At 63.2% G+C, this 54,510-nt stretch carries 61 protein-coding genes, 1 tRNA gene, 3 pseudogenes and 1 riboswitch (1 of these 66 only partly in view); of the genes and pseudogenes, 43 read left to right on the top strand and 22 right to left on the bottom strand.

Annotation, left to right across the window (positions count from 1 at the left end; translation table 11 throughout):
- Positions 1-172 precede the first annotated feature (172 nt).
- Positions 173-1,300, bottom strand: a complete 1,128-nt coding sequence (locus C0Z18_RS25275) for a transglycosylase SLT domain-containing protein (protein WP_102648206.1) — start codon at positions 1,298-1,300, stop codon at positions 173-175.
- 606 nt (positions 1,301-1,906) lie between these two features.
- On the opposite strand from C0Z18_RS25275, the gene C0Z18_RS25280 reads away from it, so the two are divergent.
- Positions 1,907-3,481 carry a UbiD family decarboxylase gene (locus C0Z18_RS25280; RefSeq protein ID WP_102648207.1) on the top strand — a complete coding sequence of 525 codons (1,575 nt, stop codon included), beginning with the start codon at positions 1,907-1,909 and terminating at the stop codon, positions 3,479-3,481.
- A gap of 63 nt (positions 3,482-3,544) precedes the next feature.
- On the top strand, positions 3,545-4,210 hold the full coding sequence (locus C0Z18_RS25285) for a LysE family translocator (protein ID WP_102648208.1): 666 nt from the start codon (positions 3,545-3,547) through the stop codon (positions 4,208-4,210).
- A 33-nt stretch (positions 4,211-4,243) separates the two neighbouring features.
- On the opposite strand, the gene C0Z18_RS25290 is transcribed toward C0Z18_RS25285, so the two are convergent.
- On the bottom strand, positions 4,244-4,549 hold the full coding sequence (locus C0Z18_RS25290; RefSeq protein WP_102648209.1) for a hypothetical protein: 306 nt from the start codon (positions 4,547-4,549) through the stop codon (positions 4,244-4,246).
- A 294-nt stretch (positions 4,550-4,843) separates the two neighbouring features.
- Positions 4,844-5,005: a hypothetical protein gene (locus C0Z18_RS33280; protein ID WP_162878086.1), complete on the bottom strand. Its 162-nt coding sequence runs from the start codon at positions 5,003-5,005 to the stop codon at positions 4,844-4,846.
- Between the two features lie 257 nt (positions 5,006-5,262).
- On the opposite strand from C0Z18_RS33280, the gene C0Z18_RS25295 reads away from it, so the two are divergent.
- From C0Z18_RS25295 to C0Z18_RS25305, 3 genes are all read left to right on the top strand, one after another.
- A complete protein-coding gene (locus C0Z18_RS25295) occupies positions 5,263-6,183 on the top strand; it encodes a Rossmann-like and DUF2520 domain-containing protein (RefSeq protein WP_102648210.1) in 921 nt (306 codons plus the stop codon).
- 73 nt (positions 6,184-6,256) lie between these two features.
- Positions 6,257-6,574 carry an EthD family reductase gene (locus C0Z18_RS25300; protein ID WP_102648211.1) on the top strand — a complete coding sequence of 106 codons (318 nt, stop codon included), beginning with the start codon at positions 6,257-6,259 and terminating at the stop codon, positions 6,572-6,574.
- Between the two features lie 91 nt (positions 6,575-6,665).
- Entirely contained in the window at positions 6,666-7,229 is a 564-nt protein-coding gene (locus C0Z18_RS25305; protein ID WP_102648212.1) for a YggT family protein, read from the top strand.
- A gap of 27 nt (positions 7,230-7,256) precedes the next feature.
- Here the strand turns inward: C0Z18_RS25305 and C0Z18_RS25310 are convergent, their stop codons facing one another.
- The 4 genes from C0Z18_RS25310 to C0Z18_RS25325 form a co-directional block, all read right to left on the bottom strand.
- Positions 7,257-7,589, bottom strand: a complete 333-nt coding sequence (locus C0Z18_RS25310) for a DUF190 domain-containing protein (RefSeq protein ID WP_102648213.1) — start codon at positions 7,587-7,589, stop codon at positions 7,257-7,259.
- A gap of 103 nt (positions 7,590-7,692) precedes the next feature.
- Entirely contained in the window at positions 7,693-8,079 is a 387-nt protein-coding gene (gene crcB / locus C0Z18_RS25315) for a fluoride efflux transporter CrcB (RefSeq protein WP_102648214.1), read from the bottom strand.
- A gap of 82 nt (positions 8,080-8,161) precedes the next feature.
- Positions 8,162-8,225: riboswitch (Fluoride riboswitch) on the bottom strand.
- 106 nt (positions 8,226-8,331) lie between these two features.
- Positions 8,332-9,027: a phosphatase PAP2 family protein gene (locus C0Z18_RS25320; RefSeq protein WP_102648215.1), complete on the bottom strand. Its 696-nt coding sequence runs from the start codon at positions 9,025-9,027 to the stop codon at positions 8,332-8,334.
- A 211-nt stretch (positions 9,028-9,238) separates the two neighbouring features.
- On the bottom strand, positions 9,239-10,090 hold the full coding sequence (locus C0Z18_RS25325) for a formate/nitrite transporter family protein (RefSeq protein ID WP_102648216.1): 852 nt from the start codon (positions 10,088-10,090) through the stop codon (positions 9,239-9,241).
- 308 nt (positions 10,091-10,398) lie between these two features.
- Between C0Z18_RS25325 and C0Z18_RS25330 the strand changes: the two genes are divergently transcribed.
- On the top strand, positions 10,399-12,162 hold the full coding sequence (locus C0Z18_RS25330; RefSeq protein WP_102648217.1) for a methyl-accepting chemotaxis protein: 1,764 nt from the start codon (positions 10,399-10,401) through the stop codon (positions 12,160-12,162).
- A gap of 9 nt (positions 12,163-12,171) precedes the next feature.
- On the opposite strand, the gene C0Z18_RS25335 is transcribed toward C0Z18_RS25330, so the two are convergent.
- The 4 genes from C0Z18_RS25335 to C0Z18_RS25350 all read right to left on the bottom strand — a co-directional run bounded on the left by C0Z18_RS25335 (position 12,172) and on the right by C0Z18_RS25350 (position 15,082).
- Complete coding sequence (locus C0Z18_RS25335; RefSeq protein ID WP_102648218.1) at positions 12,172-12,891, bottom strand: amino acid ABC transporter ATP-binding protein; 720 nt, start codon at positions 12,889-12,891, stop codon at positions 12,172-12,174.
- A complete protein-coding gene (locus C0Z18_RS25340) occupies positions 12,878-13,528 on the bottom strand; it encodes an amino acid ABC transporter permease (RefSeq protein ID WP_102648219.1) in 651 nt (216 codons plus the stop codon). Before C0Z18_RS25340 ends, C0Z18_RS25335 begins: the two co-directional genes overlap by 14 nt.
- Complete coding sequence (locus tag C0Z18_RS25345) at positions 13,525-14,205, bottom strand: amino acid ABC transporter permease (protein ID WP_102648220.1); 681 nt, start codon at positions 14,203-14,205, stop codon at positions 13,525-13,527. The genes C0Z18_RS25340 and C0Z18_RS25345 overlap by 4 nt, the downstream gene beginning before the upstream one ends.
- A gap of 70 nt (positions 14,206-14,275) precedes the next feature.
- The gene (locus C0Z18_RS25350) at positions 14,276-15,082 is read right to left on the bottom strand and encodes a transporter substrate-binding domain-containing protein (RefSeq protein ID WP_199189551.1); all 807 of its coding nucleotides are present in this window, start codon (positions 15,080-15,082) and stop codon (positions 14,276-14,278) included.
- 303 nt (positions 15,083-15,385) lie between these two features.
- On the opposite strand from C0Z18_RS25350, the pseudogene C0Z18_RS33655 reads away from it, so the two are divergent.
- The 13 genes and pseudogenes from C0Z18_RS33655 to C0Z18_RS33940 all read left to right on the top strand — a co-directional run.
- Positions 15,386-15,804 (top strand): annotated as a pseudogene (locus C0Z18_RS33655) (ATP-binding cassette domain-containing protein); the annotation flags it as partial.
- Positions 15,805-15,932: 128 nt separating this feature from the next.
- On the top strand, positions 15,933-16,289 hold the full coding sequence (locus tag C0Z18_RS33290) for a glutathione S-transferase family protein (protein WP_269845331.1): 357 nt from the start codon (positions 15,933-15,935) through the stop codon (positions 16,287-16,289).
- A gap of 155 nt (positions 16,290-16,444) precedes the next feature.
- Positions 16,445-18,169, top strand: coding sequence for a molecular chaperone HscC (locus C0Z18_RS25370; protein WP_102648224.1), 1,725 nt, complete (start codon positions 16,445-16,447; stop codon positions 18,167-18,169).
- 18 nt (positions 18,170-18,187) lie between these two features.
- Entirely contained in the window at positions 18,188-19,873 is a 1,686-nt protein-coding gene (locus C0Z18_RS25375) for a hypothetical protein (RefSeq protein WP_102648225.1), read from the top strand.
- A gap of 97 nt (positions 19,874-19,970) precedes the next feature.
- On the top strand, positions 19,971-20,570 hold the full coding sequence (locus C0Z18_RS25380) for a hypothetical protein (protein WP_146014094.1): 600 nt from the start codon (positions 19,971-19,973) through the stop codon (positions 20,568-20,570).
- A 97-nt stretch (positions 20,571-20,667) separates the two neighbouring features.
- Positions 20,668-20,829, top strand: a pseudogene (locus tag C0Z18_RS33930) (STM2901 family protein); the annotation flags it as partial.
- Entirely contained in the window at positions 20,826-21,185 is a 360-nt protein-coding gene (locus C0Z18_RS25390; RefSeq protein WP_102648228.1) for a DUF1493 family protein, read from the top strand. The pseudogene C0Z18_RS33930 and the gene C0Z18_RS25390, both read left to right, overlap by 4 nt.
- 71 nt (positions 21,186-21,256) lie before the next feature.
- On the top strand, positions 21,257-21,505 hold the full coding sequence (locus tag C0Z18_RS33935) for a DUF4160 domain-containing protein (protein WP_102648229.1): 249 nt from the start codon (positions 21,257-21,259) through the stop codon (positions 21,503-21,505).
- Positions 21,498-21,926, top strand: a complete 429-nt coding sequence (locus C0Z18_RS25400) for a DUF2442 domain-containing protein (protein ID WP_102648230.1) — start codon at positions 21,498-21,500, stop codon at positions 21,924-21,926. The genes C0Z18_RS33935 and C0Z18_RS25400 overlap by 8 nt, the downstream gene beginning before the upstream one ends.
- A gap of 304 nt (positions 21,927-22,230) precedes the next feature.
- Positions 22,231-22,593: pseudogene (locus C0Z18_RS25405) on the top strand (integrase core domain-containing protein); the annotation flags it as partial.
- A gap of 510 nt (positions 22,594-23,103) precedes the next feature.
- A complete protein-coding gene (locus C0Z18_RS25415; protein ID WP_102648233.1) occupies positions 23,104-23,535 on the top strand; it encodes an STM2901 family protein in 432 nt (143 codons plus the stop codon).
- Positions 23,535-23,906, top strand: coding sequence for a DUF1493 family protein (locus tag C0Z18_RS25420; RefSeq protein WP_102648234.1), 372 nt, complete (start codon positions 23,535-23,537; stop codon positions 23,904-23,906). The genes C0Z18_RS25415 and C0Z18_RS25420 overlap by 1 nt, the downstream gene beginning before the upstream one ends.
- A 148-nt stretch (positions 23,907-24,054) precedes the next feature.
- Positions 24,055-24,219, top strand: a complete 165-nt coding sequence (locus tag C0Z18_RS33940; RefSeq protein ID WP_408647123.1) for a hypothetical protein — start codon at positions 24,055-24,057, stop codon at positions 24,217-24,219.
- Positions 24,220-24,528: 309 nt separating this feature from the next.
- On the opposite strand, the gene C0Z18_RS25425 is transcribed toward C0Z18_RS33940, so the two are convergent.
- Both C0Z18_RS25425 and C0Z18_RS25430 read right to left on the bottom strand, forming a co-directional pair.
- Complete coding sequence (locus C0Z18_RS25425) at positions 24,529-25,356, bottom strand: SDR family oxidoreductase (protein ID WP_199189548.1); 828 nt, start codon at positions 25,354-25,356, stop codon at positions 24,529-24,531.
- Between the two features lie 48 nt (positions 25,357-25,404).
- Positions 25,405-25,977 carry a TetR/AcrR family transcriptional regulator gene (locus C0Z18_RS25430; protein WP_102648235.1) on the bottom strand — a complete coding sequence of 191 codons (573 nt, stop codon included), beginning with the start codon at positions 25,975-25,977 and terminating at the stop codon, positions 25,405-25,407.
- 297 nt (positions 25,978-26,274) lie between these two features.
- Between C0Z18_RS25430 and C0Z18_RS25435 the strand changes: the two genes are divergently transcribed.
- The 4 genes from C0Z18_RS25435 (at position 26,275) to trmB (ending at position 28,509) form a co-directional block, all read left to right on the top strand.
- Positions 26,275-26,349, top strand: a tRNA-Gly gene (locus tag C0Z18_RS25435).
- Between the two features lie 352 nt (positions 26,350-26,701).
- Complete coding sequence (locus C0Z18_RS25440) at positions 26,702-27,136, top strand: lysozyme inhibitor LprI family protein (protein ID WP_146014095.1); 435 nt, start codon at positions 26,702-26,704, stop codon at positions 27,134-27,136.
- A gap of 240 nt (positions 27,137-27,376) precedes the next feature.
- The gene (locus C0Z18_RS25445) at positions 27,377-27,583 is read left to right on the top strand and encodes a hypothetical protein (protein ID WP_102648237.1); all 207 of its coding nucleotides are present in this window, start codon (positions 27,377-27,379) and stop codon (positions 27,581-27,583) included.
- A 170-nt stretch (positions 27,584-27,753) separates the two neighbouring features.
- Positions 27,754-28,509, top strand: coding sequence for a tRNA (guanosine(46)-N7)-methyltransferase TrmB (gene trmB / locus C0Z18_RS25450; RefSeq protein WP_102648238.1), 756 nt, complete (start codon positions 27,754-27,756; stop codon positions 28,507-28,509).
- Positions 28,510-28,545: 36 nt separating this feature from the next.
- Here the strand turns inward: trmB and C0Z18_RS25455 are convergent, their stop codons facing one another.
- The 3 genes from C0Z18_RS25455 to C0Z18_RS25465 form a co-directional block, all read right to left on the bottom strand.
- Positions 28,546-29,382, bottom strand: a complete 837-nt coding sequence (locus C0Z18_RS25455; RefSeq protein ID WP_102648239.1) for an undecaprenyl-diphosphate phosphatase — start codon at positions 29,380-29,382, stop codon at positions 28,546-28,548.
- Positions 29,383-29,462: 80 nt separating this feature from the next.
- Positions 29,463-30,056 (bottom strand): DUF1439 domain-containing protein, encoded by a 594-nt coding sequence (locus C0Z18_RS25460; protein ID WP_102648240.1) that lies wholly within the window; start codon positions 30,054-30,056, stop codon positions 29,463-29,465.
- Entirely contained in the window at positions 30,053-30,352 is a 300-nt protein-coding gene (locus C0Z18_RS25465; protein ID WP_102648308.1) for a YkgJ family cysteine cluster protein, read from the bottom strand. The genes C0Z18_RS25460 and C0Z18_RS25465 overlap by 4 nt, the downstream gene beginning before the upstream one ends.
- Positions 30,353-30,472: 120 nt before the next feature.
- Between C0Z18_RS25465 and C0Z18_RS25470 the strand changes: the two genes are divergently transcribed.
- The 3 genes from C0Z18_RS25470 to C0Z18_RS25480 all read left to right on the top strand — a co-directional run bounded on the left by C0Z18_RS25470 (position 30,473) and on the right by C0Z18_RS25480 (position 31,876).
- On the top strand, positions 30,473-30,730 hold the full coding sequence (locus C0Z18_RS25470) for a hypothetical protein (protein ID WP_102648241.1): 258 nt from the start codon (positions 30,473-30,475) through the stop codon (positions 30,728-30,730).
- A gap of 89 nt (positions 30,731-30,819) precedes the next feature.
- Positions 30,820-31,473 carry a protein-L-isoaspartate O-methyltransferase family protein gene (locus C0Z18_RS25475; protein WP_102648242.1) on the top strand — a complete coding sequence of 218 codons (654 nt, stop codon included), beginning with the start codon at positions 30,820-30,822 and terminating at the stop codon, positions 31,471-31,473.
- Positions 31,474-31,552: 79 nt separating this feature from the next.
- On the top strand, positions 31,553-31,876 hold the full coding sequence (locus C0Z18_RS25480) for a rhodanese-like domain-containing protein (RefSeq protein ID WP_102648243.1): 324 nt from the start codon (positions 31,553-31,555) through the stop codon (positions 31,874-31,876).
- A 12-nt stretch (positions 31,877-31,888) separates the two neighbouring features.
- On the opposite strand, the gene C0Z18_RS25485 is transcribed toward C0Z18_RS25480, so the two are convergent.
- Both C0Z18_RS25485 and C0Z18_RS25490 read right to left on the bottom strand, forming a co-directional pair.
- Positions 31,889-32,485 (bottom strand): mobile mystery protein B, encoded by a 597-nt coding sequence (locus tag C0Z18_RS25485; protein WP_102648244.1) that lies wholly within the window; start codon positions 32,483-32,485, stop codon positions 31,889-31,891.
- A complete protein-coding gene (locus C0Z18_RS25490) occupies positions 32,476-32,937 on the bottom strand; it encodes a mobile mystery protein A (RefSeq protein WP_102648309.1) in 462 nt (153 codons plus the stop codon). Before C0Z18_RS25490 ends, C0Z18_RS25485 begins: the two co-directional genes overlap by 10 nt.
- Before the next feature lie 413 nt (positions 32,938-33,350).
- On the opposite strand from C0Z18_RS25490, the gene urtA reads away from it, so the two are divergent.
- The 12 genes from urtA to ureG all read left to right on the top strand — a co-directional run bounded on the left by urtA (position 33,351) and on the right by ureG (position 44,797).
- Positions 33,351-34,649, top strand: coding sequence for an urea ABC transporter substrate-binding protein (gene urtA / locus C0Z18_RS25495; RefSeq protein ID WP_102648310.1), 1,299 nt, complete (start codon positions 33,351-33,353; stop codon positions 34,647-34,649).
- A 117-nt stretch (positions 34,650-34,766) separates the two neighbouring features.
- On the top strand, positions 34,767-36,383 hold the full coding sequence (gene urtB, locus C0Z18_RS25500; protein ID WP_102648245.1) for an urea ABC transporter permease subunit UrtB: 1,617 nt from the start codon (positions 34,767-34,769) through the stop codon (positions 36,381-36,383).
- An 8-nt stretch (positions 36,384-36,391) separates the two neighbouring features.
- Positions 36,392-37,582, top strand: coding sequence for an urea ABC transporter permease subunit UrtC (gene urtC / locus C0Z18_RS25505; protein WP_102648246.1), 1,191 nt, complete (start codon positions 36,392-36,394; stop codon positions 37,580-37,582).
- Entirely contained in the window at positions 37,579-38,430 is an 852-nt protein-coding gene (urtD, locus tag C0Z18_RS25510) for an urea ABC transporter ATP-binding protein UrtD (protein WP_102648247.1), read from the top strand. The genes urtC and urtD overlap by 4 nt, the downstream gene beginning before the upstream one ends.
- Positions 38,431-38,499: 69 nt before the next feature.
- The gene (urtE, locus tag C0Z18_RS25515; protein WP_102648248.1) at positions 38,500-39,192 is read left to right on the top strand and encodes an urea ABC transporter ATP-binding subunit UrtE; all 693 of its coding nucleotides are present in this window, start codon (positions 38,500-38,502) and stop codon (positions 39,190-39,192) included.
- 65 nt (positions 39,193-39,257) lie between these two features.
- On the top strand, positions 39,258-40,172 hold the full coding sequence (locus C0Z18_RS25520) for an urease accessory protein UreD (protein ID WP_102648249.1): 915 nt from the start codon (positions 39,258-39,260) through the stop codon (positions 40,170-40,172).
- Between the two features lie 237 nt (positions 40,173-40,409).
- Positions 40,410-40,712 (top strand): urease subunit gamma, encoded by a 303-nt coding sequence (locus tag C0Z18_RS25525; protein WP_102648250.1) that lies wholly within the window; start codon positions 40,410-40,412, stop codon positions 40,710-40,712.
- Positions 40,713-40,730: 18 nt separating this feature from the next.
- Positions 40,731-41,036: an urease subunit beta gene (locus C0Z18_RS25530; protein ID WP_102648251.1), complete on the top strand. Its 306-nt coding sequence runs from the start codon at positions 40,731-40,733 to the stop codon at positions 41,034-41,036.
- Positions 41,037-41,084: 48 nt separating this feature from the next.
- Positions 41,085-42,791, top strand: coding sequence for an urease subunit alpha (gene ureC, locus C0Z18_RS25535; protein ID WP_102648252.1), 1,707 nt, complete (start codon positions 41,085-41,087; stop codon positions 42,789-42,791).
- Between the two features lie 48 nt (positions 42,792-42,839).
- On the top strand, positions 42,840-43,472 hold the full coding sequence (ureE, locus tag C0Z18_RS25540; protein ID WP_102648253.1) for an urease accessory protein UreE: 633 nt from the start codon (positions 42,840-42,842) through the stop codon (positions 43,470-43,472).
- A gap of 4 nt (positions 43,473-43,476) precedes the next feature.
- Positions 43,477-44,157 (top strand): urease accessory protein UreF, encoded by a 681-nt coding sequence (locus tag C0Z18_RS25545; RefSeq protein ID WP_102648254.1) that lies wholly within the window; start codon positions 43,477-43,479, stop codon positions 44,155-44,157.
- Positions 44,158-44,176: 19 nt separating this feature from the next.
- Positions 44,177-44,797, top strand: coding sequence for an urease accessory protein UreG (gene ureG / locus C0Z18_RS25550; RefSeq protein ID WP_102648255.1), 621 nt, complete (start codon positions 44,177-44,179; stop codon positions 44,795-44,797).
- A 14-nt stretch (positions 44,798-44,811) separates the two neighbouring features.
- Here ureG and waaA read toward each other — a convergent pair whose 3' ends face one another.
- Genes waaA through waaC form a run of 3 tightly spaced genes read right to left on the bottom strand, consistent with a single transcriptional unit; the run spans position 44,812 to position 48,086 of the window.
- Positions 44,812-46,134 (bottom strand): lipid IV(A) 3-deoxy-D-manno-octulosonic acid transferase, encoded by a 1,323-nt coding sequence (waaA, locus tag C0Z18_RS25555; RefSeq protein ID WP_102648311.1) that lies wholly within the window; start codon positions 46,132-46,134, stop codon positions 44,812-44,814.
- A gap of 49 nt (positions 46,135-46,183) precedes the next feature.
- Complete coding sequence (locus C0Z18_RS25560) at positions 46,184-47,068, bottom strand: Kdo hydroxylase family protein (RefSeq protein WP_102648256.1); 885 nt, start codon at positions 47,066-47,068, stop codon at positions 46,184-46,186.
- Positions 47,069-47,090: 22 nt separating this feature from the next.
- Positions 47,091-48,086, bottom strand: coding sequence for a lipopolysaccharide heptosyltransferase I (gene waaC, locus C0Z18_RS25565; RefSeq protein ID WP_102648257.1), 996 nt, complete (start codon positions 48,084-48,086; stop codon positions 47,091-47,093).
- Positions 48,087-48,350: 264 nt separating this feature from the next.
- Here waaC and C0Z18_RS25570 point away from each other — a divergent pair, with 264 nt between their 5' ends.
- On the top strand, positions 48,351-49,151 hold the full coding sequence (locus C0Z18_RS25570; RefSeq protein WP_102648258.1) for a DUF2242 domain-containing protein: 801 nt from the start codon (positions 48,351-48,353) through the stop codon (positions 49,149-49,151).
- A 45-nt stretch (positions 49,152-49,196) separates the two neighbouring features.
- On the opposite strand, the gene C0Z18_RS25575 is transcribed toward C0Z18_RS25570, so the two are convergent.
- The gene (locus C0Z18_RS25575; protein WP_102648312.1) at positions 49,197-50,591 is read right to left on the bottom strand and encodes a phosphomannomutase/phosphoglucomutase; all 1,395 of its coding nucleotides are present in this window, start codon (positions 50,589-50,591) and stop codon (positions 49,197-49,199) included.
- Positions 50,592-50,795: 204 nt separating this feature from the next.
- On the opposite strand from C0Z18_RS25575, the gene C0Z18_RS25580 reads away from it, so the two are divergent.
- The 4 genes in view from C0Z18_RS25580 to galE are tightly spaced (at most 45 nt apart) and all read left to right on the top strand, a layout consistent with a single transcriptional unit that may run on beyond the window.
- Complete coding sequence (locus tag C0Z18_RS25580; RefSeq protein ID WP_102648313.1) at positions 50,796-52,052, top strand: oligosaccharide flippase family protein; 1,257 nt, start codon at positions 50,796-50,798, stop codon at positions 52,050-52,052.
- Positions 52,049-52,882, top strand: coding sequence for a glycosyltransferase (locus tag C0Z18_RS25585; protein WP_102648259.1), 834 nt, complete (start codon positions 52,049-52,051; stop codon positions 52,880-52,882). Before C0Z18_RS25580 ends, C0Z18_RS25585 begins: the two co-directional genes overlap by 4 nt.
- A gap of 34 nt (positions 52,883-52,916) precedes the next feature.
- On the top strand, positions 52,917-54,065 hold the full coding sequence (locus tag C0Z18_RS25590; RefSeq protein ID WP_199189552.1) for a glycosyltransferase family 4 protein: 1,149 nt from the start codon (positions 52,917-52,919) through the stop codon (positions 54,063-54,065).
- A gap of 45 nt (positions 54,066-54,110) precedes the next feature.
- Positions 54,111-54,510, top strand: partial view of a UDP-glucose 4-epimerase GalE gene (galE, locus tag C0Z18_RS25595; protein WP_102648261.1) — the start only. Its footprint extends 638 nt past the window's final position; only the first 400 of its 1,038 coding nucleotides appear in the window; it begins with the start codon at positions 54,111-54,113; the stop codon falls past the right edge of the window.

A 54,510-nucleotide genomic window follows, 5' to 3' on the forward strand; every position in this document is an offset into this window, starting at 1 on the left:
CTACAGCGGCTCATTGCCGAGTTCGCGGGCTTGCTCGCCCAAATCGCACCGCACCGTACCCACAGCGCTACCGCCCAAAAAACAAACCCCATGCTCCGAAAAACATGGGGTTCGTCAGCAGTCTGAGGCACCCGGGCGGGTGCCTTTTTCACATCTGCGGAGCGAGCGTGCGTCATGCGCCGAGTTCGGTCGCGGCTCCATGATGCGCGGCGCTGGTATTGGTTGTGTCGTCCTCGGTGGGTGCCGCGGACGAATTCACCGCATTGGCCTTCGCCTGTACCGTCGCCGGATGATTGTTGCTTTCGAGCGCGACCTGCACGCGCTTAGCGGCGGCAACCACCTGCTTTTGCGGCGCTTGCGGCGCGTTGATCGGCACCTGACGGCCGCGCGCGACGTCGCGCAAGCGGCCACGTTCCGCCATGACCTTGGCGCCGTAGCCGCCGTCGTCCGGCGAAGTGGAGCCCACGTACAAGCGCAAGCCGTCGGGCAGCGAGCCGCCGCGCGCGATGCAATCCTTCAGCACGACTGCGCCCACGGTAATGTTGGCGAGCGGCTGAAGCGCCGCGCCGGTACCGCCGAAATACTGAAATTTGTCCGAATGGACCTTCGACATCACCTGCATCAGTCCTTGCGCGCCGACACCGCTTTCCGCGTACGGATTGAAGCCCGATTCGATCGCCATCACGGCGAGCAGCAGCAGCGGATCGAGCCCGACTTGACGACCCGTATCGAAGGCCGCCTTCACGAGTTCGCCGACCGGCTCTTGCGCTACGTGATAGCGGCGCGCCAAATACGACGTCACGAGCGCCTGCTCGCGCGCCGATACGAGCACACGATCGTCGCGCGCATCGGCCGAGACCGGCTGCGACGAGATCATTTTTGCCAGCAAGAACAAATTCGACGGCGTGATGCTCGCCGGCAGACGCAGATCCGGGGCAGAAGCCGCGGCCACCGTCAAACCGCTCCCACCGGTGCCGTCGAACGCGCCGTCGTAACGGGCCGTATCGAGGGTCGGGGTCTCGTCGGTGCCTTCCGGGTTAGCCGGGCCGAACCCGGGCAGCGGATGGCCGCTCAACAGCCGCGCCGGACCGGCCTGGACCGCGGCTTCGATGAACGGCATGAGGCGCGCCGCGAGCGTTCCGCGCACGGTCGGCAGCAGCCACAGCGCGAGGCCGCACAACACGGCGCACACACCGACGACGCTGAACAGATGGTGACTGACACGCGTCCCACGGCGCAGTGCGGTTCGCACCGCTGCGCCTAAACTGCCTTCGGAACGCCACGATAACCAAGTATTCATTCAGTTCTCCCATTGAGCATGGCTCGGCCTCGATGGGGACTACCGGCGCACGAAGCGCCTATCGAGTGAGCCAAGGCATCGCGGGCCTTGGTTGGACCACGGCGACGCCGGGATACGGCACCCTACCGCGCTTGGCGGCAGCGAACCGTGTGGAGAGCCACATCGGAGCAAAAGGACCGGTGGCATGCCATCGGACACGCGCACAGTGGCTCTCACGCAAAGCCGGCGTCAATGCGCCGGCGGGAATGACAACTAATAGACCAATTTGACCGTTGAAGCGCCGTGCTGGGCGGCGAACGGTGACGCGACACTTCGCGTCGTGAGCTGGATCGAGGGCAGTGAACACACTCAAAACGACTTGGCCCCGCAGCCAATGTGGGACGGATTCTAGCAGGCTTTTATAGATCGTCAATGATACAAAAACTCAAACCCATAACAAAATGTAATTAAGGAACTATCGAAAACGGCCGATAACCATGCCCCACGCGCGTTTCCACCGTTTTTTGATGTGGACCTTCAGTCAACCCGGTTGACGCGCGCAGGTAAAATCGTCGCCTGTTTGGCGCCGACCGTCGTCGAAGCGCCCGTCGCACAACTATCGAACTTATGAAATACAAGGACTTGCGGGACTTCATGGGCCGCCTCGAGGCGCTCGGCGAGCTGCGGCGCGTGCCGGAAAGCGTCTCGCCCGTGCTCGAGATGACCGAACTTTGCGATCGCGTGCTACGCGCCGGCGGCCCCGCGCTGCTGTTCGAGGCCCCGGCAGGCCACGCCTTTCCCGTGCTCGGCAATCTGTTCGGCACTACGCGGCGGATCGCGCTCGGCATGGGGATCGACGAAACCGCCGCCGCCGAGGAAGGGGCGGCGCTGCGCTCGCTGCGCGATGTCGGACGGCTGCTGTCCGCGCTCAAGGAGCCGGAGCCGCCGAAGGGTCTCAAAGACGCCGGCAAGCTGCTGTCGCTCGCCAAGGCGGTCTGGGACATGGCGCCTAAGACGGTCAGCTCCCCGCCCTGCCAGGAAATCGTTTGGGAAGGCAACGATGTCGATCTCGCCCGCCTGCCGATTCAAACCTGTTGGCCCGGCGACGCCGGCCCGCTCGTCACCTGGGGGCTGACGGTCACGCGCGGTCCGAACAAGCCGCGCCAGAACCTCGGCATCTACCGCCAGCAGCTCATCGGCCGTAACAAGCTCATCATGCGCTGGCTCGCGCACCGCGGCGGCGCGCTCGATTTCCGGGAGTTCGCGCTGGCCAATCCCGGCAAGCCCTACCCCGTCGCGGTCGTGCTCGGCGCCGATCCGGCGACGATCCTCGGCGCCGTCACGCCGGTGCCCGACACGTTGTCCGAATATCAGTTCGCGGGGCTGCTGCGCGGCGCGCGCACGGAACTCGCGCGATGCCTGACGCCGGGACTCGAGACCTTGCAGGTGCCGGCTCGCGCTGAAATCGTGCTCGAAGGATTCCTCCACCCGCAAGAAGGCGAGCCGGCCGCGGCGCCTGCCGGTGCGCCCCCGCGCCCCTCGCAAAGCGCGACGGCGCGCTACGAGCACGCGCTCGAAGGACCGTACGGCGATCACACCGGCTACTACAACGAGCAGGAGTGGTTCCCCGTGTTCACGGTGGAGCGCATCACCATGCGCCGCGACGCCGTCTACCACTCGACCTATACGGGCAAACCGCCCGATGAGCCCGCCATGCTCGGCGTCGCGCTGAACGAGGTGTTCGTGCCGCTGCTGCAAAAGCAGTTTCCCGAGATCACCGATTTCTTTTTGCCGCCCGAAGGTTGCAGCTATCGGATGGCGATCGTACAGATGAAGAAGAGCTACGCCGGGCACGCGAAACGCGTGATGTTCGGCGTATGGAGCTTCTTGCGGCAATTCATGTATACGAAGTTCATCGTGGTGGTCGATGAAGACGTGGACGTGCGCGATTGGAAGGAAGTCATCTGGGCGATCACGACGCGCGTCGATCCCTCGCGCGACACCGTACTCGTCGACCGAACGCCGATCGATTATCTCGATTTCGCCTCCCCCGTCGCGGGCCTCGGCTCGAAGATGGGACTCGACGCCACCAACAAATGGCCGGGCGAAACCGATCGCGAATGGGGCCGCCCCATCGCGATGGATGCCGCCGTGAAGACACGCATCGACGCTTTGTACGAACGCCTGGGGCTTGGCCGCTGAATTCGCGGCGCGCCCGTTTCCTATTCCATTCTCGATACTGACTACTGACGCATCGCGCTAGACATGCAACCGGCTTCCCTGCTGTCCAACGGATTCTTTCTTTCGCTGTCGTTGTGCCTCGACATCGGCATCGTGAATGTCGCGATTCTCTCGCGCACCCTCTCTCACGGCTTCCGGCCGGGGTTTTGGCTCGGGCTCGGCTCGTGCATCGGCGATCTGGTCTACGCCACGTTGGCGCTCGCGGGTATGTCGGCGCTGCTGCGATTCGACACGGTGCGCTGGGTGGTCTGGATCGGCGGCGCGGCGATGCTGCTGTTCTTGACCTGGAAGATGGCGCGCGAAGCACTCTCGCCCGCGCGGGCGACGCAAAGCCTCGGCGATGAGCCCGAGGCGAGCCCGATGCGCGCATTCGCGCGCGGTGCGGCACTCGCGATGTCGTCGCCGTCCGCAATCTTGTGGTTCGCGGCGGTCGGCGGCGCGCTAATCGCCAAAGCCGGTGCGACGAGCACGAGCAGCGCATCGCTGTTTCTGGGGGGCTTCTTTCTGGGCGGACTCGCGTGGACCGTGTTCATCTGCACGCTGGCGAGCCAGGGCAGGAAACACGCGGGCGCCTCGTTGTTGCGCGGATGCCATGTCGTTTCCGCCCTGCTCTTCGCGTACTTGTCGTACAGCGTGATCGTGGACGGCTACCGCGACTTGATCGTCCATACGGCACGCGCCTCGATCTAAGGGGGCGCCAATCCGCAGCCGGTCAGCCGCGCCTTACCATCCGCGATAGTACGGATGATGATGCCAATAGTGATGGCGGTAGTATCCGCCGCCGTAATACCCCCCGCCGTAATACCCGCCGACGACCACCGGAGGCGGCCCATAGTAGACCGGCGGCGGCGGAGCGTAATAAACGGGCGGCGGCGGAGCGTAATAGACGGGCGGCGGCGGGGCATAGACGGGATAAGCAGGCGCGACCGGAATGCCGATGCCGACACCGATCGATACATGCGCCTGTGCCGTCGCGGCGAACCCCGCGCTCAATGCTGCAACGGCAACCAACGAAGCGAGCTTTCTCATACTGTTCCTCTGGCGAATATGCAGGCGGCTCGCCGAATCGCCAAGCGGCACGACTGCAATCTACCTATTCAATGTATCGAAAAAGCAGCGCCGGAGGGCTCGGCATTTGTTGCAAATTGCAATGGGGGCGCGGCTGGACAGCCGCGTAGGCGGGCACCGGCCAGGCGTAGGCAAGCGCGATGGGTGAATTTTTACCGCTCAGCGGACCCGCAGTCCCCTATCGTCGGTAATGTTTAATTACAAATTAGTGGCGGGCGAGCCCGCTTTCCGGCGCCCCGCCCGCCGCCCAGGCATTCATCCCACTTTGACGTAGGTGAATTCGCGCGTGATGCTAGGAGGCACGTACGCTTCCCCGATCTTGACGCGCGGCGTGAGCCGCTTTTTTTGATCCCACCAGAGCCGGCGTTGAGCGCGACTGAGAAACCGCAGATGCTTACGGTATGAAAAAACGTTCATCGTGACCTCCCATGCATGGCTGCGACGCAAGAGCGAAGAACGAAGCGCGTACCTCCGGTGCCGGCCGTCTTTCGCCAGCCGCGCCTCTCAATACCACGCCCGAAACGCATCGAAGAAAATAGGCACGAACCCCCGTTGCGGAACGCCACGCGGCAATATAGGCCGACCGGTCATTCCATTCGGGCACCGATGCGCGATACTGACGGCCTAGTCACTACCATCGGACGAAAGGCTCATTCACCTCGTCCCCCTCGACCATGCCGCTCCCAGCTACTCCTCGACTCGGATTCATCGGCGCGGGCCGCTTGGCCAAGTGCCTGGCCGCGGGCTTCGCACGGGCGGGCTACGCCGTCGAGGCCGTCACCTCGCGCTCACCCGAGTCCGCCGCCCAACTGGCCGCCGCCCTTCCGCGCTGCCGCGCCTTCAGCGACGCGCAGGCCGTCGTCGACCACGCCGACGTTGTCTTTTTAGCGGTTCCCGATGACAACATCGGTACGATCGCGAACAGTCTGCGATTCCCCGCCGATCGCCAGGACTCCGTTGCGCTCGTGCATTGCAGCGGCGCGACCGGCGTCGAGGTGCTGGCATCGGCGCGCGCGCAAGGCGCCTCGATCGGCGGTTTCCACCCGCTGTACCTCTTCAGCGGCGACGATGGGGACCTCGAACGCATTGCCGGCTGCTCGATCACCGTGGAAGCGGATGTCGAACTGGCCGCGCTTCTCGGCGCGCTCGCGCATGCGCTCGGCTGCGAGATACTGACGCTCGCCGGCGCGCAACGCATGCTGTACCACGGCGCGGCGCATTACGCCGCCAGCTTTGCGCTGGCGGGCCTGGCCGAGGCCGTCGAGATCTGGCGCACGCTTGGATTCGACGAGGCACAATCGCTGCGGGCGCTGTTGCCGATGATGGCCGGCACCGTGCAGGCCGCCCGCGCGAAGGGCTTATCCGGCGCGTTGGCCGGACCGGTGTCGCGCGGCGACGCCGCCTTGCTGGAACGGCAACTCGCCGCGTTCGAAACGCTCGGAGCCGACCATGCGATGCTCTATGCGCTCATGACGCGCCGGGCGCTCTCCCTCGCAGGCCGTCGCGAGCGCCCACCGCCGTCGATGGACGCTATGACCGAGGCGACCCAAGCGACGCTCTCGCGCGCGTTCGCGCGAAGTGCAAGCGCGACGTAAGCCGTGATATGGTGACGACCGGCGCCCTGCGGACCGCCTCGGCGCCACCTACCAACCTGACGAGAACGCAAAAATGATCAAGGTCAGCATCCTTTATCCTTTTCGGGAAAACGTCCGCTTCGACGTCGAGTACTATTGCAACCGGCACATGCCGCTCGCGGCCAAGCATTTCGGATCGGCGCTAAAGGGATGGTCCGTCGATAAGGCGATCAGCGGCGGCGAGCCGAACTCGGCGCCGGGATTCGTGGCCGCCGGCCATTTTTTGTTCGAATCGGTGGACGCGTTCAAGCAGGTGTTCGAACCGGCAGCCGCGGAACTCGTGGCAGACATACCGAATTACACCGACAGCACTCCGCAGATCTTGATCAGCGACGTGATCGTAAACGTTTGACGGGTGCCCGCCGCACTACCCCGTAGTTGAGACGGCACGCGCTTGCACGGCGCGCGCCGAGCAGGACACTCAAAGAAGGAAAGGATCGAAGATGTTCGGGGATATTGCCCGTTTTCTGCTCAATACCGTTTTCACGTTGTTCGGCGCCGCGCTCGTTCTGCGCGCGTGGATGCAGGTCGTACGCCTGCCGCCGTACAACCCCGTGTCGAACGCCATTTTTCAGGCGACGAATTGGCTCGTCTTGCCGCTCAGACGCGCGCTGCCCAGCGCCCGGCGCGTGGACGTGGCGAGCTTGGTCGCGGCGCTGTTGGCGGCCATCGTGTACGTCGTCGCGATGGTGGCGATCGCGGGCGTCGATCCGCTTGCGGTTGCGCCGATCATCGCGGTCGTGTCCTTGCTGACGCTCGTCAAATGGGCACTGAATCTCGTGATCTGGCTGACGATTCTGATGGCGCTGCTGTCCTGGCTGAACCCGCACTCGCCGGCCATGCCGATTCTCTATCAGCTCACCGCTCCGTTTCTGAATCCGCTGCGGCGCGTGATCCCGAATCTCGGCGGCATCGACCTCTCACCGATTCTGCTCTTCGTGATCGTGCAGGTTCTGCTGATGGTCGTCACGCGTATGGCCGTATCGCTGACCCTTTTCGGCATCTAGCGCCGAGCGCTTGTCGCACCGCACCGGTCACGCGTCGGAACCGATGACGCCGAACGTGGCCGGAATCACCGTATAGACTGCCCGCACCTGCTCCTGCGAAACGAGGTGGATGAGTTGGCGTGCCTCGGCCTCGGTGGCGACGAACTCTACTTCGACCGTCAACGACCCCTGCAACTCGAAAAAGCGGTCTTCGTGCAAGACCCGGTGCGCGCCGAAGCCGGCCATGGCCCGGAACGCCGAGCCGCCCATGACGCCGAGTTCCTTTGCGCAGCCCAGCAGCCACTGCCACAGCAGCTTGCCGTGCAACCGGTGGTTTTCGTGCAGGTAGAACCGCAACAACACGTATTGCTCGGCTTGCATACAGCCTCCTGGCGATAACGTGGTATTGCTCCGATTGTGCCTCGCGTCGAGCGCGGCTACAACGGCGGGATGTTCCCGCCAAACACGGCCACGCGCGCACGCATCAAGCGGCGATGAGCCATACGCGCGCCATCCACATCCCGAGCGCCGTCAGCGCGAACGAACCGAACAAATGCACGCCGGCCTCGGCCAGCGCCCAGCCCAACTGGCCCTGGGCGAGCGAGGTGACGACTTCCGCCGAAAACGTCGAAAACGTCGTCAAGCCGCCCATGAAACCCGTGATGACGAATAGGCGCCATTCGGGCGGCAAGCCTGCCTTCACGCTGAAAAATACCGCGGCGATGCCGATCAAGAAACCGCCGATCAGGTTCGCTGCAAGCGTGCCGAGCGGAATGGCGGGAAAGACGGCATTCAAGCCGAGGCTCAGCGCCCAGCGCAGCAACGCACCGCAGCCGGCGCCGATAAAGATCGAGAGAATCGAGTAGATCACAACGGAGGTCCAGGTTCGAATCGTATTTTCAATCGAACCGGCCGGGCGGCGTTAAGCGAGAACGCCTACCGATTCCGGCTCGGGAATGGTAGGCATCATCAGCCGCAAAGGGCGGTTAAAGGAGGAATGCCATCTCCCGTGCGCACCGCGCAACGAGCAGGCCCGCTCGCGCCCGCGCGACAACGCGCTACTTTAGGGGTTTGAGGCAAGCCGCGCAAGATCGCCCTCGACGGGCTCGAACGGGCTTAGAAGTCAAAGCGCCTTTCTGATCGCCTCCGTCGCCACTCGGAGATCGTCGAATTGGGTGATCATCTCGAAGCAAAGAATAAAGGCGAACGTGTAGCCCGGCGCCGGAAACCGCTCGATCAAACGCAGAATCGGAACGGCTATCCGCTCTCGCACGGCGGCGCGCGTCATCAAGCACGTCAACGTGACCCCGAGCAGCAAGCCGATGATGACGTCGGTCGGGTAATGGAGACCGAGATAAACGCGGGGCAGCAGGATAAACAGCACCGTATAAAGCAGGGCCAACACCCCGACGAAGCGGTAGACGAGAAAAACACCCGTCGCAATCGCACCCCACATCATGGCGTGATCGCTCGGAAACGAACTCCAGAACCGCAACGTCGACTCCGTGTAAGTCGCTTCCGGAAAATGCAGATGTACGCTGGGGTCGTCGATAGGTCTGATTCGGAATGGCAGATAATGCGCCATCAACCTGCCGATCACGAGCGCGAGCAATCCGCTCACGATCGTCGCGATCACCATCTCGCGATTCGATCTGCCCGGTTTGGCGGGGGCAAGCCATATCCACCAGATGGCGGTAATCAGCACGAGTCCTTTGATCGTGTAGAACTCGGTCATCGCCCGGATGGCGCGGTTGATAAAAGCCGCGTGAAACGCGTGTTGCGTCAAAAAAGTCAGAATTGCATGGTCGAAGCCGTTCACTACGTCCTTCTCCTCCGTGTTCAATCGAGCGTTCCCCACCTCGCTGCGTCCCGGCGTGGGGGAAGCCGCACACACCCTCCCACAAAAAATATTCACGAAAATTTAAAAAAACAGCCGCAGTTTCGTCATAGGTAATGCGCAACCCCGACCGATTGGGTCCAAGCCGCCGTGGCCTGCGTCCGCGCGGAAGCGGCAACTCACCGGTCGGCTGTCAACCGCGGCGCCGCTCGTCCACGATTTCCGGCGCGATTGCAGCGTGGTTGACGATCGCCACCAGCGACACCCCGCCGATGACGTTACCGATCAGCGTCGGCACCAGAAAAACGACGAAGTAGTCGGACACCGGCACCGCGCCGATCATCACCGCATAGGCGGCTTCGACCGAACTCGCGATGATGTGCGTGAGCCGGCTTACGCCCACGGTATAGGTGACGAGCAAGATCGTCAGAAGGCGCGCCGAGCGCGCACTCGGCAACAGCCACACCATGAGCGCGATGAGCCAGCCCGCGAATACCGCACGCTCGACGGTGACGGCGAAACCTGCGGCGAATGGCGCCCGCGCGACGTTCGCCAATGACGCGGTGACATCGGCCGGGAACACGTCCTTGAACTGCAACATGCTCGCAAAGATCGTGGTGCCGACGAGATTGAAGAAAAGCACGATTGCCCAGAGCCTGAGCGTCTTCACCGCGGTTTTTAGGTCGCGACGCACGAGCACGGGCAGCACCGCGGTCAGCGTGCTTTCGGTAAAGAGTTGCTGGCGGCCGAGTATGACGAACACGAAACCGATGGTGTAGCCGAAGCTCGTCAGCAGATGACGCCAATGGGTCTGCGGCAATGCGCTTTCGAGTATCGCCTGAACGAGAAACGAGAACCCCATCGACATGCCCGCTGCGAGCGCGGACCACATGAGGGCGGAGAAGGTGCGCCCCATCGCCGCCTCGCCCTCCTCGCGCACCACCTCGTGGACGACGAGCGGATGCGGCGTCGAATGGTCGGCGGCTTGTTCGCGTTGACTGGCATCGAGATGAGGCGACTCAGCGCCTGCTTGCGGCTCGGACATGACGGTTTCCCCCTTAAACCTCGTTTCGACATGATCGATGCGTGCATCGGCGCATTCGCAGCCGCGGCGGCCGGGTTCGCGCACGACTGGAATTCGATTTGCCGGTGCAAACGCGATGCCTACGCAGGGGGAACGGACACTTGGACGATCCTAACGCACGCTTTTCGGTAGGGACATCGTAATAAGACGGCAATTAATTAGGATCTTCAATTTTCGTGACGAAAACCCTTATTAAGCCGAAATAATCTGCGGCCGATAAGCAGCCAAGAGGACACCCCTCCCGTCCTCACTCTTTGGGCGGAAATTCCATGGTCACCTTTGCGAGCAGCATTCGAGTCCGGATTACGGCGATCCTCGGTGCGTGTGTCCTTTTGTTGGTGGTAATCGGCGTGTACTCGCTGTCGGGGCTCTCCAAACTGAACGGCCTCGTGGAAAGCGGCTACAACGACAACACCGTGCCGATCATTCACTTGACGCAGATGCGCGCGGCGATGCTCGATATTCGTCTGCAATTTCGCCGCATGCAGGTGTTCCGCGACGATCCGCAAAAGGTCAAGGCGTCCGCCGATGCCGTGCACGCCGATTTGGACAGCATCTCCGCCGGATGGAAGCAGTACTATCCCGCCGACATCACGTCCAGCGACGAGCGCGCGGTCGCCGACAAAATCAACGCGAGCCTCCCCGATTTCGTGAGTTTGTCGAACACGATCGCCGCCGATGTGGCGGCCGATCCGCAGAAGATCACGGCGGATGCCGCACAAATCGACCAACACGCGGAGGCCGGCAAAGCGCAGAGCGATCTGCTTTCGCAAGACATCGCGGTCAATGACGCGCAAGCGAAGACATCGGTGGCCGAGAGCGAATCGAGGTTCAGGACGATTTTTGCCGTCGCGGCAGCGTTGCTCGTTATCGGTGTCGTGCTTGCGGTTATCGGCTCGATTTTCCTGCAGCGATGGATCATGAAGCCGCTCGCGAAGGCGATCACCCTGGCGCACCATATCGCCGCCGGCCGGCTCGAGAATCGCGTCGTCGTCGATTCGGCTGGCGAATTCGGGCAATTGCTGAGCGCGTTGAAGGAGATGGATGAAAAGTTGAGCGACACGGTGCGCGGCATCAAGAGTTCGGCGGAATCGGTTGCTTCGGCGTCGAGCGAAATCGCCAGCGGCAACGTCGATCTGTCGGCCCGCACGGAACAGCAAGCCGCCTCGCTCGAGGAAACGGCAGCCAGCATGACGGAATTGACGCAGACGGTGAAACAGAACGCCGACAATGCCGGGCAAGCCACCGCGCTTGCGACGAACGCGACCGATCTTGCTAACCAGGGCAATGAAGCCGTGCAGGTGATGGTCGGCACCATCGAAAAGATCAGCGGCAGTTCGACGAAGATTTCCGAAATCACCGCCGTGATCGAAGGGATCGCGTTCCAAACCAATATTCTGGCTTTGAATGCCGCCGTCGAAGCGGCGCGTGCGGGCGAGCAAGGCCGTGGCTTCGCGGTGGTCGCCAGCGAAGTGCGCAGTCTCGCGCAGCGCTCCGCGATCGCGGCGAAGGAAATCAAGGAATTGATCGGCAGTTCGGTCGAAGAGATTCAGGACAGCGTGCGGCAGGCCGCGCAAGTCGGTTCGTCGATGAATCAGGTCAAAGGTGCGATCAAGCAGGTGTCCGATCTCGTCGAGGAGATCGCCGCAGCTTCGGTCGAGCAAAGCCGAGGCATCGAGCAAATCGGCCAGGCCGTTGCGCAAATGGACGAGGTCACGCAGCAAAACGCCGCGCTCGTCGAAGAAGCCACGGCTGCCGCGAAGTCGCTCGAGGACCAGGCGGGCACATTGCGCACGGCTGTCGCGACGTTCAAGCTGTCGGAAACACCCGAAGTTGCTGCCATGCCCAGGCGTGTGGCGGTCGCACCGAAACGCACCACGGTTGCTGCCCGTCCCGTTCGAGCGGCGGCATCTACCCCGGCGCGTGCCGTTGCGGCACGCCCGAAGGCGCAGCCGGCTCGAGTCGAGCCGCACGCGGCGCAACCTGAGCGTTCCATGGTGCGTGTCGACGACAAGAGTTGGGAGACGTTTTGACCGGGTGGCCTATTGAATGAAGCGACGCAACTCGACAGTCGAAGGCCGATCGAAGATCGCTTCGGGCGTGCCGCTTTCCCACACGCGGCCTTGGTGCATGAAGACCACCTTGTCGCTGACTGCGCGCGCAAAGCGCATCTCGTGCGTCACCATGATGAGCGTCATATGCTCGCGCGCGAGGCTTTCCACCACGCCCAGCACCTCGCCGACGAGTTCCGGATCGAGCGCCGACGTGATCTCGTCGCATAGCAGCACGGTCGGCTCCATCGCGAGAGCTCGGGCGATGGCAACGCGCTGTTGCTGTCCTCCGGAGAGCTGCTCGGGATAGCTGCCGAACTTGTCGCCGAGTCCGACACGCTCGAGCATCTTTGCGGCTTGGGCCTGTGCCTCGCGCCGCGGCGTCTTCTTCACGACGGTCTGCGCAAGCGCGACGTTTTCGCCGGCCGTGAGATGCGGAAAGAGGTTGTACTGTTGGAAGACCATGCCCACCTTCAGACGCAGCGCGCGCAAGTCGCCATGACGCGGGTCGATGTGTTGGCCGTCGATCTGAATCGATCCGCCATCGATGCTTTCCAGTCCGTTCAGGGTACGCAGGAAGGTGCTTTTGCCCGACCCGCTGCGGCCGATGATCGAAACCACTTGCCCGCGCTCGACGGAAAAATCGATACCCTTCAACACGTGGTTCGTTCCGAACTGCTTTTCGACACCCAAAGTCTCAACGAGGGCCATACAAAGTCCTTTGCAACGTTCGCGCGTAATGCGTGAGCGGATAACAGAGCGCGAAATAGATGAGCGCGACGAGCCCGTAGACGAGGAACGGCTTGAAGGTCGCGTTCGAAATTTCGGCACCCGCTTTCGTGAGTTCGGAAAACCCGATGATCGAGACGAGTGCCGTGTCCTTGATCGCTTGCACGCCGAACCCCACGGTTGGCGCGACGGCGATGCGCGCCGCCTGCGGCAAGATGACGTGCCGTAGTTGCTCGAAGTAGTTCATGGCAAGGCTCTCCGAGGCCTCCCACTGCCCTTTGGGCACGGCTTGCACGCAGCCGCGCCAGATCTCGGCGAGATAGGCGCTCGTGAAGAAGGTCAGGCCCAACGTGGCGGCGACCCAGGGCGAAACGTCGACGCCGATGAGCGGCAGTCCGAAGAACACGATAAAAAGCTGCAGCAGCAGCGGCGTGCCCTGAAACACTTCGATGTAGACACGCGCGAATGCACGCGAAAGGCGCGAGCGCGATACGCGCATGACGAGCAGCGCGAGCCCGACCGTCCCGCCCGCGACGAACGAGACGAGCGAGAGCACGACTGTCCAACGCGCGGCGAGCAGCAACGCTTCGAGTATCTGGCCGAAAGTGAATTCGATCATCGGGCGCCTCCTCGCAGGTTCCGAGCGAACAGCTTGCGGCCCGCGGCGTAGAGAGCGGCACGCAGGACGAGCGCCATCGCGAAATAGACGCCGGCGATCAGGAAGTACGTTTCGAACGCACGGAAGTTGCGCGATTGCACGTAGCTCGCCGCGTAGGTCAGATCGGCGACGGAAATTTGCGAAACCACGGCCGAGCCGAGCATCGTGATGACGACCTGGCTTGCCAGCGCGGGAAAAACCTTGGCGAACGCCTGCGGCAGCAAGACATGAACGAACGTTTCGCGACGCGACATCGCGAGCGCAGCGGCGGCCTCGTGATGCCCTTTCGGCACCGCGCCAATGCCTGCTCGCAGGATCTCGACCGAATAGGCGCCGAGGTTGAGCGTCATTGCGGCGATGGCCGCGGTGTATTCGCCGATATGGATACCGAGCGCCGGCAGACCGAAGAAAACGAAAAAGAGCTGCACGAGAAACGGCGTGTTGCGAATAGCTTCGACGTATCCCGAGGCCAGCCTGCGCGGCAAGGCATGGCGGCTTTCGCACGCCGCCGCGCCAAGCACGCCGACGCAGACACCCAGCACCGTCGACGCGGCTGTCAGCGCAAGCGTGACGGCCGCGCCGCTGGCGAACAGCGGCGCATAGGCGGCCAGGTCGCCGAACTGTAGTTGATAACTCATGAACGATACCGTTGAAGCACGCCGGACAAGGGCTCGCCACCCACGGCGGCGAGCACGATGCTCAAGCGATTCAGAAGGTGGCGGGCAGCGGCTGGCCGAGCCACTTCTTCGAGAACGCTTGGAGCGTGCCGTCCGTTTTCGCTTGCTCGATCGTCGCGTTGACCTTTGCGAGCAATCGCGGCTCGTTCTTGGCGAGCCCAACGTAGCAAGGCGAATCCTTGATCACGAATTTCATCTCGGGCAATCGCGGCGGGTGCTTGGCGATGATGGCGGCGGCGACGACGTTGCCGGCCGCGATCAATTGGACCTGACCGGAAAGGAACGCTTGGATGGTGGCGTTGTTGTCGTCGAAGCGGCGGATCGTTGCCTTCGGCGCCAGGTTCGTGAGCGCGATCTCTTCGAGCGCGCCGCGGGTGGCACCCACCGTCTTGCCGGCGAGGTCGGCCGGGGTCTTGACGTTGATGTCGGCCGGCCCGAATACGCCTTGGAAGTACGGTGCGTACGCCGCGGAAAAATCGATGACCTTTGCGCGATCGGGGGTCTTGCCGAGCGACGAGATGATCAGATCGACCTTGTCGGTTTGAAGGTACGGAATGCGGTTCGAGCTATTGACCGGCACGAGTTCGACCTTGACGTTCATTGATTTCGCGAGCAACGCGGCCATGTCGATATCGTAGCCCTGCGGTTTCATGTCGGGGCCTACCGAACCGAATGGCGGGTAATCCTCCGGCACCGCCACGCGCAGTGTGCCGCGCTTGACGATCGCGTCGAGCGCGTCGGCGTGTGCGGCTTGCGCACCAAAAAGAGCGAGTGCGGGCACGGCGACGAGCGCGGCGAGCCAACGACGAACAACCGTGCGTTGCGGCTTATGTTCCATCATGATTCCTGAACTGAGTGATTGGGGCAGGCATGCGCCATGCTCGCGCACGAGCGGAGCCGAGGCCGAATAGAGCAAAGACCGGGCCAAGCCACGTGCGGCAGGCGAACCGCAAAGGTCGCTTCGAAACGAACGCGGCGACGAGGCGGCGTGCAGCGAGATATTCCCCGTTTTGGGGCATAGCGGCCCGCATCGGATCGACCGAAGTCGCGCAATTCGCCCAGCTGTTCATCATCAGAGCGCGCGGCGAGACGCCGGTACGCATCGGGCTTCAATGATCCGTTCACGGGCACGCATGCCCAACTCGGGCGAAACGGCGCAGGTAAAACCACGACGCTGCGCGCACTCATGGGGCAAATCCACACGCAGCGGGGCGACGTGCGCATGCTCGGGCAATCGACGCGCGCTTGGCCGCCGTATCGGATCGCCGCGCTCGGTGTCGGCTACGTGCCGGAGGGCAGGCGCACGTTCGCGAACCTGACGGTTGAAGAGAATTTGAAAGTGCCGCTGCAGCGGCCCGGGAAGTGGGACATTGCGCGCGTCTATGAAATGTTTCCGCGGCTCGAGGAACGGCGCGCACAAAAGGCCGCGCAACTTTCCGGCGGCAGGAGATGCTGGCGATTGCCCGGGCGCTGCTGCTCAATCCTACGCTGTTACTGCTCGACGAGCCCTCGCAGGGGCTCGCGCCGTTGATCGTGCGTGACACGTTCAAGGCGGTCGCGAATCGGTCGTCTTCGAAAGCGCGGTCATCTGCGAGTATCTCGAAGACGTCGCGGGGCCCGCGCTGCATCCGAGCGATCCGCTCGAGCGGGCCCGGCATCGCGGATGGATCGAGTTTGCCTCGTCGATCCTGTCGACACTTTGGCGCTTCGAGACCGCCACTCATGCCGACGCGTACGAAACCCATCGCCAGGCGCTGGCCGCACAGCTCATTCGCGTTGAAGCGGAACTCGGCGCAGGGCCGTTCTTGACAGGCGACACATTCACGCTCGTCGATGCGGCGTTCGCGCCGATCTTCCGCTACTTCGATGTCTTCGACGCGCTGACCGATACGCGCGTCTTCGAAGACACGCCGAGCGTTCGCGCTTGGAGAACCACACTCTTCGAGCGACCGAGCGTCCGGCAAGCCGTCGTGTCCGATTACGGCGAGCGTCTGCGTGCGTTCCTTCAAGCGCACGATGCGCATATCCTCAAGCTGGCGGCGTGAGGCGGCGATGAGTCAAAGCGTTGCCTGGGTGCTGCTCGTCGTGGTGGGTATCGTGACGCTGAAGTTTGGAAACACGACGACCTCGATATCGTGTAAGCACCCCGCCTGATAGAATCCGCAGCATCAAATTACGAATAAACGCACGGGGGGCAACGGTGATCGTTGGCATCGACTTGGGAACTACGAACAGCCTCATCGCCATTTGGCAAGATGGCCAGCCGCGTCTCATTCCGAACAGTCTTGGCGAATACCTCACGCCCTCGTGCGTCAGTATCGACGAAGACGGCAGCATTCTGGTCGGTCGCGCAGCCCGCGAGCGGCTGCAAACGCACCCCGACAAGACCGCCGCAGTCTTCAAGCGCTTCATGGGCAGCGAGCGCGTGATCCGGCTCGGTAGGCGCGAATTTCGTGCGGAAGAGTTGTCGGCCCTCGTTCTGCGGTCGCTCAAAGAAGATGCCGAGACTGCTTTGGGGCAGCCCGTCACCGAAGCGATCATTACGGTCCCGGCATACTTTTCGGATGCGCAGCGCAAGGCGACGCGAACAGCAGGCGTTCTGGCCGGCCTGAAGGTCGACCGTTTGCTGAACGAGCCGACGGCGGCGGCGCTCGCGTACGGAATTCATCAGCTTGGCGCAGAAACCCGCTTCCTCGTCTTCGATCTCGGCGGCGGCACATTCGACGTATCCGTGCTCGAGATGTTCGAAGGCGTGATGGAAGCACGCGCGTCCGCCGGCGACAACTTTCTAGGCGGCGAAGACTTTGTGGCTTGCCTCATCGATCGATTCTTCGAACTCACGAAAGCCCCCGCCCGGCTAAAGACCGACGCGGGATTCATGCAGCGTCTCACTGCAGGTGCCGAAGCGGCAAAGCGCACGCTGACCGAGCAGAGTGCAGCGACAATCGAAATGGTCGGCGTCGGTGAGACCTACACGATGCAAATCGACGAAGAGGCGTTCGAGCAAGCCTGCGCGCCGCTTTTGCAACGGCTGCGCTCGCCTGTCGAACGCGCGCTGCGCGATGCTAATCTGCGCGACACCGACCTTGAAAAGGTTGTGCTGGCAGGCGGTGCGACGCGCATGCCGATCGTGCGGCGCCTCGTCGCTCGGATGTTCGGCCGCTTCCCCGAGTGTCAGATCGATCCGGACCAGGTCGTAGCGCTCGGCGCAGCGGTACAGGCCGGGCTCAAGATGAAGGACGCGGCGCTCGACGAAGTCGTCATGACGGACGTCGCGCCCTATTCGCTCGGTGTCGGCGTCGCCATGCAGCTGCCCGACGGCTCGCAATCGGGTGGCCACTTCGATCCGATCATCGAACGCAACAGCCCTGTTCCCATCAGCCGTGTGAAGACCTACCATCCGGTTCGCGATCACCAACTTACGGTCGACCTGCACGTCTATCAGGGTGAGGCGAGGCTCGTCGCCGACAATATTCTGCTGGGCTCCCTGAAAATACCGCTGCCGAGATTGCCTCGTGCCGAATGCGGTGTGGACGTGCGCTTCACGTATGACGTCAACGGGTTGCTCGATGTTGAGGCGACGATTCAGAAAACGCGGGAGACTACGCGCGTGCTCATCGAGGGCAATCCCGGGCTGCTGTCTGAAGCGGAAATTACGGAAAGGCTCACAGCGTTGGCAGCGCTGAAGATTCATCCGCGCGACCGAATGGAAAACCGCGTGCTGATGGCGCGCGCCGAGCGGCTTTATCAGCAACTGCGAGGCAGCGAGCGCGAATGGTTCGGCGCGCAAATCCGGGTGTTCGAAAGTGCGCTCGCCTCGCAGGATTCCCGCCGGATCGACGCCGATCGCCGAACGTTCGACGAGATTGTCAATGGCGTGGAACGCGCCAATCGTATCTTCCCTCTGCCAGAACCGCAAAACTGATTCGGGCCCGCAAACACTATGGTGCCTGCTTTCCTGCATCGGCTTGGGCTTGATCCGACGGCCGACGAGCGCGCGATTCGGCGCGCCTATGCGCAAACGCTCAAAAAGATCGACCAGGAGGCCGACCCGTCAGCATTCCAGGTGCTGAGGGAGGACTACGAAGCAGCGTTGAAGTGGGTTCGGCGGCCGGTCCAAATAGATCCGGCAAGCGGCTCCGGTCTGCCAAGTGTTCCGGCTGCTCCGATCATTAGCGAGGCGGCGCAGCGCGCGGTGCCGAACGAGTCGGACCGATCTCACGCACTGCCGAAAGTCGTGTCCCGGTTGCGCACACCCCCGAGTGCGCCTGTTGTAGCTAATTCGCACAGCGATAGCTCCGCAACGGCGGCGGCCGCTTTCGCACGATTTTACGATGCGTTCGAGCGTGAAGCTCGCGCCGCGTCCTCCAGACTCGATGCGCAGGCGTGGCAGGCGCAGCTGGAGGACGCGCTGACCAGCAACGATCTGGTCAGTCTCGCGGCGCGCGATCTGTTCGAACACAAGGTGGCGTCGGTGCTCGCACGGGGATGGAAGCGCGGTCATGAAGTGCTGTTTGTGGCCGCGGCCAAAGCGTTCCGCTGGGACGACGATCCAAGGGGCCTTCGCAAGTTCGGGCAAGCCGGTGCCACGATCGAACGCGCGCTGTTCGAACGCGTCTTATTCGATCGGCAGAATTCGACCACGCGAGTTAAACAACGCGTCGTCATCCAACGCTTACGCGACCCGGCCGCCCCCACGCAAAAGGAGCTCGAATCTTCGCTCGTGACGTTGGAACAAGTGGTCGCGAACTTCCCGGCTTGGTTGGGCATCATTACGGACCTAGGTGCCCTTGCGCACTGGCGAGCGCATTTCGCTAAATTGCCGGTACACGCGCAGGAAATCGCGAAGCTGCGTGCGCCGTCACAGACAGCGGCGTCGCGCGGCTCCTCCTTTCGGGTTCGATGGCTTTTCCTGGGCCTGATCATGCTTTTGGCACTCATACAGCTGGTCGGCAGCCATTTGACGGCGCCGGCAGCGAGCGCCGGAACGCAGCAGAAGATGCGCACGCCTGCACAACAGTTGCAAAAGATGCCCTTGCCGTTTGCGCCGACCAGCAATCTGCAACCTGCGCGGCCCTCGACGGCACCAATCGGCCCGGCAGCCGACTTTTCGAGCGGCGGGCGCGTCAAGGCGAAACCGCTCGATAGACGCGCGATTGCTGCACTTGTCAGCAGCGCCCCGAGCGAGACAGTCTGCAACGCTGTTTTCATCCTATCGATCGATCACGCGATCGGCACGCCGGAACAGGACGCCGACCCCGGGCCCGCATTCGATCGCCAGATCGTGGCGTGTACTGCCAGACAGCTCTGGCCAAGACCGTCGTACAGCGACCCGGCCGTTCAACAAGCGCTGAGCCGGGAACAGGTCCAGCTGGCAAACGCGGTGAAGAAGTCAAGGGGCAACCTCGTCGGTACCGCCGCGCTGCAGGCGAGCCCACATCGGCAGTCGGATTTCTCGCTCGTTCCCGGCGGTACGGTCAGCACATATAGAGGCGGAGGTAGCCCTGTCGATACCGCTGCGCTGCAGGCGAAACCCTATCGACACCCGGACTTTTCGCTCGTTCCGGCTGGGGCTGTCAACGCACACACGGGGACGCCCTCGGCGGCACCCGACGTGCCGGCTCGATGAAGAGTTCGAAGAAGTACAACTAGCGCCCCTACTCAACGAAATCGCCGCATCGGTCGGCCGCCGCAACTGGCCCCTGCTCTACAAGGATGCGTTCCGCATGCCGGGTGATCGCTTTTCGGCCTTGGCGGCGCGGGTGCCCGCTTTTCCTGAAGTTCAGGTGTTCGAGTTCCAGCGCGGCCACGCGTTCGACAAAGAAGCCGCCCGAGAGGAGATGCGTGAGTACGTCGAGGGTAACTTCACCCGTCTGATCGAGTTCGCCTTCTACGATTCCGAGTCGGAAAACGACTTCGCCAGGCCTAGCGTCGATCTACAGAAAGAGTTGGGCGCCGGATTTGGCAAGCTCTTCCCGTCCGAGCTGATCGCCGAAGTCGCGTCCGACATGGAAATGAACGAGGGTCCCTGGGAGTCGGCCATCACGGGAACGGATTCGACGACCGCGGGTCAGCGGCGGTTCGCCCAAGCGTGTAACACGCTGCATCTCGTCGCGTCGCTCGACGTGATCAACGCTCTTCACGCATTACAAGACGAGATTCGCATAACAAACACTTCGCGCTCCCAAGAGCGGCATGACCGACTGCTATCACGCTTAATCTGGAGCATTCGGGCCGATTTAGGCATCCCGTCCCCCAACGATTGGCAGTCGCTCCCGGTGAAACTCTGGACTTCGGGCATCCCACTCGACGACCCGGCGGCATGAGGAACGGCGGCTAGGCTGAATGACGCGCTTGCACGAAGTAGCCTGGCCTGTCTATTCTCAGACGAATCGAGTTCTGATACGTTCTCGCGCTGATTGACTCCGAGGACCCAAAATTCTTTGGACCCGCAACATCGGCGTCTTCGTCGGTCGCACCGTCCCGATCATCGGCGAAGTCATCCTCGCCTACGACGTGTCGGTAATCAGCTACCGCAGCGCCGTTCATTACAATCAGCTCGTGAAGCCCGAGGACCGACTATGAGCGATTCTCTGCTGCTAGAAGAAGTCGAATCGTTCGTGCGCAAGGAGCGCGGCTTGTCCAAGAGCAAGGTCATCACGACGGCCACGACGCTTGAAGACGACCTCGGTATCACAGGCATCGAGGGTGAGACGTTCATGGAAGCCTTCTTTGCCCGCTTCCAGGTCGATGAGGGTGATTTTGCGTCGGGACGCTACTTCATGGACGAAGGGTCCGGCCTTCTGCTCATGCTCGTCATAGCCCTGTCGCGAAAGCGGCGAAAGGCGCTCGATCGCATTCCTATTACGGTCGGCATGCTTATCACGGCTGCTGGACTTGGCCGTTGGGATTCCGTCGAGGTCGAGAACGGTCGCGTGTGACGAAACGAAGGTTCGTCATAGGCTGATCTCCTGCATCGACGGAAAACCTAACGTCAGGTTATAATTCCAGCATGCCAACATTGCTGAGAATCCTCGGCTATCGTGTCCAAATATTCACTAACGACCATAGCCCGCCACACGTTCACGTCGAAAAGACGAGCGGCCCGTCCTGCGTGTTCGAACTGAACTGTCCGCGTGGCCCGCTCAGGTTGCGAACGGTCAAGGGGCGCATGTCGGATCGCACGATCGCCCGGCTTGCCGAACTGATCGAACCCGAAATCGAGCGCCTTTGCAGGGAATGGAGAACCATACATGGCTAAGATCACTGCTGCCGAAATTGCCGCCGCACGCAAGCGCGGTGCCGAGGAGCCATCCATCGTATCGGCTCGCTTCATACGCGCCACGCGCACGCTGGAGGTCACCTTCGGACACGGCGTGAAGATCGCGGTCCCAGTCGCGCTGATTCAAGACTTCAGCATGCTGGAGCGCGCGCCGACATTGGCCGAACTGGCTGAAGTCCAGGTCTCGGGCGCGGGCACCTCGTTGTACTGGCCGCGCCTTGATCTCGGTCTATGGGGCGCGGGCCTCCTGCAAGGCATTTTCGGAACCAAAGCATGGATGCGCGAGGTTGCGCGCGGAATGGGAGCAATCAAGTCCCCTGCTAAGGCTGCGGCATCCCGCGAAAACGGACGAAAGGGTGGCCGCCCGCGCAAACATCCTGCAACTCCCGCACACGCGTAACGAGGACGGCTCGGACTACAGGAGCGGCGATGGCTTCTAAACCCGCCCCCTCGGAATCGGGAATATACGAGCAACATCGCGGCGAAAATCATTCTCGTCGACGGAGATCAACTTGTGAAGCTCCTGGTCGAACATGACGTTGGTGTTTCGACCGCCAGCACCTACAAGATCAAGAAGATCGATTCGGATTACTTCGAAGGTGACTCGCTCTAATCGAGGCTATCCCTCGTAGTCTGCCGTATATCGACGGCATTCCGACGACAACCGGTTCAGGTAGGGGAGCAAGCTCCCAATCTCGGCTTGCAGGCGACCGCGCGTGAGCAACGACAACCCGTACGCTGAGGCGCTATTCCGTACGTGCAAGTACCGGCCCGACTACCCGCGCAAAGCATTCGCGAGCCTCGACGCCGCGCGTGCTTGGACGCAGCAGTTCGTGCGTTGGTACAACCATGAGCACAAGCACAGCGGCCTGAAATTCGTCACGCCGGCGCAGCGTCGCAACGGCGTTGCCATCGCCGTGTTGGCACGACGCGATGCCGTCTATGCGCAAGCCAAGGCACGTAGCCCGCAGCGTTGGTCCCGCTCCGCTCGCAACTGGGAATTGAAGAACGAAGTCTGGCTCAATCCCGAGCGTACGCCCCGAGCCGAATTAAAGCAGTGCGCGTGAAGCGACGCGACAACTACGTTGACAAACATCGCGAACACCGCCCGCGTAGCAACAATCTGTCCAAGCGGGAAGAGCGGTCGCGTCACGTCTCGTAACCCGACCCGGCACGTCTTCGAAAAGAACCAATAGATGGTTCGTGAAGACGGCTCGTGAGAATTCATTGCCGAACGCGTCTTGAATGGATTCCACCACCCCCTGGATCTGCTCGAAGGTTAGTGGCGGGAAACGGTCGGGGTGTTCGGTGTCGTCCATGCGGCGACTATCCATCGCTACGTCGGAGTCGGCAACGCTAGCTCATCCGCTTCACGAATCACGAGGCCCTGGGATCTGACGATGGCTCCGTTTCACGCATGGCGATATGACGCCCCATCCCCGTCGCCGTCCGATTCCCCAGACGGACCGACCACCGCCCCAGCTTTTTGATACGATCCAACCTACGAACAGGCGGCGGTTCGTCGGCTATTCGCAGGCTTGTATCCGAGCCAAGCAAAAAACAAACATGAGGGCCGCATGAACAACACGTATAGCTACGGATCTCACAAAGATCTGGAGCCTACCGAACTTTTCTTATTCATCGCTGCTGAGCAGACCTGCGAGCAGCTCGGGATCGACGACGTGGAATACGTCATCTTGATTTTTTCCGGTCTGCCGATTTTGCCAACCCGCGCCAAGCCATTAGGAGCGACGAAGGGAACGTCTATCGCCTCGGTTATGTCTCGTTCGCTGTTCCGCTACGAGCTAAAGAAGAAGGTCTTGCCGACCTTCACGCTGAACAGCATAAAGCGGCTTCGTTGGATTTTGACTCACAAGCTCAGCACGTTTGTAGGTCGAACGCTGCCGGGCGTCGGTTGGGTTCTCTTGGCAAACGATGTTGCCCAGATCGGGTATCACACCGTCATTCAATACAACCGCATCGTTTCGCCCGAGGATAGGGTGTTCTAATGGCAAGCCATACCTGGGAAGACCTCGAATCGTTTGTCAGAAAGGAAGCGTGCGTATCACCGAAGAAGGCCATAACACCCGAATCGACGATCGAAACGGATTTGGGGCAACAGGGCGACGATGCCGACGAGTTCATGCAGCACTTCTTCGAGGCGTTTCATTTGGATAGGGGCGACTACGACTTTCATCGCTACTTCCTAATGGAAGGCGAGGGAATTCTATATCATTTGGCGATGAAAATACTGAGAAAGCCGCACTCGTTTAAACGGGAAACGCTGACGGTCGGAATGCTTCATAGGGCACTGATTGATGGCAGCTGGGACTCACAAGCGCTGTCGCGAGGGCAGCCGGGCAACTACCCTGCGGATTAGGCAGTACAACAACCACACGAGAGACGAGCATGCCGACAATTGAGTTGCAGATTTTCAGCCCGCGTTGGGGCCATGACGAAACACTACGAGATCGAACTCGAACGGGACCACATGGAGATCACCTGGGGAGCAAACACCGCCCGCGCTGATTGGCGGGACAACGCGGAACCCTGCATGGAGCGGCTGGACCGTTGAGGGCATGATGGGGAATGACCGCATCCACCCGCCTGCCGTTGCCCAAAGAATGTTCCAGAAGGTTTGGACGGCTTGGCGAAGTGGTGAATGCGGCAACGCGCGCCAAGCCACGAACTGAGTTCTGGAAGGCCTACTTCTAGCCGCGGTACAGCTCGAGCGACCCATCGCGCAGTGCTGGGATTCCGCAACGAGGCGAGCAACGCAGATTTGACGATTGACGCCCTTCGACCCATCGCAGGCATTGATATCGCCTGACGTCGATGGCGCTTCTCGCTCGGCCAACTGCCACCGGAGTGACCGAATTGTAACGGCGGCGACGTCGCCTTAAATCGCCGGCGATTGCATACGCGCGGCGTTGTCTTGGGATCGTGCCCGGTCCTGGTGACTGGAACTCAACTTCGCAGCACGATAAGAGCCCGATTGCTCGTCATAAACCGGAGAATTGCCGCAACATGTCGAATCTTTCTGCCTCCGACAAACGCTGGCTTAGCGCGAAAGCCTGCTCTGCGTCAGGGCCGGCGAGATACATGACCTGACCAGTGCTATCGGTCGCTGCCGTGAAAATGGTTTCGGCAATCGACGTGGCAGTGGAATAGTCGCCACGCCTCGCCCGCATTGCGGCCATAACTTTGCCTAGGGTATCCGCGTACTCACTTCCGCCCTCCAAAGGCGTGTGCGCGAGAGATCGCCCAGCAAAATCGGTCGCAACTCCGCCCGGTGCAATGACTTTGGCCCGGATGCCAAGCGGTGCGAGTTCGAAGGATAGGGACTGGGTAAAGCCGACTACAGCGAATTTGGTCGCGCTGTAGACGGAAAAGAAAGGAAGCGGAATCAGACCGCCCAACGAGGCCACATTGATGATGGTGCCACTGCCCTGATGCCGCATCGTTGGCAACACCGCACGAGTCACGGCGAAAACGCCGCTTACATTGGTCGCGAACTGGCGCTCAATCTGCTCGCAGGTCGCTGCTTCGAAAGGACCCAAAAGACCATAACCGGCATTGTTGACGACTGTGTCGATCCGGCCATACTGGTCTAGTATCGCCGTCACCGCCACCCCGACCGAAGCGGAATCGGTTACATCAAGCGATAGCACCATGGTTCGCCCATCTTTGACGAGCGTAGCGCCGTCGTCTGGATTGCGCATGGTCGCGGCGACGCGCCAGCCGCGTTCAGCAAACAGGTTAGCGGCGGCACGGCCGATGCCGGTCGAAGCGCCAGTGATCAGGACGACAGGGGAGATTTCGGTAGGCATCGCAGCACTCTTTTGGCGAAAAAATATTCGTTTAATAAGTAAAAAAACTCAACAGCGGATGGCGTCCCAGCACAATTGAAAGGCGACCATGCGACTCTCGTCGGTATCGGCGACTGATCCCGCACGAATCAGCCGCGCCGTCTCGCGGACCGAGCCGATGAACAGCGAGGTCAGGAAAGGGGCCGGCACCGCTTTCAGGATTTCCGCCTTCTGTCCCTCTGCAACGATCCGCATCAATCCTTCGCTCCGTCGAGCGCTATAAGCACGACTCTCGTCGCTCATGAAGGACGAACCCACAAATTGTTCCATAAAGCTGACCTCATCATGTCTGCGCAGACGATGATCGAGCATTCTGTACCATATGCCCCGCACACGCGACTTTAGCGGCGCGGCGGCGTCGATCTCTGCGCCGTAGAAGTCCACAGCCTCAAGCTTGGCACGGCGAAACACTTCGTTAAACAGGGCATCCCTGTCCGTGAAATACACATAGAGCGTGCTTGTGCCGATACCGGCCGCCTTGGCGATTTCCGTCAACGTCAGACCGAGCAGCCCGCGTTCCGCCGCAAGGCGGCAGGTCGCACTGATCACGGCATTCAGTTTCTTCTCGTCCTTGGGTTTCATGGGCACAATAATAGCAGAAATTTTTTTCGCTCATAGACGCCGACTCGGCTGAAGAGTTTTTCCCCGATACATGGCCTCGAACATCCATCGTCGTCAGATGGCGTACGGCCGCTTTCCAACATTGACGGGCCATCTGCACGACCTATAAGTAACGCTCCCGGGTGGCAGAAACTGGCCGGTCCCGGACGCCCCCCGTCGACGCCACCGCTCCGCCGCCGAGCCATGCCAGTTTCGATACTAGCGGCCGCGAAACCCCACTCCCCAAACCCCAAAAAACCCTGTAGAATCGCGGTCTTCGCGGGCGTCGTATAATGGCTATTACCCTAGCTTCCCAAGCTAGAGACGTGGGTTCGATTCCCATCGCCCGCTCCAAGTTGACCACCGGCCGAACAGTGTCTCGACCGTGCAAGGCAGTTTGAAGCCCTCCGCCTTCTCTCACCCCCTTCGCCCTTTTCACTCCAACGAATCGCCGAGCCTTCGCTGTGCCGATACGCATCACGCCCGGCATAGAACGCCCGCTAGCAAACCAGCCCTCTCCCCGAGACTTGCTATACTGCACTCCGGCTTGCCTGGACACTAGGCGACGCGGCGCATGCCGTCCGCCTCTGCCTGGGCCTCCTCGACCCGTGCGATCGGGTCGCGATCGCGATGCCCATCCCGGCAGCATGTCCCCCAAGCGCCTCATCCGGAGTCGGCAAGTTGCCTCTGATGACGTGAGCCTGCCATGTCGGCGGAAAGATCTTCGAAACGCACCCTACTACTGCTCGCCTTTCTCTCGGTGACCACCGTCGCTTCGGCGCAGACACTCACCGACGAACTCGCCAAACGCACCGGCGTGAGCCCCGAGCAAGTTACCGCGCTGCTCGCCAACTGCGACGCGAACCGAAACAGCATGAAGCTCTGCGCGTGGCGCGACGAACTCGCCGCCGAACGCACGTTGAGCCGGCTCATCGACGAAAAACGCGCCGCCTCTCCCAAATGCGGCGCCGTCCTCGAGCAAAAAGTCGCAGCCTGGCAAAGGCGGCGTGACGAAACTTGCCGACAATCCGCGCAGCGCCAATGGACCGACGGCTCGATGCAGTCGGCCGCCCTCGCGATGTGTACGACGGATCGCACCAAACAGATGATGCAGACCCTCTCCTCGAATAGCTGCCCGTAGCACCGGCACCTCTCTTGAAAATGCGAGGGCCACCCCAACGATGTTTCCGTCGGCGATTTCCGCGTGTATGCATCCGCCAACCAAGTTCGGCCTGATTTCGAGAATCGATCAAACCAAACAAGTGTGACCGTCGCGGAATTTCCGGCGCGCGCCGTTGTCGATATTTGGCTCGGCTAACCGCCACTCGGCTCTGCCGCCTGCCCACTATTTGCGCAACCGATAACGATGGAACGGTATTTCATGTCACGCACGAGCGCAGTCGGGTTGCTCGTCGATACGCGCCAAGCGCTCGTCGCCGACATGCACGATAAGCCGGCACACGAGGCCGAGCGCAGCCAACAGATGATTCACGAGGTCGAGCGGCTACTGCTGGACGTACGAGTGGGTCGCACGCGCGAGTTCAAACTCGAATTTCCGAACCGGATGCACGTCATCGTCTCCGACTGAGCCTTCCGGCGCACACGCCAAGCAACGAGATTTCCCGCGCGCCGCGCTCTCGTCTACAATCTCGCCCACGACTTGACGCCGGCCTTGCGCCGGCGCGCCCGACACGCAAGCCGCCCGCGTTGGCGGCTTTTTCATTCGCCGGGCGCCAGCGCCTTCGACTGTTGACAACGATGATTCACGATCCGAACGATACGGGCTTGCCGCCCGATGCCCCCGGCGACGCCGGCGACGCAACGCCGCCCTCCACCGACGCTCCCCGCTTTCCGCGCCGCATTCGCAGCTTCGTGACGCGCGCCGGCCGCGTATCGACGGGCCAGCGGCGCGCGCTCGACGAACTCGGGCCGCGCTTCGTCGTACCTTACTCGCCCAACCCCGTGAACTGGGAAACCGTGTTCGGCCGCCAAGCGCCGCGCGTGCTCGAGATCGGTTTCGGCATGGGCGCTACGACAGCCGAGATCGCCGCCGCCCGGCCGGGCGACGATTTCATCGGCGTCGAGGTTCATGAGCCCGGCGTGGGCGCCCTACTGAAGCTCATTGGCGACCAAGGGCTCACCAACATCCGGATCATTCAGCACGACGCGGTCGAGGTGATCGAGCAAATGATCGAGGCAGGCTCGCTCGACGGCGTGCACATTTTCTTCCCCGATCCGTGGCACAAGGCGCGGCATCACAAACGCCGGCTCATTCAACCGCCGTTCGTCGCACTGTTGGCGTCGCGCCTCAAACCCGGCGCGTATCTGCACTGCGCGACCGACTGGCAAAACTACGCCGAGCAAATGCTCGAAGTACTCGGCGCCGACCCGTCGCTAGAAAACACGGCGCAAGATTACGCGCCCCGCCCCGATTACCGTCCCGTGACGAAGTTCGAACGGCGAGGGCTGCGGCTGGGCCACGGCGTATGGGACCTCGTGTTCAAACGCCGCTGAGCGCACACTGCATCCGGTAGGCGGGGTGCGGCAACGCTAAGCGCCCCAGTTGAGCGCATCGCCGTAACCGATGACGAGCACGATCATCCCGAACGCTATGCGGTACCAAGCGAACGCGGTGAAATCGTGCGTGGCCAGATAGCGCAGCAACCAGCGCACGCAAATGAAGGCGCTCACGAAGGCGGCGGCCGTGCCCACCGTCAAGATATCGGCAATATCGACGAACGCCGTGCCGCGATGCTTGATCAGTTCGTAAAGCGTCGCGCCACCGATGACGGGGATCGCGAGAAAGAAAGAAAACTCGGTCGCGACGCGCCGTTCGACGCCGAGCAGCATCGCCCCGATGATCGTCGAGCCCGAACGCGAAACGCCCGGAATCAACGCGCAGCATTGCGCGCATCCCACCTTCAGCGCGTCGAGCGGGCGCAATTCGTCGATGGTCCGAATCCGCCCGGACGCACCGGCGCGGCGACGCTCGCGTGCTTGCGCCCACAAAATGACGACTCCGCCCACGACGAGCGCGACCGCCACCGGAACCGGCGCGAATAGCGCGTCCTTGATCACGGCTTCGAACGACAAGCCCAGCAAAACCGCGGGAATCGTGGCGATGACGACGTTCAGCGCGAAACGGCGCTGCGTGGCGTCGCCCCATACCCCCGAGGCGACACGGCCGATGCGCCGGCGGTATTCCCAGCACACGGCCAGAATCGCGCCGAACTGAATGACGACGTGAAACGTCTTCGCCGAATCGCCGCCGAAATTGAGCAGGCTGCCGACGACGATCAGATGCCCGGTACTGGACACCGGAAGAAATTCGGTCAGCCCTTCGACGACGCCGAGTATCAATGCCTTGCCGATCAAAACCCAGTCCATCGGTGCCCTCTCTCTCGGTAGTGACAATACGAGCGGACCGGACGATCGAGCGTGCGCGGCCCATCCCGGCCGCGCTGTCGTCATTTCTCGACGATTTGGACGCGTATGCCGTTTGTAAGGATCGTGATTGTACCGGGTTCGAAGTTCACCCCGGCGAATTGAAGCTGATCGGGCTTGAAGGTGTAGATGGGATAGCCGTCGAGCCACTGCGCGGCCGCGAGTGCACCGGCCGACTCGATCTGCTGACGGTAGGCCCGGGCCTCGCCGTCTACGTCCACCCGCTCGACCGTCGGCGAGCGCAGCACCACCGCATGGCTCGGCTCGTCGTATTGAAGCTGACTCGTCAGTAGAAATCCGCCGTCGACCGGTTGCTGCAAGAACGGACTTTCGACGTGAGCATCCACATGCACGGTGACGCGGTTGGCGCCCGGCTCGAAACCGACGACGGGATTGGTCAGCGCGACGTCGAATAGCTGCGATACGGTGCGGTGATACGGGAATTTGCGGGCGACCGCGGTTTGCACCTGCTCACGCGAAAACGTGTAGTGATCGGGGATGAACGGAAACGTCGAACTCGCGCACGCCGACAGCGACAAACCGATGCCCGCGCCGGCCAACGCGGCGCAAGCCAAACCCAACAATCTGCGCCGGCGGGGCGCGATGGCATTCGTCATGCATGACCTCCTAATGTGGGCTGCGTATCGGCCTCGAGTTGCGTCAGCCAAGCGAGCGCGTACGCTTGCGTGGTGCCGCACATCTGCGGCTGCGGCTGCAAACCCGAGCAGCAAGCCGGGCGTTCCGGCTGGCCGAAGATGCGGCACTGCGCGTCATCGTCGAGTTGGACACATCGGACGCCGGCAGGTTTGCCGTTGGGCATTCCCGGAATCGGGCTCGAGATCGACGGAGCGATGCAACACGCCCCGCACCCGGGACGGCAAGCATGTTCGGCGACGGGCGAACGGATGGGCAAACCGGGAGCGTTCAATGCAATGGCTCGTATCGATGACTTGGCGCGCGTCGCCGCATCGGCGCACGAACTCGCAACCTTGGTAAAGTAGATGTTTCGCCCACGATTTTAGAGGATCGCAGCATGCGCGGTACGCGCGCCATTTACGCGGTGCAAAAGCTCAAGGAGCGCACCGGCAACAACCATTACGCGGCCATCGGGATGCCCGGCGGTTTATTTCGTCTGGTGGATCGCGCAAGCGGCGTCGAGTTGCCGCTGTCCGAGCCGTTGCCGCTCGATGCGTTCGTCGCCTTCGTAGACGCCATCTCACCGGCCAAACCGCGCAAAGTCAGCAAGCTCGACGCGGCGTTCGAGGCGCAGATCAAACGCAGCAAACGCTGAGGACTGCGGCGGCAGGCACCCGGTTTGGTACAATCCCGAGGTTTCTTTCCGTCGTACCGAACCGCTACGTCCAAGTCCGTCAAGTCGCCATGAACATCGAGCAAGCCCGTTTCAACATGATCGAACAACAAATTCGCCCCTGGGACGTGCTGGACCAGGACGTGCTGAATCTGCTGTCGGTCGTCAAGCGCGAAAACTACGTTCCCGCCGCCTACCGCGAAATCGCGTTCGCCGATCTCGAAGTGCCGCTGCCCGCCGGCGAGCATATGCTCTTCCCGCGCGTCGAAGCGCGCATCCTGCAAGAGCTGGCCGTCAAGAAGCACGAAACCGTGCTCGAAATCGGCGCCGGCTCGGGCTATATGGCCGCGCTGCTCGCCCATCGCGCCCGTCACGTGCTGACGGTGGATATCAAGCCGGAACTCGCGGAACTCGCCAAGCGCAATCTCGCCGAGAACGGCGTGACGAACGCCGAAGTGGCAACGGGCGACGGTGCACGCGGCTGGCCTGCAAGCGCGCCGTACGATGTGATCTGCGTATCGGGCGGCCTGCCGGTGCTCCCGCAAGAAATGCTCGAGCAACTGAAGATCGGCGGCCGACTGGCTGCGTTCGTCGGCACGGCGCCGGTCATGAAGGCGCAAATCATCACGCGCGTCGACGAAAAGCAGTTCCGCGTGGCGGACGTTTTCGAAACGTACATCGAGCCGCTCATCAACGCCGTTCAGCCGCCGCGCTTCAAGTTCTAAACGTCCCTTTCTCGAGCGAGGGCGCGGCTTCGCCGTTATCGGCCGCCCCCTCGTCCCGCTCTTCCGATCGATCGTCACCATGCAAAACCTGACCGCGCCCGCTCTCGCCGAATGGCTCGCCGACACCTCGCGCGCCGCGCCCGTGCTGCTCGACGTACGCGAACCGTGGGAACTCGCCACCGCGCATATCGCCGGCTGCGTGGATATCCCGATGCGCGATATCCCGGCGCGCAGCGAAGAGTTGGACGACGAAGCGCCGATCGTGTGCATCTGTCATCACGGTGCCCGCAGCGCGAACGTGGCGATGTTTCTGGAAGGCCGCGGCTTCAAGAACGTATTCAATCTCCAAGGCGGTATCGACGCCTGGTCGCGCCAGGTCGATCCGAAGGTACCGCTTTATTGAGCGGTGCGACGCCTAAGCGGTGCTTCGCACGAAGGCCAACAGCAGGCTGTAGTCGCCTGCATCCGCTGCACGCAACGCGGCTAAGTAATTCGACCGGGCGTTGTCAGCTTTAACCAACGTCCCGCCCCCGCCCCACGAAAACGGCGCCTCGCCCATGGTGCGCAAGAGCGCATCCGCCATCATTCGCGAATGTCGACCATTGCCATTGGGAAAAGGGTGAACCCACACTAAATCGCGGTGGAAACGCGCGGCGATTTCGTCCGGCGCGAACGTTTCGTTTTCGACCCACCACCGCGCGTTATCGAAGAGATCTCTCAGTTTGACGCTCACCTGCGTCCAGTCACATCCGATGTTCTTGTCGGACTTGCGGAACGTCCCTGCCCATGACCAGGTCTGGTCGAACATCTTCTTGTGAAGATCGCGACAGAAGGCTTCACTGAGGACATCGACCTTACGCTGGCGGCGAGCCCACTGCACGGCTCGCAGGATGTTCTCCTGCTCCCAGTCGTTCAGGTCGCCCTTGGTGAGCACGTGCGTCGGTATCAACCCTGCAAGCTCGTCAGGGTCGAGCGGTGTCTGGCCGTCCTGTTCGTCTAAATCTATCGCCATAGATCGGACCAGCGGCCCCTGAGAAGCTCCGCCGTTCTCTGCTCGAGCTGCTTCCGAAGTCGGTCGGTTGCCGGACGTTGGTCTTCTAGACTCATCGTGTGCGCAACACCGCTCACTTCCTGCAACGCGATCGAGCGCGCGCGGTCTTCGACCATTTCAGTCAGTGGTTTTCTCGGCACGAGTGCGTAGACCAGTTCGCAGTCCAACCCGTCAGCCAATTTGCGAAGGTGCCCGAGCGTGATTCGCTCCTCGGCTTCGGCCGTCTCCGATTTGTGAAGAGTAGAGCTGGCGATACCTAGTCGGTCCGCTTGCTGTCGCTCGGTGAGCCCAAGCGCCTCTCGGATGGCCTTCAACCATCCGCGCGGCGGGGGACGACGCTTGGCCAGCGGAGTATAGGAAACCACTGCCGCCTGCAGCTGCTCGAGCCGAAGCTGCCTCAGTCGATAATCCATTTGCTGGCTCATAGGCTATCAGATATTCAAGAAATGATAGCCTATAGTCAAGCATTCATCAATCATTTGCTTCACTTTGATGAAGCATGCAAACATCATTTGATGCACTATAGGCCAGCAACATTCAGCGGCGTGCTACTCCATACCGCGGCACCGAGCACCGTTCACCAATATCGCGCGTGGCGCTCGCCCACGGCGCGCCGCGCACCAACTTGATCCGCCTTCGTCGCTCGGCCGGCCACGGCCGAACGATCCCCACGCCCCCACGCGCCGCCCCTCTCGCTTAATAGGACTCGATTGGCATACCCCTTGCGTTGCTCGGCGGTCCGCTCGTGACCGTCGATCGTGATCGATGCACGCAACGCGCGACGTACTCCAATAAACGTCATTTCAGCACCGGCAAGGGGAAGCACATGAAACGTCGCAGCTTGTTGAAGCTCGGTACGCTCTCCGGCGCGCTTGCGCTCGCAGGGCAAGCCCCGTTGGTTCGCGCGCAATCGTCGAAGGGACCCATCAAGGTCGGTATCTTGCATTCGTTGTCGGGCACGATGGCGATCTCGGAAACCTCCCTCAAAGATACGGCGCTCATGACGATCGCCGACATCAACAAGAACGGCGGCGTCATGGGCCGGCAAATCGAGCCCGTCGTCGTGGACCCCGCATCGAATTGGCCGCTCTTCGCCGAAAAGGCGCGACAACTGCTCACGCAAGAGAAAGTCGCTTGCGTCTTCGGCTGCTGGACCTCGGTCTCGCGCAAATCGGTCTTGCCGGTCTTCGAGGAATTGAACGGCCTGCTCTATTACCCGGTTCAGTACGAAGGCGAAGAGATGTCGCGCAACGTCTTCTACACGGGCGCCGCGCCCAATCAGCAGGCGCTGCCCGCCGTCGAATATCTGATGGGCGCGGAAGGCGGCGGTGCGAAGCGCTTCTTCCTGCTCGGCACCGACTACGTGTATCCGCGCACCACGAACAAGATCCTGCGCGCCTTCCTGCATTCGAAGGGCGTGGCCGACGCCGACATTCAAGAGGTCTATACCCCGTTCGGCCATAGCGACTACCAAACGATCGTCGCCAATATCAAGGCCTTCGCGCAAGGCGGGAAAACGACCGTCGTCTCCACGATCAACGGCGATTCGAACGTGCCGTTCTATAAAGAACTCGGCAATCAAGGCATCAAAGCAACGGACACCCCCGTCGTCGCGTTCTCCGTCGGCGAAGAAGAGTTGCGCGGGATCGACACGAAACCGCTCGTCGGCCACCTCGCCGCATGGAATTACTTCATGTCGGTGCGCAGTCCGGCCAATGCGAAGTTCAAGTCGCAATGGGCCGAGTGGGTCAAGTCGCAAAACTTGCCCGGCGGCGCCAAGCGCGTCACGAACGATCCGATGGAAGCCACGTTCGTCGGCATCCACATGTGGAAGCAAGCCGTCGAGAAAGCCAAGAGCACCGACGTCGATAAAGTCCGCGTGGCAATGATCGGCCAGACCGTGGCCGCCCCCTCGGGATTCACATTGACGATGGACGGCAACCATCATTTGCACAAGCCCGTGATGATCGGCGAAATCCGCGGCGATGGACAATTCAATGTCGTTTGGAAGACGAAGGCTCCCATTCGCGCTCAACCGTGGAGCCCGTACATCGCCGGCAACGCGGGCAAGCCTGACGTCGTGAGCTCGATCGGCGAGTTCTTGCGCAGGCGCAGCCTCGCCTAACCGGCGGCTCGCCGAGCCGCCGCAAGCCGCGAGTACGGCATCGCGAAGCGCGCGAAAGGCGCGCCTCGCGCCATCGTCACTCGCCCACGGATCGTCGTCTTGATAGCGCCTCGACTCATGAATCGACTCTTATGCCGCTGCCTGTTGTGGGCCGCGCTCGTTTACTCACTGGTGAACGGCGCGGCATTCGCCATGACAGCGTCGGACGTCGCCCCGCTCGCGGGCGACGACTTTCACGCGAAAGCGGCGGCCATCGACGCACTCGCGGCCATGCATGACGACACCGCCGCGCTGGCCCTGCTCGGTGCCCTAGCCGACGACCGCGCGTTGGCAACGGATTCCGGCGAGGTGCTGATCGCGCAAAACGGCGACGACGCGCAAGCGCGCGATGCGGTTTCGGGCAAACTCGTCACGATCGGCGATGCTCAACCGGTGACGCTCGACAATCGCCTGCGCAGCAAAGTCGCCCATGCACTAGCCGGCGTAAAGCTCGGCTCCCCCGATCTCGAAACGCGGCGCCAAGCCGCGGACGCGCTGTTGGCGAACCCCGATCCGTCGATGAAGGCGCTGATCGAAGCGGCGCGCGCAAAGGAAACCGACCCGGCGCTCAAGCGCCGCCTCGACGTACTGTGGGCCACGACTGCCCTCAGCGACTCGGACGCGAATAAACGACTCGAAGCCGTGACGTTGCTGGCCGCCCGCCGCGACTTGGAACTCTATCCGTTGCTGCGCCCACTCGTCGCCCAGCGCACCGACGGCAGCTTCGCCGAGCCCGATTCCCGCGTGCGCGCGGCCGCGCAACGCGGTATCGATGCGCTCGATGCGATCACGCGCAACGGCCGCATTGCCGGCACCGTCTTCGCCGGCGTCTCGCTCGGCAGCGTGTTGCTGCTCGCGGCGCTGGGCCTCGCCATCACCTATGGCGTGGTCGGCGTCATCAACATGGCGCACGGCGAATTCCTCATGATCGGCGCCTACGCCACCTACGTCGTGCAAAACGCGTTTCGGCATTACGCGCCGGGCGCGTTCGATTGGTATCCCCTCGCCGCCGTACCCGCCTCGTTCATCGCGGCGGCGCTCGTGGGCGTCGTGCTCGAGCGGCTCGTGCTCCGGCGGCTTTACGGCCGCCCGCTCGAAACATTGCTGACGACGTTCGGCGCGAGCCTCGTCCTCATGCAAGCCACACGCACGATATTCGGCGCGCAAAACGTCCAAGTGACGAATCCCGATTGGATGACCGGCGGCATCACGATCATGCAAAACCTCGTGCTTCCGTACAACCGCATCGTCATCGTCGCATTCTCGATGGCCGTCGTCCTCATCGCCTGGGGCGTGCTCACCCGCACTCGGCTCGGGCTGTTCGTGCGCGCCGTCACGCAAAACCGGACCATGGCGGCGTGCGTCGGCGTGAAAACCGGATTCGTCGATTCCTATGCATTCGCGTTCGGCGCGGGCATCGCCGGCCTCGGCGGCTGTGCGCTCTCGCAAATCGGCAACGTCGGCCCCGATCTCGGACAAAGCTACATCGTCGATTCGTTCATGGCGGTCGTGCTCGGCGGCGTCGGGCAACTCGCCGGCACCGTGCTCGGCAGCTTCGGGCTCGGCATTCTCACGAAAGCGATCGAGCCGGTCTCGGGCGCGGTGCTCGCCAAGATCGCCGTGCTCGTCTTGATCGTCCTCGTCATTCAGAAGCGTCCGCAGGGCTTGTTCGCCCTGAAAGGCCGCAGCGCATGAGGCCCGCAATGCGATCTCTCATCTCCCCCGCAGACGCGCAAGAAGCCGGCTCGCGAGATGCCCGTCATGGCCGCGCGGCATCTACGTCCACCGCGATGACGGCACTGCCCGAACGGCGCCCGCTGCTCTCGCGCCCCGCGTGGGCCGCCCTGCTCGCGCTCGTGCTGATCGTCGGCTGCGGCACGCCGATCGCCGCGCTCGTACTACCCGCATCGAGCGCCTTGCATCTCTCGGCCTACACGCTGACGATCGGCGGCAAGTTCATGTGCTACGCCATCGCCGCGCTCGCGCTCGATCTCGTCTGGGGCTATTGCGGCATCCTGAGTTTGGGCCACGGCCTGTTCTTCGCGCTCGGCGGGTACGGGATCGGCATGTACCTCATGCGCGCGATCGGACACGACGGCGTATACGGCAGCGATCTGCCGGACTTCATGGTCTTCCTGAACTGGCATGCGCTGCCTTGGTTCTGGCATGGCACGGAGCATCTCGGGTATGCGCTCGTACTCGTGCTCGTCGTGCCCGCGCTGCTCGCATGGGTCTTCGGCTTCTTCGCGTTTCGTTCGCGCGTTCAAGGCGTCTATCTATCGATCATCACGCAAGCGCTCACGTACGCGGCCATGCTGCTGTTTTACCGGAACGAAACGGGCTTCGGGGGAAACAACGGCTTCACCGACTTCAAGCGAATCGCCGGGTTTCCGATCGCCCACCCCGGCACGCGCGTGACGCTCTTTCTGCTGACGTTCGGCGTACTCGTTCTCGCCTTCATCGGCGCGCGGGCCATCGTCACGTCGAAACTGGGACGCGTCGTCACGGCCATGCGCGACAGCGAGACGCGTCTGATGTTTCTCGGCTACAGCCCGCTCGCGTACAAGCTGTTCATCTGGACGCTATCGGCGGTGCTCTGTGCGATTGCAGGCGCGCTCTACGTGCCGCAAGTCGGCATCATCAACCCGAGCGAGATGTCGCCCGCGAACTCGATCGAAATGGCGATTTGGGTGGCGGTGGGCGGGCGCGGCACGTTGCTCGGGCCGATCGCCGGCGCGTTCGCGGTCAACGCGGCGCGCAGCGCCTTCACGGCCTACCTGCCCGAATACTGGCTGTTCTTTCTCGGCGCGCTGTTCGTCGTCGTGCCCCTCGCGCTACCGCGCGGTCTCGCGGGATTGGCCGCTTCGCTCGTCGACCGGAGGGCTCGCCGATGAAGACCATCCGTACGCCGGATGAAATGGCGACGCTCCTTGCGCCGCCTTCGGGCGATGCCCCCATGGCGCATGTCGTCACACCCGGGGCGATCGACGTCACGCACGGGACGATTTTGTATCTCGAAGACGTAAGCGTCAGCTTCGATGGCTTCCGGGCATTGAACAGCTTGTCGCTCACGCTCGACGCCGGCGAGTTGCGGTGCGTCATCGGACCGAACGGCGCGGGTAAAACGACGATGATGGATGTGATCACGGGGCGCACGCGCCCCGATCATGGCCGCGTCTTCCTCGGTCAGACGCTCGATCTCACGCGCATGGACGAGCCCGCGATCGCGCGTGCCGGCATCGGCCGCAAGTTTCAAAAGCCGACGGTGTTCGAACAGCATCCCGTATGGGAGAACCTCGAACTCGCGATGAAAACGGATAAGCGCTGGCACGCGACGTTGCGCGCGCGGCTTACGCGTGACGCCGCCGCGAGCATCGAGGAGACGCTGGCGACGATCGGCCTCGCACAGCAGGCCTGGCGGCCCGCGGGCGAGCTCTCGCATGGACAGAAGCAACGCCTCGAGATCGGCATGCTGCTCATGCAGCAGCCCGCGCTGCTGCTGCTCGACGAACCGGCCGCGGGCATGACCGACGACGAGACCATGGCACTCGCCGCGCTGCTCGATCGGCTGCGCGGCACCTGTTCGATGATCGTGGTCGAGCACGACATGGAGTTCGTCGCCGCCCTCGCCGGTGCGCATGGGCGCGTCACCGTCATGGCCGAGGGGCGCGTGCTCGCGCAAGGCACGCTCGACGAAGTGAAGCGCGACGAAGCCGTCGTCGAATCGTATCTCGGCCGCTAACTTGGCCGCTAACGCTGCCGCTGACGCGATGAGACGCCACCCCTGCCCGAATCGACAAGGACAGCTTCGATGCTCGATGTAACCGGACTCAATCAGTTCTACGGCGGCAGCCATATCCTGCGCGACGTGACGATGCACGTGCCGCAGGGCTCGCTGACCGTTTTGCTCGGCCGCAACGGCGTGGGCAAGACCACGTTGATGCGCTGCCTCATGGGGGTCGTGCGCGCCAAGAGCGGCAAGATCGCATGGCGCGGCGAAGCGCTCGATGCACTCGCGCCGCCGGCGCGCGTGGCGCGCGGCATCGCTTACGTTCCGCAAGGGCGCGACATCTTCGCGCGGCTCACCGTCGAGGAAAACCTGCTCGTCGGCGCGGCCAGCAAGCGCCGCGTCTCGCAGGTGCCCGAGCACATTTATGCGCTGTTCCCGGTGCTCAAAGACATGCGCGAGCGGCGCGGCGGCGACCTATCGGGCGGCCAACAACAGCAGCTCGCGATCGGCCGCGCGTTGATGAGCGAGCCGCAACTTTTGATCCTCGACGAGCCCACCGAGGGTATCCAGCCCTCGATCATTCAGGAGATCGGCCGGACCTTGCGCAAGCTCGTCGACGAAACGGGCATGACGGTGCTGCTCGTCGAGCAGTATTATGACTTCGCCAAGGCATTGGCCGACCATTACTGGGTCATGCGGCGCGGCGAAATCGTCGCGAGCGGCGCGGGCAACGAGATGGACGCGCGCGGCGTCCGCGAGATGATCGCGGTCTGAGAGGCCCGGTGCTATGCTCGATTCCATCTTTACGCGCGCGTATCGCCGCAAGCCAAACGCCTTTCATGTCTTCACACGTATTAGACGTTACGCCGCCATCGGCAGCGACGCCCGCCGCCGGTCACGTTTCGCCCCCACCGCCACACCCACCCCAGGGTTGGCAGGCGAGCCTTGCGCTGGGCTTCGAGCGGCGCGCGGCGCGCACGACGCTCGCGCATCGTTTGCACCAAGGCCCGCTGCGGGTCCAAAAACCGCTTTACCCGGAAGGCGAATCGATCTGCCATGCGGTGATCGTCCATCCTCCCGGCGGCATCGCGGGCGGCGATGCGTTGACACTCGACGTATCGCTCGGCGCGGGCACCCACGCCGTGCTGACCACGCCGGGGGCGGCGAAATGGTACAAGTCGAACGGACGCCTTGCGCGCCAGAACATCGCGATCGCGTTGGGAGCGGGCGCGAAGCTCGACTGGTTGCCGCAAAACAATATCGTCTTCGACGATGCGCATATCGCATTGGACTTCACGCTGGCGCTGGCCGAAGGGGCCAGCGCGATCGGCTGGGACGCGACGCAACTCGGCCGTGTCGCCGCGGGCGAGCGATGGTCTGCCGGCGCGCTTTCGAGCACGGCACGCATCGTCGGCGCATCGGGCGAGCTGCTGTGGTTCGAACGCGCCGAATTGACGGCGGAGGACGCGTTGCGTTTGGCACGTCAAGGGCTTGGCGGGTACCCCGCGTACGGCACGCTGTGGGCGATCGGCCCCGCTTGCGACGACACGCTGGCGGAAACGCTCGCACACCGCTTGCCATTCGACGAGCAGCAACGCGCGGGAGTGTCTTGCGTTACGCCGGGCGTGCTCGTCGTGCGAGCGCTGGCGCATTCGATGGAAGCGCTGCAACACACCCTGGCGCAATGCTGGCATTCGCTGCGCCCGCTCGTGCACGGCGTCGATGCTCGCGCTCTGCGTATTTGGAGTACCTAAGCAATCCGAATCGTCGGCGCATTGCGCATGTCATCCGATTGCATGGGCATATTAAGGAGTCCGTAAGGTCATCGTCACGATGCGCCCGCGTCGCGATACGCGGTGCTACGATTGGCCTCGCCGGCTCCCGCTCGATTGACCTTCATCGTACGGACGCCATCGTACGGACGCCATCGTATGGACGCCACGTATGGACGCCCCCCGATTTTCCATCATCACGTTTGAGCGCCGCGCGCCATGAAACTGACGCCTAGAGAAAAAGACAAGCTGCTCGTATTCACCGCCGCGCTGCTTGCCGAACGACGCCGCGCACGCGGCCTGAAGCTGAACCACCCCGAAGCGGTCGCGTTCATTTCCGCCGCGCTGATGGAAGCCGCGCGCGACGGCAAAACGGTGGCGGAGGTCATGCACTACGGCACCACCCTGCTCACGCGCGACGACGTCATGGAAGGCGTACCCGAGATGATTCCCGAGATCCAAATCGAGGCGACGTTTCCCGACGGCACCAAACTCGTGACCGTCCACCATCCGATTCCTTGACGCAGGGGTACGCGCATCATGATTCCCGGTGAAATCCTGACCGAAGACGGCGACATCGAACTGAACGTGGGGCGCGAAACCCGCACGCTCAGTGTCGCCAATACCGGCGACCGGCCCGTGCAAGTCGGCTCGCACTACCACTTCTACGAAGCGAACGCCGCGCTCTCGTTCGATCGCGAGCAAGCGCGCGGCTTTAGGCTGAACATCGCCGCGGGTACCGCCGTGCGCTTCGAACCCGGTCAATCGCGCACGGTGGAACTCGTCGCGCTGGCCGGTGCGCGCGCCGTCTACGGCTTCAACGGCCAAGTGATGGGGCCGCTGTGAAGATTCGTTGTACTCGTCGATAGTCGTTCCTTAGGACTCCCAATCGTCATGACTTTACGCATCAGCCGCCGCGCCTACGCGGAAATGTTCGGTCCGACCACGGGCGATCGCATCCGCCTCGCCGATACCGAACTCACGATCGAGATCGAGCGCGATTTCACCGTCTACGGCGAAGAGGTGAAATTCGGCGGCGGGAAGGTGATCCGCGACGGCATGGGGCAATCGCAAAGGGTGGCTCGCGAGGTGGCCGACACGGTCGTCACGAACGCCGTGATCCTCGATCATTGGGGCATCGTCAAAGCCGATATCGCGATCAAGGACGGACGCATCGCCGCCATCGGCAAGGCCGGCAATCCCGATATTCAACCGGGCGTGACGATCGCCATCGGCGCCGCCACCGAGATCATCGCGGGCGAAGGACTGATCGTGACAGCGGGCGGGATCGATACGCATATCCACTTCATCTGTCCGCAGCAAATCGAAGAAGCGCTCGCCTCGGGCGTGACGACGATGCTCGGCGGCGGCACGGGGCCGGCAACGGGCACGAACGCGACCACCTGCACCCCCGGTCCCTGGCATCTCGAACGGATGCTGCAAGCCGCCGATGGCTGGCCGATGAACCTGGGCTTCCTCGGCAAAGGCAACACGAGCTTGCCCGAGCCGCTCGTCGAACAGATCGCCGCCGGTGCCATCGGCCTGAAGCTGCACGAAGACTGGGGCTCGACGCCGGCCGCGATCGACAATTGCCTGAGCGTGGCGGACGATACCGATACTCAAGTTGCCATCCATACCGATACGCTCAACGAAGCGGGCTTCGTCGAAGCGACCGTCGCGGCGTTCAAAGGGCGCACGATCCACACCTATCACACCGAAGGCGCGGGCGGCGGCCATGCACCCGACATCATCAAGGTGTGCGGCGAAGCGAACGTACTGCCCTCGTCGACGAATCCCACTCGGCCCTACACCATCAACACGCTCGACGAGCATCTGGACATGCTGATGGTCTGCCATCACTTGGATGCGTCGATCGCCGAAGATCTCGCGTTCGCCGAATCGCGGATCCGGCGCGAGACGATCGCGGCCGAGGATATCCTGCACGATCTCGGTGCGCTGTCGATGCTCTCCTCCGACTCGCAAGCGATGGGCCGCGTGGGCGAAGTGATCATTCGCACCTGGCAGACGGCGCACAAGATGAAAACGCAGCGCGGCCCGCTCGCACAAGACAACCCGCGCAACGACAACTTCCGTGCGAAGCGGTACGTCGCCAAATACACGATCAATCCCGCGCTCACGCACGGTATCGCGCATGAAGTCGGTTCGCTCGAACCCGGCAAATGGGCCGACCTCGTGTTTTGGGAGCCCGCGTTCTTTGGCGTCAAGCCCACGCTCATTCTCAAGGGCGGCATGATCGCGCTTGCCCAAATGGGCGACCCCAATGCGTCGATTCCGACGCCGCAGCCCGTGCATTATCGCGAGATGTTCGCCACGCGCGGCGCGGCGCTTGCGCGCACGTCGCTGACGTTCGTGTCGCAGATGGCCGCCGATGCGGGGATTGCCGAGCGCTACGGACTGCAAAAGCGCGTCGTGCCGGTGCGCGGATGCCGCTCGGTATCGAAGGCCGACATGGTCCACAACGCGTGGCAACCTTCGATCAGCGTCGATCCCGAGACGTACGAGGTGGTGGCCGACGGCCAGTTGCTCACCTGCGAACCGGCAGCCGTCTTGCCGATGGCGCAGCGCTATTTTCTATTTTGATCGGTTAGACGTTCGTTTGACGAGCGATGAGCCGAGGCGACTTTTCTTATGCGTACGATCGATAAACGTGTGTCTCCTCCCGCGAAGCTCGCGGCCTCCCTCGTCGCGCGCGCGCCGACGCTCACGCTCGCGTACGACGCGCGGTGCAAGAGCCGGCTTGCGGCCACGCTCGATACCGGCGAGGAGATCGCGCTCGTCATGCCGCGCGGAACGATCCTGGCCGATGGCGACGTGCTAGTCGCCGACGACGGCGCGCTCGTACGCGTCATCGCCGCGCCTGAAGTCGTGCTCGTCGTACGCGCAGCCGACCCGCTGACGCTCACACGCGCCGCCTACCATCTCGGCAATCGTCATACGCCTGTCGAGATCGGCGCCGATTATCTAAAGCTCGAGGCGGACCCGGTGCTGGAGACGATGTTGGCGCGTCTGGGCGCGCGCGTCGAACGCGAGACGCTGCCGTTCCATCCCGAAGCCGGCGCCTATGGCGGCGGACATCGACATGGCCACGACGCCACCTTCGAGGAAGACTACGCGCTCGCGCAACAGGTGTTCGCTCAGCATCACGGGCATCATCACGAAGCGGGGCACGGACACGATCACAGCCACGACCACAGTCATAGCCACGACCACGACCACAGTCACTGCGGAAGTTGCGGCCACGACCATTCCGACGAGCGTTGAGACCATGCGCCTCGCCGAGCTGACCGCCCTCCTGCACCTCGCCTCGCCCGCCCTGCCGATCGGCGCATTCAGCTATTCGCAAGGCCTGGAAGCGGCGGTCGAAGCGCAATGGATCGGCGATACCGACGCGGCGCGCGCGTGGATCGAAGACGGCTTGCTGCATGTGCTGGCGCGCGGCGAGTTGCCGTTCATCGCTCACCAGTTCGATCGCTGGCAGCGCCATGACGCAGCCGCGCTCGCTTGGGCCGACCGGCAATTCCTCGCAAGCCGCGAAGCCGCGGAACTCAGACGCGAGACCGAACAAATGGGATGGTCCCTCAAGCAGCTTGCCATCTCGCTCGAGTGGGGCGATGCGGCGCGGCGGGCGACCCTCGAGACGTTGACACCGCTCTCGCAGCCGACGGCGTTCGCCTTCGCGGCCGCCGCACACGAGGTGCCGGTCGATGCGGCGCTTGCCGCGTACGCGTTCGCTTGGGCGGAGAATCAGGTTGCCGCGGCCATCAAGGCCGTGCCGCTCGGCCAACTCGCCGGACAGCGCATCTTGGTCGCCGCGCGCGCGGTCATCGATGGCGCCGTTGCGCGCGCCCTCGACACGCCGCCCGAGCGCATCAACACGTTCTCGCCGATGTTGGGCGTGCTGTGCGCGCGGCACGAGACACAATATTCCCGGCTTTTCCGTTCGTAATTCGAAAGGGCATCAAGCAATGAGAACCAAAAAACTGCCGCCGCTGCGCGTCGGCGTGGGCGGCCCGGTAGGCTCGGGCAAGACGACGCTGCTCGAAATGCTGTGCAAGGCGATGCGCGATCGATACGATCTCGTCGCCATCACGAACGACATCTACACCAAGGAAGATCAGCGCCTGCTGACCGTGGCGGGCGCGTTGGCGCCCGAGCGGATCATGGGCGTGGAGACGGGTGGCTGCCCGCACACGGCGATCCGCGAAGATGCGTCGATCAATCTCGAGGCCGTCGACAGGATGCTCAAGCGGTTTCCCGACGCCGACATCGTCTTCATCGAATCGGGCGGCGACAACCTCGCGGCGACCTTCAGCCCCGAGCTCTCCGATCTGACGATCTACGTCATCGATGTGGCCGGCGGCGAAAAGATCCCGCGCAAGGGTGGCCCCGGCATTACGAAATCGGACTTGCTCGTCATCAACAAGACCGATCTCGCGCCGCATGTGGGGGCCAACCTCGAGATCATGGCCGCCGACGCCAAGACCATGCGCGGCGAGCGGCCGTTCGTCATGTGCAACTTGAAGACGCAAAGCGGTTTGGCCGACGTCGTCGCATTCATCGAACGCAAGGGCCTGCTTGCGGGTTGACGCCGGCTTGGGCGCTACTCGGCCGCGCCCTCGGGGGCAAGCAGCGCGCTCAGCACTTGTACCGTGCGCGCGGTCGCCCCGCGGTGACGCGCGGCGAACGCCGAGGCGGCGGCGCCCATCGCCACGCGCCTCGACTTATCGGCAAAGAGTTCATCGAGCACGCGCGCAAGCTCGGCCGGGTCGGCCACCTGCAGGGCCGCGCCCGCGCTCACGGCGTCGGCGGTCGCCTGCGTGAAATTGAACACGTGCGGACCGATCAACACGGGGACGCCCACCGCGCACGCTTCGATCAGGTTTTGCCCCCCGAGCGGCAACAGACTGCCACCGATGAAGGCCACGTCGGAGGCCGCGTAGTACGCGCCGAGCTCGCCCATCGAATCGCCGAGCAGCACCGTGACGCCCTCGGGTAACGGCTCGTTCGCCGCCGACGCAGCAGCGGCCGCCGCCACCGATGCCCCGCCCCACGCCGAACGCCGCATCGCACGCAAGCCACGCCGCTCGACGAGCGCGGCAACTTCGTCGAATCGCTGCGGATGACGCGGCACGAGAATGAGCAATGCATGCGCGGTCGCCGACGCGGCGAAGGCGTCGAGCACCAGCGCCTCCTCGCCCTCGCGCGTGCTGGCCGCCACCCACACCGGCCGCGCGCCGATCGCGGCGCGCCACGCGCGGCCGCGCGCGACGACGTCGGGCGGCGTCGCCATGTCGAACTTCAAATTGCCGAGCACGACCACGTTACGCGCACCGAGCGCGGTGAGCCGCTCGGCATCCGATGGGCTTTGCGCCAGCACGCGCGTGAAGCCGCCGAACACCTCGCGCGCGGCCGCGCCGAAACGGGCCGCGCGCTTGTACGAACGCGCCGACATCCGCGCGTTGGTCAACACGAGCGGAACGTCGGCGGCGCGGCATTCGTCGATCAGCGTCGGCCACACTTCCGTCTCCATGACGATGCCGAGCGAAGGCCGCCATGCGCGCAAGAAGCGGCGCACCGCGCGCGGCAAGTCGTACGGCAGATAACAGCGCAGCACGCGCTCGCCGAAGAGTTGGATGCCGGTAGCCCGCCCGCTCGGCGTCATATGCGTAAGCAGCACGCGCGCATCGGGCCGCGCTTGCATCAACGCTTCGATGAGCGGCTGAGCGGCGCGTGTCTCGCCGACCGAGACGGCGTGCACCCAGATGAGCGGCGCGTCGTCCTCGGGCAGCCGGCCGCGCGCGAGACCGAAACGCTCGCGAATATGCTCGCGATAACCGCGCTCGATGCGCGAACGGATCAGCAAACGCAACACGGCAAGCGGCGCCACGATCCACCACAATGCGCGATAGACGAACCTCAACATATCCGCCCTCCCGGCGCTGCCCCGCGTGGCGCGCGCACGCGCATCGGGATCAAACCAGCGGGCGGCCTTCGAGCCGCTCGAGAATGCCGAGCGGCGCGCATTCGGGTTGCACCATCGCACGAACCGGCAGGAAGAACGTCTGCTCGAGCATGAACTGACCCGACATGGCCGCGTGCGAGGTTTGATCGGAGAAGCAGATCCACGTGCTGCCCGGCGGAAAAGGGATCGTCTCTTGCTGACACGACTTCTGATAGTCGAGATCGGCCTTCATGCCGTCATGCAGATTGAGCATCAAATGGTCGTAAGCACTGCGCGGAGACTTCGTGATGTGGAGCGCGTTCAGCAACCAGGCCGAGCCGGGCACCTGCCGCTTGATCTTGGGCAAGAAGCGCCGCGCCACTTGCTCGAACGGCTCGCCCACACGCCACACGCGCGGCTCGCCGCGCGGATTGACGTTCGCGAATACGCGCATGATGCGCTCACCGCGATTCGGCCGGGACGGAAACGCGTCGACGTGCAGCCGGCTGTCGTCCTTGCGCCAGGACGTGTGGCGCGTTTCCACGCGCATGAGGCGCAGGCTCGTGGGCGCGGGCCTCAATGCGTCGCGGTACTCTGGCACCAAGTGATCGACGAGCATGCGCGCCTGCGCTTGGTAACGCGCGACGAGCGCGCGCACGGCGGACTGGGTGACCGCGTCGCCGGCGACGCCGTGCAGCGCGCCGCCGTTCGGATCGAGGCTGATGTTCTTGCGTTTCGGATCGGCCAAGGCCGGATCGAGCAAAGCCGTTTCGCCGCCGTCGATCGCGAAGCGCAGATTCGGAAAATACAGGACCTTGCCCGTCTCGAGCGCGACGCGCAGCGTGTCGCGGGTGACGGACAGGTCGGAGCCCGCCCAATCGGTGCAGTTGACTTCGAGGATTTGCGATTCGTTCATGGTCCCGTCTAAGCGCGAGCGGTTACAGCAGGCCAAATTCGGCCAATGCAGCCTTTACGTGTTGCAGCGTCGGCGGGTCGCCGGCGGTGCCGAGATTGACGACGCGCGGCGACCAATAGCCGCCCGTGCGCCATGCGGTCGCGAAATTGTACAACTCGACGGTAGGCCGCTTGAGCGCCGCGGCAATATGAACCAAACCCGTATCGACGCCGACGGTCGCGGCCGCCCCGTCGAGCAGCCCGACGACGGCCGGCAGCGACAAGCGCGGCGGGACGATCGCCGCCGCCCCGAATTCCTTGGCGAGCCGCTCGCTCGTGGCGCGCTCGGCCTCGCTGCCCCAAGGCAGCACGAGCGACGCACCGCGTGCCACGAGCGAGCGGCCCAGCTCGATCCAGGACGCGTCGGGCCATTGCTTGTCCGCGCGCGACGTCGCGTGCACGAGCACCACATAGGGCACGGGCAGATTGAGCCCGACATCGGCCAAGGCGCGCGCGGCTTGCGACGTATCGAGTCCGAATTCGATCTCGTCGGTCGGCTCGGGACGTGCCGCCCCGATCGCTTGCGCGACGAGCTGACGCGTGCGTTCGACCACGTGCGTGCGCGGCTCGATCGGCACGCGCCGGTCGTAGAAAAAGCGGACGGGCCATTCGTAGCCCGCGCCGTCGGTACGGTTGCCGAGCCCGACGAGCGGCCCGCGCGCCCAGCTTGCGACCCAAGCCGTCTTGATCAGACCCTGGCAATCGATGACGAGATCGTAGCGTTCGGCCGCCAACGCGTGCCGAAACGCTTTGATTTCGCGCCAGGTCGACGGCGAGAAGGGCCGCTTGCGCCAGCGCCGCAGCGAGAACGGAATCGCGCGGCGCACGCCGCGCACGAGCAAGACGAGATCGGCGAAGCTTTCCTCGACGAGCCAGTCGATCTGCGCGTCGGGATAGACGCGCCGGATGTCCGCGACGGCCGGCATGTTGTGAACGACGTCGCCAAGCGACGACACGCGAACGAGCAGTATCTTTTGCACGCTGAAAGAAAAAAGAAAGGTGCGCCATGCGGGGCACGGTGCCCGGCCGCCGGGAGGCCTTTTGCCGAGCACTGCCTGAAGGGCTGGGATTCTACCGCGCTCGGGGCCTGTTTTCGCCGCCCGCCGCCCGGCAAGCTCCGAAAGCCCCGGCGCCATGATGTCGCGCCGCCGTGCGCCGGCCTCGCAGCCTGGAGCGCGCGAAGGCACTACAATGCTCGTCGTTCGAATCACGCGCTCACCGAGCGCAGCACTTAAACTCGCATCATGTCTAGTTCGTTTCGTCCACTCCGAGTGCGCACCGCGCTATCGCTCGCCGCGCTCGTGGCCATGACGGCTTTGGCCGCTTGCTCGAGCGCACCGCAGCCGAAATTCCAACAGGAAATGTTCGATTCGGGCGCGAGCCCGTTCTCGCGCACCTTCAAGGTCGGCAGCTCCGACGCCTGCGAAGCCGCCCGCCGGGCGCTGCTCAATCAAGGCTATCTGACGACGCTCTCGCAAACCGACCGGATCGACGCGACCAAGGATTTCCAACCGACCGGAGACTCGCACGTCACCGTGGAGTTTCACGTCGTTTGCACGCCGGGTGTCGATGCCGACGGCTCCAGCGTCATGTATGCGAACGCGATCCAAAGCGGCTACACGCTGAAAAAGAGCGATACGTCGGCCAGCGTCGGCCTGAGCATTCTCGGGTCGGTCTCGCTGCCGATCCGCTCCAACAGCGACGCGATGGTAAAGGTATCGAGCGAAACGATTCAATCGAACGCGTTCTACGACCGGTTTTTCGATTCGGTCGACCACTACGTCGTCACGCTGATCAAGACCGCACCCGTGCCCACCGCCGCCGTCACGGCGACGACGCTGCCCGGCCCCGCCCACTTGATCGTCGTGCCGCCACCGGTACCGGCTCCCGCACCGGCACCCACATCGGCACCGGCCGGCAGCGCATCGAACGAGCCCGCGGTACCGGTGTCGCCGGCCATGCCCATCGGGGTGCCGTCCGACCCGCCAATACCAACGGCACAACCCGCATCGGCTCCGGCTCCGACCCAGGCTGTGCCGCAGTAAGAACTAGGGCCGCCGCTTAAGCGGCCCGCCGCGAGCGCAGCGCGCTTAGAACGGGAGCTTCGCGTCCGGTTTGGCCGCGACGATCACGCGACGGAAATCGTCCTTGATGCGCTCAAGCGCTTCCTCGGTGTCCGCCTCGAAGCGCAAGACCACGACCGGCGTCGTGTTCGACGAACGCGCGAGCCCGAACCCGTCCGGGTATTCCACGCGCAACCCGTCGATCGTAATCACCTCGTCCGCGCCGGTGAAGCGTGCTTCCTTTTGCAGACGGCCGATCAACTCGAAGTTTTCGCCTTCCTCGAGCTTGAGCTGAAGCTCCGGCGTGGACAGCGAATTGGGCAGCGCGTTGAGCACCTTGCTCGGATCTTGTTCGCGCGAGAGCAATTCGAGCAGGCGCGCGCCCGTGTAGAGCCCGTCGTCGAACCCGTACCAGCGATCCTTGAAGAAGACGTGCCCGCTCATCTCGCCCGCGAGCGGTGCGCCCGTTTCGCGCAGCTTGGCCTTGACGAGCGAGTGGCCCGTCTTCCACATCACCGGATCGCCGCCCTTCGCGCGCACCCACTTCGCTAGATTGCGCGTGCATTTGACGTCGTAGATGATCTGCGCGCCGGCGTTGCGCGACAGCACTTCCTCGGCGAACAACATCAGTTGGCGGTCCGGATAGATGATCTGTCCGTCTTTCGTCACGACGCCGAGACGGTCGCCGTCGCCGTCGAACGCATAGCCGATCTCGGCGTCGGTCTCTTTCAACGCGCGGATGACGTCTTGCAGGTTCTCGGGGTGAGCCGGGTCCGGGTGGTGATTCGGGAAATTGCCGTCGATTTCGGTGAACAGCTCGACGAGTTCGCAGCCGAGCGCCTTGAATAGGCGCGGCCCGAGGGCACCGGCCACGCCGTTGCCGGCGTCGACGACGATCTTCATCGGCCGCGCGAGCTTGACGTCGCTGACGATGCGCTCGATATAGGCGTCGGCGATGTCGTACTGCTCGTAGCCGCCGCTGCCGCTCGCGAAGTCGTCGTTTTGGATGCGACGGTAGAGCGCCTGGATTTGCTCGCCATAGATGGCGGCGCCGCGCAGGACCATCTTGAAGCCGTTGTAGTCGGGCGGGTTGTGACTGCCGGTCACGACGATGCACGAATCGATGCGACGCTCGCCGCCTGCGAGCGCGAGCGGCACGCTCGCGGCGAAATAGCCGACGGGCGTGGGCACCATGCCGACGTCGACCACGTCGACCCCGGCGGCGCGCAACCCCTCGGCGAGCGCCTTGATCAGCGAGGGACCCGACAAGCGGCCGTCGCGCGCGACGACGACACCCGTGCCGCCCTGCGCGCGCACTTCGCTGCCGAACGCGCGGCCCACGAGCCGTGCGACGTCTTCGTCGAGAGTTTTGCCGATGACGCCTCGGATGTCATACGCCTTGAAGATGGATTGCGAGATCATTGATGGCTCTCTTTTGGCTGCGATTGGAAAAATGCCGGCGCCGGCAACCCACTTATAATTGCGGTTTTTCGATCGGCGCGTCGCGCCCATTTTAATGCGCATATGCCCCTTCGCTGCACGGTCGTACGAGATCACGGCCGAAAAGCGCGCCATTTCCACGCCGGCAGCGCCATGGCGAGCAAGATTCCTGCCTTTTTTTCTCTCATGCTGAGGCGCATCGCCCATCCCGACATCGCGAAAGCCGCGGCCAATATCGTCTGGCTCGGCCTCGAGCGGCTGACGCAAATCGTCGTCGCGATCGCAATCGCGGGCCTGCTCGCGCGCTACTTCGGACCGGATGTCTTCGGCAAATGGCAATACGCGAATACGCTGTTGCTCGTGCTCGCCCCGATTACATGGGTCTGCGGCGCCGAAATTTTGGTGCCGACGATCGTCCATCGCGGTGAAGCCGACCTCGGCACCGTCCTCGGCAGCGCCTTCGTCTTACGAATCTCGGTATCCGCGCTCGCCCTCGCGGGCACTTGGGCCGCGATCGCCGCGGGCGTATTCGATCCCGTCGTCGGCGCGATGCTGGCCGGGCTCGCCGTCACCATGCTGTTTCGCGAACCGTTCATCGGCGTCGTCAATTCGTGGTTGCAAAGCCTCACCTACAGCAAACCGCAGTTGGTGACGAGCATGGCCACGGCCATCGTCAAGCTCGCGCTCGTCTATCTGTTCGTGCGCATGACGCTCGCCGCGCCGCATTTCGCGTGGCTGTGGGCGCTGGAGGCGGCCGCCATCGGCCTCGTGCTGCTCGGCTACTATGCGCGCCGTCACGGCGGCAAGCTCGGCTGGCGCGTCGAGCCCGCGTTGTTGCGTCACTTCGCGAGCGCGGGCACCGTCTTTTGGGTCGGCCTAGTCTGCATGTACCTGTTCTTGAAGCTCGATCGGCTCATGCTCGAGCGCGCGATCTCGTTCGCCGATCTCGGCCGTTACTCGGCCGCGCAGCAGATCAACGAGAACTGGATCGCGCTTGCCTTGATGCTCGCCCAAACGATCGCCCCGGCGTTCGTCTATCGCGTGCAAGAACGCGGGCAATTGATGCGCAACGTCATCCGCTTGATGTTGCTGGCCGCCGGCGTCATGATCTCGGGCGCGCTCGTGCTCGATGCCCTCGCGCCGCTCGTCATCACGCGCGTGTTCGGCTCGAACTACGTCGGCGCGATCCCGATCTTTCGCTGGTGCGTGTGGCTTTCGGTACCGGCCGGCATCGAGGCGATCGGCAATCTCGTGCTGCTCAAATATCAGGCGAAGTTCGTTCTCCTGACGAAGTGGCTACTTGCGCTAGCCGTCGCCTTCGCGGTGAATCTGCTGGCGATCCCGCGCATCGGCGCATTCGGCGCGCTGGCGGGGCTGGCCGCCGGCTACGGCGCGGCCGTCGCCATCAACGTCTATTACATTCGATTCAAGCTGTGCTCATGACGACGTCTTCTCCTCACTTCACGCCATCGGACGCACTGGCCGACGTCGCCGTGTTGATGCCGGCCTATAACGGACAGGCCGACGTCGAGCGCACGCTCGCCTCGTTCGCGGAAAACGCGCGCGTGCGTGTCGTGATCGTCGATGACGGCAGCACGCCGCCGATCGTCGCGCCGAATGTGCCGAACATGGACATCGAAATCGTGCGGGTGCCGCAAAACGGCGGCATCGAGCGGGCATTGCAAGCCGGCATCGAAGCGTTGGCCGAGCGCGGCTATCGCTACGCAGCCCGTATCGATGCGGGCGATCTTGCCGCGCCGGGGCGTTTGGCCAAACAGCGTGCTTACCTGGAAGCGCATCCGAACGTGGCGGGACTGGGTATGTGGACGCAAGTCGTTTCGCGCACGGGCGCACCGCTCTTTTCGCTGCGGCCCGCGACGGACCCGGCCAGCGTGCGCAGACTGCGCTTTTTCCGCACCTCGCTCGTGCACCCGGCGATGATGCTGCGTGTGGATGCCGTGCGCGCGGTGGGCAACTATCGCGTGGCCTACCGCGCCGCCGAGGACCTCGATCTGTTCTTGCGGTTGATGGAACGCTACGACTGCGCGAACTTGCCCGAGCTCGGCCTGTATTACGAATTGAACGAAGGCGGAATCAGCGCGACCAAGCGGCGCAGGCAAATCGTCTCGACGCTCAAGCTGCAATGGCGCTACTTCAATGCTTGCAACGTCTACGACTGGCTCGGGCTCGCGAAGAATCTGCTGCATCTCGTGACGCCCTACACCGCCTTGCAAAAGATCAAACGCACGGTGTTCGCCTCGCATGCAACCTGACCGTATGAATGCTTCCGTTTCGCCCGCCGACGGTATGGGCGCGCCGCTCACGATATGCCTGGTCTGCAATACCGGCTTCGCCATCTATACCTACCGGCAAGGGCTCATTCGCATGCTCGTTGCCAAGGGCGTGCGCGTCATCGTGCTGGCGCCGCGAGATCGAACATTCCCGCTGCTCGAGCAGATGGGCTGCGAATGCATCGACTTGCCCGTCGCATCGAAAGGCACGAACCCGCTCGACGATCTGCGCACGCTCACCGCGCTCTATCGTCACTATCGACGCATACGGCCGAACGTCGTCTTCCATTACACGATCAAGGCCAACATCTACGGATCGGTGGCCGCCTGGCTCGCGCGCGTACCGTCGATCGCAGTCACGACCGGCCTCGGGTACGTGTTCATCCAGAAAAGTCATGCGGCGCGCGTCGCGAAGGCGCTCTATCGTTTCGCTTTCCGGTTTCCGCGCGAAGTCTGGTTCCTCAATCGGGACGACGAGCTCGCGTTCCGTAACGAGCGCCTGCTGGCTCATCCCGATCGCGCGCGGCTGCTGCACGGCGAGGGTGTCGATATCGATCATTTCAGTCTCACCCCGCTGCCGCTAGGCGAACGCCCGACCTTCGTACTTATCGGACGTTTGCTCTGGGACAAAGGCGTGGCCGAGTACGTCGATGCCGCACGCATGCTACGCTCGCGCTACCCGCTGGCGAAGTTTCAACTGCTCGGCCCCGTGGGCGTGGACAACCCGAGCGCGATCTCGCAAGCCGATATCGACGGTTGGTGCAAGGAAGGCATCGTCGAGTATCTCGGCGAGGCGCATGACGTGCGTCCGGTCATCGCTAACGCCGATTGCGTCGTGCTGCCCTCCTATCGGGAAGGCGTGCCGCGCACGTTGATGGAAGCGTCGGCGATGGGCCGGCCCATCGTGGCGACCGACGTTCCGGGCTGCCGAGAAGTGGTGGATGACGGCGTCACCGGGCTGCTTTGCGAAGTGAAGAATGCACGAAGTCTCGCGGATGCCCTTGCGCGGATCTTGGATATGAGTCCCGACGCGCGGCGTGCGATGGGCCTGCGCGGGCGCGAGAAAGTCACGGCCGAATTCGACGAAGCGCTCGTCGTCGAGCGTTATCGGCAGACGTTGCTTGCGTTGACGGGGGCCGAGGTATTCGAAGCGCGCGCGCAATAGGGCGAGATACGACCCGCTAACAGCGAACAACACTCGGAGAATGGAATGACAAGCAACGCTCTGCGAGGGGGAGCGATCCTCGTCACGGGAGGTGCCGGCTTTATCGGCTCGCATACGGTGATCGAATTGCTGTCGAGCGGCTACGAAGTCGTCATCGTCGACAATCTCGTCAATAGCAAGCGCGAAGCCGTGCGCCGCATCGAGCGCATCGTCGGGCGCGAAGTGCCGTTCTACGAAATCGACGCGTGCGATCGAACGGCACTCGCCAAAGTGTTCGACACGCATCGCATCGGCGGCGCGATTCATTTCGCCGCGCTAAAGGCGGTCGGCGAGTCCGTCGCCAAGCCGATCGAATACTATCGCAACAATCTCGATAGCTTGCTGGTGCTGCTCGATACGATGCGCGCGCACGCCGTCAAAACGCTCGTTTTCAGTTCGTCGGCTA

Origin of the sequence: Trinickia dabaoshanensis (assembly GCF_002879885.1) — a bacterium.
Lineage (GTDB): Bacteria > Pseudomonadota > Gammaproteobacteria > Burkholderiales > Burkholderiaceae > Trinickia > Trinickia dabaoshanensis.

Bases quoted from the DNA above. Each gene is read 5' to 3' on its own strand.
- urtB (WP_102648245.1), top strand. From the start codon at position 34,767: ATGAATCGACTCTTATGCCGCTGCCTGTTGTGGGCCGCGCTCGTTTAC.
- C0Z18_RS25455 (WP_102648239.1), bottom strand. From the start codon at position 29,382: ATGGACTGGGTTTTGATCGGCAAGGCATTGATACTCGGCGTCGTCGAA.
- C0Z18_RS25415 (WP_102648233.1), top strand. From the start codon at position 23,104: ATGAACAACACGTATAGCTACGGATCTCACAAAGATCTGGAGCCTACC.
- C0Z18_RS25275 (WP_102648206.1), bottom strand. From the start codon at position 1,300: ATGAATACTTGGTTATCGTGGCGTTCCGAAGGCAGTTTAGGCGCAGCG.
- C0Z18_RS25525 (WP_102648250.1), top strand. From the start codon at position 40,410: ATGAAACTGACGCCTAGAGAAAAAGACAAGCTGCTCGTATTCACCGCC.
- ureC (WP_102648252.1), top strand. From the start codon at position 41,085: ATGACTTTACGCATCAGCCGCCGCGCCTACGCGGAAATGTTCGGTCCG.
- C0Z18_RS25545 (WP_102648254.1), top strand. From the start codon at position 43,477: ATGCGCCTCGCCGAGCTGACCGCCCTCCTGCACCTCGCCTCGCCCGCC.
- C0Z18_RS25590 (WP_199189552.1), top strand. From the start codon at position 52,917: ATGGGCGCGCCGCTCACGATATGCCTGGTCTGCAATACCGGCTTCGCC.
- C0Z18_RS25300 (WP_102648211.1), top strand. From the start codon at position 6,257: ATGATCAAGGTCAGCATCCTTTATCCTTTTCGGGAAAACGTCCGCTTC.
- C0Z18_RS25325 (WP_102648216.1), bottom strand. From the start codon at position 10,090: ATGTCCGAGCCGCAAGCAGGCGCTGAGTCGCCTCATCTCGATGCCAGT.
- C0Z18_RS25480 (WP_102648243.1), top strand. From the start codon at position 31,553: ATGCAAAACCTGACCGCGCCCGCTCTCGCCGAATGGCTCGCCGACACC.
- urtC (WP_102648246.1), top strand. From the start codon at position 36,392: ATGCGATCTCTCATCTCCCCCGCAGACGCGCAAGAAGCCGGCTCGCGA.
- C0Z18_RS25470 (WP_102648241.1), top strand. From the start codon at position 30,473: ATGCGCGGTACGCGCGCCATTTACGCGGTGCAAAAGCTCAAGGAGCGC.
- C0Z18_RS25350 (WP_199189551.1), bottom strand. From the start codon at position 15,082: ATGGAACATAAGCCGCAACGCACGGTTGTTCGTCGTTGGCTCGCCGCG.
- C0Z18_RS25390 (WP_102648228.1), top strand. From the start codon at position 20,826: ATGAGCGATTCTCTGCTGCTAGAAGAAGTCGAATCGTTCGTGCGCAAG.
- C0Z18_RS33935 (WP_102648229.1), top strand. From the start codon at position 21,257: ATGCCAACATTGCTGAGAATCCTCGGCTATCGTGTCCAAATATTCACT.
- C0Z18_RS25460 (WP_102648240.1), bottom strand. From the start codon at position 30,056: ATGACGAATGCCATCGCGCCCCGCCGGCGCAGATTGTTGGGTTTGGCT.
- C0Z18_RS25400 (WP_102648230.1), top strand. From the start codon at position 21,498: ATGGCTAAGATCACTGCTGCCGAAATTGCCGCCGCACGCAAGCGCGGT.
- C0Z18_RS25345 (WP_102648220.1), bottom strand. From the start codon at position 14,205: ATGAGTTATCAACTACAGTTCGGCGACCTGGCCGCCTATGCGCCGCTG.
- C0Z18_RS25440 (WP_146014095.1), top strand. From the start codon at position 26,702: ATGTCGGCGGAAAGATCTTCGAAACGCACCCTACTACTGCTCGCCTTT.
- trmB (WP_102648238.1), top strand. From the start codon at position 27,754: ATGATTCACGATCCGAACGATACGGGCTTGCCGCCCGATGCCCCCGGC.
- C0Z18_RS25570 (WP_102648258.1), top strand. From the start codon at position 48,351: ATGTCTAGTTCGTTTCGTCCACTCCGAGTGCGCACCGCGCTATCGCTC.
- C0Z18_RS25490 (WP_102648309.1), bottom strand. From the start codon at position 32,937: ATGGATTATCGACTGAGGCAGCTTCGGCTCGAGCAGCTGCAGGCGGCA.
- C0Z18_RS33280 (WP_162878086.1), bottom strand. From the start codon at position 5,005: ATGAACGTTTTTTCATACCGTAAGCATCTGCGGTTTCTCAGTCGCGCT.
- C0Z18_RS25340 (WP_102648219.1), bottom strand. From the start codon at position 13,528: ATGATCGAATTCACTTTCGGCCAGATACTCGAAGCGTTGCTGCTCGCC.
- C0Z18_RS25445 (WP_102648237.1), top strand. From the start codon at position 27,377: ATGTCACGCACGAGCGCAGTCGGGTTGCTCGTCGATACGCGCCAAGCG.
- C0Z18_RS25560 (WP_102648256.1), bottom strand. From the start codon at position 47,068: ATGAACGAATCGCAAATCCTCGAAGTCAACTGCACCGATTGGGCGGGC.
- C0Z18_RS25335 (WP_102648218.1), bottom strand. From the start codon at position 12,891: ATGGCCCTCGTTGAGACTTTGGGTGTCGAAAAGCAGTTCGGAACGAAC.
- C0Z18_RS25330 (WP_102648217.1), top strand. From the start codon at position 10,399: ATGGTCACCTTTGCGAGCAGCATTCGAGTCCGGATTACGGCGATCCTC.
- urtD (WP_102648247.1), top strand. From the start codon at position 37,579: ATGAAGACCATCCGTACGCCGGATGAAATGGCGACGCTCCTTGCGCCG.
- urtA (WP_102648310.1), top strand. From the start codon at position 33,351: ATGAAACGTCGCAGCTTGTTGAAGCTCGGTACGCTCTCCGGCGCGCTT.
- C0Z18_RS25375 (WP_102648225.1), top strand. From the start codon at position 18,188: ATGGTGCCTGCTTTCCTGCATCGGCTTGGGCTTGATCCGACGGCCGAC.
- urtE (WP_102648248.1), top strand. From the start codon at position 38,500: ATGCTCGATGTAACCGGACTCAATCAGTTCTACGGCGGCAGCCATATC.
- C0Z18_RS25290 (WP_102648209.1), bottom strand. From the start codon at position 4,549: ATGAGAAAGCTCGCTTCGTTGGTTGCCGTTGCAGCATTGAGCGCGGGG.
- ureE (WP_102648253.1), top strand. From the start codon at position 42,840: ATGCGTACGATCGATAAACGTGTGTCTCCTCCCGCGAAGCTCGCGGCC.
- C0Z18_RS25280 (WP_102648207.1), top strand. From the start codon at position 1,907: ATGAAATACAAGGACTTGCGGGACTTCATGGGCCGCCTCGAGGCGCTC.
- C0Z18_RS25580 (WP_102648313.1), top strand. From the start codon at position 50,796: ATGCTGAGGCGCATCGCCCATCCCGACATCGCGAAAGCCGCGGCCAAT.
- C0Z18_RS25285 (WP_102648208.1), top strand. From the start codon at position 3,545: ATGCAACCGGCTTCCCTGCTGTCCAACGGATTCTTTCTTTCGCTGTCG.
- C0Z18_RS25475 (WP_102648242.1), top strand. From the start codon at position 30,820: ATGAACATCGAGCAAGCCCGTTTCAACATGATCGAACAACAAATTCGC.
- C0Z18_RS25520 (WP_102648249.1), top strand. From the start codon at position 39,258: ATGTCTTCACACGTATTAGACGTTACGCCGCCATCGGCAGCGACGCCC.
- ureG (WP_102648255.1), top strand. From the start codon at position 44,177: ATGAGAACCAAAAAACTGCCGCCGCTGCGCGTCGGCGTGGGCGGCCCG.
- waaA (WP_102648311.1), bottom strand. From the start codon at position 46,134: ATGTTGAGGTTCGTCTATCGCGCATTGTGGTGGATCGTGGCGCCGCTT.
- C0Z18_RS25295 (WP_102648210.1), top strand. From the start codon at position 5,263: ATGCCGCTCCCAGCTACTCCTCGACTCGGATTCATCGGCGCGGGCCGC.
- C0Z18_RS25380 (WP_146014094.1), top strand. From the start codon at position 19,971: ATGCCGGGTGATCGCTTTTCGGCCTTGGCGGCGCGGGTGCCCGCTTTT.
- C0Z18_RS25310 (WP_102648213.1), bottom strand. From the start codon at position 7,589: ATGCAAGCCGAGCAATACGTGTTGTTGCGGTTCTACCTGCACGAAAAC.
- C0Z18_RS25305 (WP_102648212.1), top strand. From the start codon at position 6,666: ATGTTCGGGGATATTGCCCGTTTTCTGCTCAATACCGTTTTCACGTTG.
- C0Z18_RS25430 (WP_102648235.1), bottom strand. From the start codon at position 25,977: ATGAAACCCAAGGACGAGAAGAAACTGAATGCCGTGATCAGTGCGACC.
- C0Z18_RS25425 (WP_199189548.1), bottom strand. From the start codon at position 25,356: ATGCCTACCGAAATCTCCCCTGTCGTCCTGATCACTGGCGCTTCGACC.
- C0Z18_RS25530 (WP_102648251.1), top strand. From the start codon at position 40,731: ATGATTCCCGGTGAAATCCTGACCGAAGACGGCGACATCGAACTGAAC.
- C0Z18_RS25585 (WP_102648259.1), top strand. From the start codon at position 52,049: ATGACGACGTCTTCTCCTCACTTCACGCCATCGGACGCACTGGCCGAC.
- C0Z18_RS25575 (WP_102648312.1), bottom strand. From the start codon at position 50,591: ATGATCTCGCAATCCATCTTCAAGGCGTATGACATCCGAGGCGTCATC.
- C0Z18_RS25420 (WP_102648234.1), top strand. From the start codon at position 23,535: ATGGCAAGCCATACCTGGGAAGACCTCGAATCGTTTGTCAGAAAGGAA.
- C0Z18_RS25485 (WP_102648244.1), bottom strand. From the start codon at position 32,485: ATGGCGATAGATTTAGACGAACAGGACGGCCAGACACCGCTCGACCCT.